Source organism: Vibrio sp. SALL6, from assembly GCF_002002385.1.
In the GTDB taxonomy this organism is placed as follows: Bacteria; Pseudomonadota; Gammaproteobacteria; order Enterobacterales; family Vibrionaceae; genus Vibrio; species Vibrio parahaemolyticus.
In genome coordinates this window covers 57,672-115,342 of sequence record NZ_MQVK01000020.1, presented here as the reverse complement: position 1 = coordinate 115,342, position 57,671 = coordinate 57,672, and the positions used below count along the sequence as shown (strand labels likewise).

At 45.3% G+C, this 57,671-nt stretch carries 49 protein-coding genes and 1 tRNA gene (1 of these 50 only partly in view); 23 read left to right on the top strand and 27 right to left on the bottom strand.

The annotated features are described in order from the left end of the window. Positions 1-94: 94 nt before the first annotated feature. The 3 genes from BIW15_RS12550 (at position 95) to BIW15_RS12540 (ending at position 2,954) form a co-directional block, all read left to right on the top strand. Positions 95-775, top strand: coding sequence for a TIGR00153 family protein (locus tag BIW15_RS12550; protein ID WP_005479163.1), 681 nt, complete (start codon positions 95-97; stop codon positions 773-775). Between the two features lie 130 nt (positions 776-905). Further along, on the top strand, positions 906-2,165 hold the full coding sequence (locus BIW15_RS12545) for an inorganic phosphate transporter (protein ID WP_005479165.1): 1,260 nt from the start codon (positions 906-908) through the stop codon (positions 2,163-2,165). A 177-nt stretch (positions 2,166-2,342) separates the two neighbouring features. After that, positions 2,343-2,954 carry a TIGR04211 family SH3 domain-containing protein gene (locus tag BIW15_RS12540; protein ID WP_005455434.1) on the top strand — a complete coding sequence of 204 codons (612 nt, stop codon included), beginning with the start codon at positions 2,343-2,345 and terminating at the stop codon, positions 2,952-2,954. Positions 2,955-3,047: 93 nt separating this feature from the next. On the opposite strand, the gene BIW15_RS12535 is transcribed toward BIW15_RS12540, so the two are convergent. After that, complete coding sequence (locus BIW15_RS12535) at positions 3,048-3,731, bottom strand: general secretion pathway protein GspB (RefSeq protein ID WP_029823364.1); 684 nt, start codon at positions 3,729-3,731, stop codon at positions 3,048-3,050. Continuing rightward, on the bottom strand, positions 3,731-5,350 hold the full coding sequence (locus tag BIW15_RS12530; protein ID WP_025557402.1) for an ExeA family protein: 1,620 nt from the start codon (positions 5,348-5,350) through the stop codon (positions 3,731-3,733). Before BIW15_RS12530 ends, BIW15_RS12535 begins: the two co-directional genes overlap by 1 nt. Before the next feature lie 138 nt (positions 5,351-5,488). Here BIW15_RS12530 and BIW15_RS12525 point away from each other — a divergent pair, with 138 nt between their 5' ends. Beyond that, a complete protein-coding gene (locus tag BIW15_RS12525) occupies positions 5,489-6,709 on the top strand; it encodes a multifunctional CCA addition/repair protein (protein ID WP_025441273.1) in 1,221 nt (406 codons plus the stop codon). Positions 6,710-6,761: 52 nt separating this feature from the next. On the opposite strand, the gene BIW15_RS12520 is transcribed toward BIW15_RS12525, so the two are convergent. The 3 genes from BIW15_RS12520 to folB are packed head-to-tail and all read right to left on the bottom strand — an operon-like array spanning position 6,762 to position 8,419. Next, positions 6,762-7,565: an undecaprenyl-diphosphate phosphatase gene (locus tag BIW15_RS12520; protein WP_005479178.1), complete on the bottom strand. Its 804-nt coding sequence runs from the start codon at positions 7,563-7,565 to the stop codon at positions 6,762-6,764. A 15-nt stretch (positions 7,566-7,580) separates the two neighbouring features. Continuing rightward, a complete protein-coding gene (gene folK / locus BIW15_RS12515; RefSeq protein WP_021454013.1) occupies positions 7,581-8,063 on the bottom strand; it encodes a 2-amino-4-hydroxy-6-hydroxymethyldihydropteridine diphosphokinase in 483 nt (160 codons plus the stop codon). After that, positions 8,060-8,419 (bottom strand): bifunctional dihydroneopterin aldolase/7,8-dihydroneopterin epimerase, encoded by a 360-nt coding sequence (gene folB, locus BIW15_RS12510; protein ID WP_005465889.1) that lies wholly within the window; start codon positions 8,417-8,419, stop codon positions 8,060-8,062. Before folB ends, folK begins: the two co-directional genes overlap by 4 nt. Before the next feature lie 248 nt (positions 8,420-8,667). Between folB and plsY the strand changes: the two genes are divergently transcribed. Continuing rightward, positions 8,668-9,279, top strand: a complete 612-nt coding sequence (plsY, locus tag BIW15_RS12505; protein WP_005479185.1) for a glycerol-3-phosphate 1-O-acyltransferase PlsY — start codon at positions 8,668-8,670, stop codon at positions 9,277-9,279. 21 nt (positions 9,280-9,300) lie between these two features. Here the strand turns inward: plsY and BIW15_RS12500 are convergent, their stop codons facing one another. Next, the gene (locus BIW15_RS12500; protein WP_023584971.1) at positions 9,301-10,116 is read right to left on the bottom strand and encodes an alpha/beta fold hydrolase; all 816 of its coding nucleotides are present in this window, start codon (positions 10,114-10,116) and stop codon (positions 9,301-9,303) included. Positions 10,117-10,273: 157 nt separating this feature from the next. Beyond that, entirely contained in the window at positions 10,274-11,290 is a 1,017-nt protein-coding gene (gene tsaD, locus BIW15_RS12495; RefSeq protein WP_011105657.1) for a tRNA (adenosine(37)-N6)-threonylcarbamoyltransferase complex transferase subunit TsaD, read from the bottom strand. Between the two features lie 230 nt (positions 11,291-11,520). On the opposite strand from tsaD, the gene rpsU reads away from it, so the two are divergent. The 6 genes from rpsU (at position 11,521) to BIW15_RS12465 (ending at position 17,383) form a co-directional block, all read left to right on the top strand. After that, positions 11,521-11,736, top strand: coding sequence for a 30S ribosomal protein S21 (rpsU, locus tag BIW15_RS12490; RefSeq protein ID WP_001145625.1), 216 nt, complete (start codon positions 11,521-11,523; stop codon positions 11,734-11,736). Positions 11,737-11,764: 28 nt separating this feature from the next. Continuing rightward, positions 11,765-12,208 (top strand): GatB/YqeY domain-containing protein, encoded by a 444-nt coding sequence (locus BIW15_RS12485; RefSeq protein ID WP_021487204.1) that lies wholly within the window; start codon positions 11,765-11,767, stop codon positions 12,206-12,208. Between the two features lie 148 nt (positions 12,209-12,356). After that, positions 12,357-14,117, top strand: coding sequence for a DNA primase (gene dnaG / locus BIW15_RS12480; protein ID WP_077281124.1), 1,761 nt, complete (start codon positions 12,357-12,359; stop codon positions 14,115-14,117). Positions 14,118-14,216: 99 nt separating this feature from the next. Beyond that, positions 14,217-16,079, top strand: coding sequence for an RNA polymerase sigma factor RpoD (gene rpoD, locus BIW15_RS12475; RefSeq protein WP_005453778.1), 1,863 nt, complete (start codon positions 14,217-14,219; stop codon positions 16,077-16,079). Positions 16,080-16,219: 140 nt separating this feature from the next. Next, a tRNA-Ile gene (locus tag BIW15_RS12470) sits at positions 16,220-16,295 on the top strand. A gap of 284 nt (positions 16,296-16,579) precedes the next feature. Continuing rightward, complete coding sequence (locus BIW15_RS12465; protein ID WP_021450160.1) at positions 16,580-17,383, top strand: MetQ/NlpA family ABC transporter substrate-binding protein; 804 nt, start codon at positions 16,580-16,582, stop codon at positions 17,381-17,383. Positions 17,384-17,504: 121 nt separating this feature from the next. On the opposite strand, the gene BIW15_RS12460 is transcribed toward BIW15_RS12465, so the two are convergent. The 3 genes from BIW15_RS12460 to BIW15_RS12450 all read right to left on the bottom strand — a co-directional run bounded on the left by BIW15_RS12460 (position 17,505) and on the right by BIW15_RS12450 (position 19,783). Then, positions 17,505-17,777: a hypothetical protein gene (locus BIW15_RS12460; RefSeq protein WP_021487203.1), complete on the bottom strand. Its 273-nt coding sequence runs from the start codon at positions 17,775-17,777 to the stop codon at positions 17,505-17,507. A 243-nt stretch (positions 17,778-18,020) separates the two neighbouring features. After that, positions 18,021-18,746, bottom strand: coding sequence for a helix-turn-helix transcriptional regulator (locus BIW15_RS12455; protein ID WP_005453784.1), 726 nt, complete (start codon positions 18,744-18,746; stop codon positions 18,021-18,023). A gap of 284 nt (positions 18,747-19,030) precedes the next feature. Then, positions 19,031-19,783, bottom strand: coding sequence for an EAL domain-containing protein (locus BIW15_RS12450; RefSeq protein ID WP_005497021.1), 753 nt, complete (start codon positions 19,781-19,783; stop codon positions 19,031-19,033). 263 nt (positions 19,784-20,046) lie between these two features. Here BIW15_RS12450 and BIW15_RS12445 point away from each other — a divergent pair, with 263 nt between their 5' ends. Beyond that, positions 20,047-21,096 (top strand): DUF4382 domain-containing protein, encoded by a 1,050-nt coding sequence (locus tag BIW15_RS12445; protein WP_025518556.1) that lies wholly within the window; start codon positions 20,047-20,049, stop codon positions 21,094-21,096. Between the two features lie 43 nt (positions 21,097-21,139). Here BIW15_RS12445 and BIW15_RS12440 read toward each other — a convergent pair whose 3' ends face one another. After that, positions 21,140-21,859, bottom strand: coding sequence for an SIMPL domain-containing protein (locus tag BIW15_RS12440; protein WP_005453781.1), 720 nt, complete (start codon positions 21,857-21,859; stop codon positions 21,140-21,142). Positions 21,860-22,022: 163 nt separating this feature from the next. On the opposite strand from BIW15_RS12440, the gene BIW15_RS25125 reads away from it, so the two are divergent. The 6 genes from BIW15_RS25125 (at position 22,023) to dhaR (ending at position 30,649) form a co-directional block, all read left to right on the top strand. Beyond that, entirely contained in the window at positions 22,023-22,277 is a 255-nt protein-coding gene (locus BIW15_RS25125; protein ID WP_162814151.1) for a hypothetical protein, read from the top strand. Between the two features lie 137 nt (positions 22,278-22,414). Continuing rightward, a complete protein-coding gene (locus BIW15_RS12430) occupies positions 22,415-24,163 on the top strand; it encodes a lysophospholipid acyltransferase family protein (RefSeq protein ID WP_077281123.1) in 1,749 nt (582 codons plus the stop codon). Positions 24,164-24,773: 610 nt separating this feature from the next. Then, positions 24,774-26,726: a PTS mannitol transporter subunit IICBA gene (locus BIW15_RS12420; protein ID WP_005487444.1), complete on the top strand. Its 1,953-nt coding sequence runs from the start codon at positions 24,774-24,776 to the stop codon at positions 26,724-26,726. Between the two features lie 112 nt (positions 26,727-26,838). Next, a complete protein-coding gene (locus BIW15_RS12415) occupies positions 26,839-27,987 on the top strand; it encodes a mannitol-1-phosphate 5-dehydrogenase (RefSeq protein ID WP_015296208.1) in 1,149 nt (382 codons plus the stop codon). A 57-nt stretch (positions 27,988-28,044) separates the two neighbouring features. Then, complete coding sequence (locus BIW15_RS12410) at positions 28,045-28,575, top strand: MltR family transcriptional regulator (protein ID WP_005392227.1); 531 nt, start codon at positions 28,045-28,047, stop codon at positions 28,573-28,575. 148 nt (positions 28,576-28,723) lie between these two features. After that, on the top strand, positions 28,724-30,649 hold the full coding sequence (gene dhaR / locus BIW15_RS12405; RefSeq protein WP_077281122.1) for a dihydroxyacetone kinase operon transcriptional regulator DhaR: 1,926 nt from the start codon (positions 28,724-28,726) through the stop codon (positions 30,647-30,649). Between the two features lie 77 nt (positions 30,650-30,726). On the opposite strand, the gene ptsP is transcribed toward dhaR, so the two are convergent. From ptsP to dhaK, 3 genes are read right to left on the bottom strand one after another with little or no spacing between them, the layout of a single operon-like run. Next, positions 30,727-33,126 carry a phosphoenolpyruvate--protein phosphotransferase gene (gene ptsP / locus BIW15_RS12400; RefSeq protein ID WP_077281121.1) on the bottom strand — a complete coding sequence of 800 codons (2,400 nt, stop codon included), beginning with the start codon at positions 33,124-33,126 and terminating at the stop codon, positions 30,727-30,729. 1 nt (position 33,127) lies between these two features. After that, positions 33,128-33,763 carry a dihydroxyacetone kinase subunit DhaL gene (gene dhaL / locus BIW15_RS12395; protein ID WP_005379705.1) on the bottom strand — a complete coding sequence of 212 codons (636 nt, stop codon included), beginning with the start codon at positions 33,761-33,763 and terminating at the stop codon, positions 33,128-33,130. A 15-nt stretch (positions 33,764-33,778) separates the two neighbouring features. Beyond that, positions 33,779-34,837, bottom strand: a complete 1,059-nt coding sequence (gene dhaK, locus BIW15_RS12390; RefSeq protein WP_077281120.1) for a dihydroxyacetone kinase subunit DhaK — start codon at positions 34,835-34,837, stop codon at positions 33,779-33,781. A gap of 353 nt (positions 34,838-35,190) precedes the next feature. Between dhaK and BIW15_RS12385 the strand changes: the two genes are divergently transcribed. Next, on the top strand, positions 35,191-36,273 hold the full coding sequence (locus BIW15_RS12385) for a glycerol dehydrogenase (RefSeq protein ID WP_025631419.1): 1,083 nt from the start codon (positions 35,191-35,193) through the stop codon (positions 36,271-36,273). Between the two features lie 54 nt (positions 36,274-36,327). On the opposite strand, the gene BIW15_RS12380 is transcribed toward BIW15_RS12385, so the two are convergent. The 5 genes from BIW15_RS12380 to BIW15_RS12360 form a co-directional block, all read right to left on the bottom strand. After that, positions 36,328-37,713, bottom strand: a complete 1,386-nt coding sequence (locus BIW15_RS12380) for a heavy metal sensor histidine kinase (RefSeq protein WP_077281119.1) — start codon at positions 37,711-37,713, stop codon at positions 36,328-36,330. Next, positions 37,706-38,398 (bottom strand): heavy metal response regulator transcription factor, encoded by a 693-nt coding sequence (locus BIW15_RS12375; RefSeq protein WP_025612964.1) that lies wholly within the window; start codon positions 38,396-38,398, stop codon positions 37,706-37,708. Before BIW15_RS12375 ends, BIW15_RS12380 begins: the two co-directional genes overlap by 8 nt. A gap of 102 nt (positions 38,399-38,500) precedes the next feature. Continuing rightward, entirely contained in the window at positions 38,501-38,878 is a 378-nt protein-coding gene (locus tag BIW15_RS12370; RefSeq protein WP_024700382.1) for a DUF3316 domain-containing protein, read from the bottom strand. A 204-nt stretch (positions 38,879-39,082) separates the two neighbouring features. Next, the gene (gene glmS, locus BIW15_RS12365; RefSeq protein WP_005453795.1) at positions 39,083-40,915 is read right to left on the bottom strand and encodes a glutamine--fructose-6-phosphate transaminase (isomerizing); all 1,833 of its coding nucleotides are present in this window, start codon (positions 40,913-40,915) and stop codon (positions 39,083-39,085) included. A gap of 114 nt (positions 40,916-41,029) precedes the next feature. Then, the gene (locus BIW15_RS12360; RefSeq protein ID WP_005453786.1) at positions 41,030-41,791 is read right to left on the bottom strand and encodes a DeoR/GlpR family DNA-binding transcription regulator; all 762 of its coding nucleotides are present in this window, start codon (positions 41,789-41,791) and stop codon (positions 41,030-41,032) included. A gap of 431 nt (positions 41,792-42,222) precedes the next feature. On the opposite strand from BIW15_RS12360, the gene pykF reads away from it, so the two are divergent. Together pykF and BIW15_RS12350 are read left to right on the top strand one after the other, a co-directional pair. Further along, complete coding sequence (gene pykF / locus BIW15_RS12355; protein WP_005453794.1) at positions 42,223-43,635, top strand: pyruvate kinase PykF; 1,413 nt, start codon at positions 42,223-42,225, stop codon at positions 43,633-43,635. A gap of 157 nt (positions 43,636-43,792) precedes the next feature. Beyond that, positions 43,793-44,461: a GntR family transcriptional regulator gene (locus tag BIW15_RS12350; RefSeq protein WP_005480529.1), complete on the top strand. Its 669-nt coding sequence runs from the start codon at positions 43,793-43,795 to the stop codon at positions 44,459-44,461. 93 nt (positions 44,462-44,554) lie between these two features. On the opposite strand, the gene BIW15_RS12345 is transcribed toward BIW15_RS12350, so the two are convergent. The 8 genes from BIW15_RS12345 to BIW15_RS12310 form a co-directional block, all read right to left on the bottom strand. Beyond that, positions 44,555-46,435: a GGDEF domain-containing protein gene (locus BIW15_RS12345; RefSeq protein WP_015296200.1), complete on the bottom strand. Its 1,881-nt coding sequence runs from the start codon at positions 46,433-46,435 to the stop codon at positions 44,555-44,557. 111 nt (positions 46,436-46,546) lie between these two features. Next, entirely contained in the window at positions 46,547-47,041 is a 495-nt protein-coding gene (ilvN, locus tag BIW15_RS12340; protein ID WP_077281117.1) for an acetolactate synthase small subunit, read from the bottom strand. A gap of 1 nt (position 47,042) precedes the next feature. Further along, on the bottom strand, positions 47,043-48,767 hold the full coding sequence (locus BIW15_RS12335; RefSeq protein WP_005480580.1) for an acetolactate synthase 3 large subunit: 1,725 nt from the start codon (positions 48,765-48,767) through the stop codon (positions 47,043-47,045). A 450-nt stretch (positions 48,768-49,217) separates the two neighbouring features. Further along, the gene (locus BIW15_RS12330) at positions 49,218-51,026 is read right to left on the bottom strand and encodes a long-chain fatty acid--CoA ligase (RefSeq protein WP_020840033.1); all 1,809 of its coding nucleotides are present in this window, start codon (positions 51,024-51,026) and stop codon (positions 49,218-49,220) included. A 298-nt stretch (positions 51,027-51,324) separates the two neighbouring features. Next, the gene (gene calR / locus BIW15_RS12325; protein WP_005459522.1) at positions 51,325-52,284 is read right to left on the bottom strand and encodes a LysR family transcriptional regulator CalR; all 960 of its coding nucleotides are present in this window, start codon (positions 52,282-52,284) and stop codon (positions 51,325-51,327) included. A 597-nt stretch (positions 52,285-52,881) separates the two neighbouring features. After that, positions 52,882-53,928 (bottom strand): MJ1255/VC2487 family glycosyltransferase, encoded by a 1,047-nt coding sequence (locus tag BIW15_RS12320; RefSeq protein ID WP_005488416.1) that lies wholly within the window; start codon positions 53,926-53,928, stop codon positions 52,882-52,884. A 3-nt stretch (positions 53,929-53,931) separates the two neighbouring features. Continuing rightward, positions 53,932-54,480, bottom strand: coding sequence for a phosphatase PAP2 family protein (locus tag BIW15_RS12315; RefSeq protein WP_005480556.1), 549 nt, complete (start codon positions 54,478-54,480; stop codon positions 53,932-53,934). 167 nt (positions 54,481-54,647) lie between these two features. Beyond that, positions 54,648-55,445, bottom strand: a complete 798-nt coding sequence (locus BIW15_RS12310) for an SH3 domain-containing protein (RefSeq protein WP_025558302.1) — start codon at positions 55,443-55,445, stop codon at positions 54,648-54,650. A gap of 543 nt (positions 55,446-55,988) precedes the next feature. On the opposite strand from BIW15_RS12310, the gene leuA reads away from it, so the two are divergent. Together leuA and leuB are read left to right on the top strand one after the other, a co-directional pair. Beyond that, positions 55,989-57,536, top strand: a complete 1,548-nt coding sequence (leuA, locus tag BIW15_RS12300) for a 2-isopropylmalate synthase (RefSeq protein WP_005459507.1) — start codon at positions 55,989-55,991, stop codon at positions 57,534-57,536. 82 nt (positions 57,537-57,618) lie between these two features. Further along, on the top strand, positions 57,619-57,671 hold the start of the coding sequence (leuB, locus tag BIW15_RS12295) for a 3-isopropylmalate dehydrogenase (RefSeq protein WP_015296196.1). The gene runs 1,039 nt beyond the window's last position; only the first 53 of its 1,092 coding nucleotides appear in the window; its start codon is at positions 57,619-57,621; the stop codon falls past the right edge of the window.

Genomic DNA, 57,671 nt, shown 5'->3' with positions numbered 1-57,671 from the left:
CATGCGCGCCTTTATAGCCATCGTTCAACATTTCGCCAAGAACTAAGAAATGGTGTATGTTTTTTTAAGGTTATAGTTATTAGGTTGAATGACCATGCCAGTAAATACAATTATGGGGTTATTTGCAAAGTCCCCAATTAAGCCTTTGCAACGCCACGTTGTGTGTGTCAACGAATGTTGTTCACACCTGGTGAAGTTCTTTGAAGTTTCTTCAAAGGGTGACTGGGAAAAAGCATCTGAGATCCGTGCACAAATTTCTCATCTAGAGAAAGAAGCGGACGTGCTAAAACGTGAAATCCGTCTAAAACTGCCTCGCGGTTTGTTTATGCCAGTCGATCGTACTGACATGCTTGAGCTTCTGACTCAACAGGACAAACTTGCTAACCTGGCAAAAGACATTGCTGGCCGTGTATATGGTCGACAACTTGTCATTCCTGAGGCTCTCCAACCAAACTTCCTCGCTTACGTTCAACGTTGTCTTGATGCTGCTAACCAAGCGCAAAAAGTAATCAATGAACTTGATGAACTGCTAGAAACCGGCTTCAAAGGCCGCGAAGTGACGCTCGTCGCTGAAATGATTCATCAGTTGGACGTTATTGAAGATGATACCGATGCCATGCAGATTGAACTGCGCCAACAACTGATGGCGATTGAATCTGAAATGAACCCTATCGATGTCATGTTCTTGTACAAGATTCTTGAATGGGTAGGTGGTATTGCCGACCAAGCGCAGCGCGTAGGTGCTCGTTTGGAAGTGATGCTATCTCGATCTTAAAACATAAGTTAACGACATAACGAAGAGCATAATGAACACGTGTCAGATGGACGATGACTATTTTCACCGTCTTATGGTTTGGCGCGCGTAAAATTTTGCTCCGCTTGTTATAAAACAACTAGGTATTACGATGGATATCCTTGCGAACTACGGCACTGTCCTGATTATTGTTGCAGCGATTTTTGGTTTCATGATGGCGATTGGTATTGGCGCGAACGACGTTGCTAATGCGATGGGTACATCAGTAGGTTCAAAAGCGCTAACAGTAAAACAAGCTATCATCATTGCGATGATCTTCGAATTTGCGGGTGCATACCTTGCAGGCGGTGAAGTAACCGACACTATCCGTAAAGGTGTTATCGAAACATCTCTCTTTGCTAGCCAACCAGACATTCTTGTCTTCGGTATGATGTCAGCACTTCTTGCTGCTGGTACATGGCTGCTGCTTGCTTCTTACATGGGCTGGCCTGTATCAACGACTCACTCTATCATCGGTGCAATCATCGGTTTTGCATGTGTGTCTGTAGGTACTGAAGCGGTTGACTGGAGCAGCGTTCAAGGGATTGTCGGTAGCTGGATCATTACTCCGGTTATCTCAGGCTTCTTTGCTTACGTCATTTTCGTCAGCGCACAGCGTCTGATTTTTGATACTGAGAACCCACTATTCAACGCAAAACGTTTCGTTCCTGTTTACATGTTCATCACGACAATGGTGATTGCACTTGTAACCATCAAAAAAGGTCTGAAGCACGTTGGTCTTCACCTGACTAACGGCGAAGCGTGGATGTGGGCAGTAGCGGTATCTGCACTTGTTATGGCTGGCGGCTACTTCTACATTCAGAAAAAATTCGCTAACCGTGAAGAAGACCGCAGCTTTGCTGGCGTAGAAGGTATCTTCAGCGTTCTAATGGTAATCACAGCTTGTGCGATGGCATTTGCTCACGGCTCAAACGACGTAGCAAACGCGATTGGCCCTCTTTCTGCAGTAGTATCGACTGTTGAACACATGGGTGAGGTTACAGCGAAAAGCACTATCGCATGGTGGATTCTTCCATTGGGCGGTATCGGTATTGTTGTCGGTCTTGCAACAATGGGCCACAAAGTAATGGCAACCGTTGGTACAGGCATCACTGAACTAACACCAAGCCGTGGTTTTGCTGCTCAGCTTGCAACTGCATGTACGGTTGTATTGGCATCAGGTACTGGTCTGCCAATCTCTACCACTCAAACACTGGTTGGTGCGGTTCTAGGTGTAGGTTTTGCACGTGGTATCGCGGCGCTAAACCTAGGTGTAGTACGTAACATCGTGGCTTCATGGATTGTTACGCTACCAGCAGGTGCACTATTGGCTGTCGTATTCTTCTACGGCATTCAAGCGATGTTCTCTTAATACATCCGTCAATAGAATGTAAGCGCTTTGTCATTATTGACTCAAACGCACAGAAAGGGAGGCTTTGCCTCCCTTCTTTGTTGCACCGAACTTTGAAACTGCATACTATTCGTCTATTTCCGGCTCCAATCATTCGGTGCCAACGCTGTATCCAAGAAAATCGTTAAGGGATTTACTGTGAAAAAACTAATCATCACGGTTTTGTTTACTTTGCTAGCAGCACCAGCGGCACTAGCAGCAAACCGTTATATTTCTGATGACCTATTCACTTTCATGCACTCAGGTCCAAACAACACTTACCGTATCATTGGCAGCATTAACGCTGGCTCTAAAGTTCAGCTTTTACAAGCCAACAAAGATACAGGCTACACGCAAGTTCGTGATGACCGCGGCCGCACTGGTTGGGTACAAAGCAAGTTTGTGACAAATCAAGAAAGCATGGCAATTCGCCTTCCTCGTATTGAGAAAGAGCTGTCAGAAGTGAAAGAACAGCTAGCAAATGCTCGTCAAACTTCTGATACCGAGAAAGCGGGTCTAGTAACATCACTAGAAACTCGTAACCAACAAATTACAGATCTAGAGAAAAAATACTCTGAGATCAGCGACCAGCTCACTTCTGTTGAAACAGAAAACCGTGAACTTCGCGCCAAGCTGGATACACAAAAAGATGACATGCTGCTTAAGTACTTCACTTACGGTGGCGGTGTAGCCGGCCTTGGTCTTTTATTTGGTTTGATTCTTCCTCATATCATTCCACGCAGAAAGAAATCACCTGCAGGTTGGGCATAACTGCCCCGCAAACTACCGGTTTGCACATAGCGGATACGAAAAAGGCCACATTCATGTGGCCTTTTGCTTATCTAATGGTTTCACGCGAGAGTACTAACCATCCCATTCGTAAAGCGCAGGGATTCGGATTTGCTCACCTTGGAATTCGACAATGACAGCCTGCGGCTGAATCTCTTTCAGCGTGACTTGTCCATCCACCACATCCCCTTGGTGATACTCCACGTTATTGATTTTCACCCAACGACGATTGGCATCACTGGCATACATGTGCGTTTGCAAATTAAGGGCTGGAAGACGTCCTTGCCACTGCTGCGCATTGCGCTCCAAGTCATTCACCTGTGACGATGCAGAAGTCGGCGCATCGTTTTGAGACAGCGCATTTTCCACTTTTTTGGCGAGATCTGGAGACAAGGAAGACAAGTCTAGATCATCCAATGACAAACCTAAGTCGTCACGACGATGCGTAGATGCTGTGCTCGTGACGGGAGTAGCCGTTGTCAGATCCGGAGCCTCACTCTCGTTGGCATACTCGGAGGGTTGTAAGAATGTCCCAATGTCGCGAGATAATTCGGCACTCGGCCATTCTCGTGGCAGTTGAGCAAGATCCGTTGATTCTGGATAATCTAAAACTTCAAATGGTTGTACGACTTCCGCCACCACTACCTTTGGCGTAACCGCTTGAGCCTCTGGCGTAAGCAAATCTAAATGCCACGCAACCGCAATCGCTGACACGCTAATAGGCACAAGAAAGAGTCCAACATGTTTGATGACTGACATTACGCCTCCTCCTTGTTAATGCTTGCTAGTGTTGGCGCATTAGGTTGCACACTTTGTTGTAAGCGTTCTAACGTGCGATGACCCGCAATGCCATCCACACCGATGCCTTGCCAACGTTGGAACAGTTCCACTCGCTCTTTTAACGCACCGTCAAAAATAGACGTTTCCAGTGGTGATTCACTGACCGCTTTGGCAAGCAATTGGTCAAGCACTTCGATCGCCGGCCCTTCCATATCTAAACGCAACGTCTCTTTAAGCGGCGCTTGCCACAATTCAATGATGTTGCCCTGCCACATTGGTTTCAGCCACGAAACAGGCAAACGCAGACGCTGTTTGCCATTGAGCACTTCTACTTGGTCGTTGCCAACCGCATACAAAATCACGTAACCAACATCGCCTTGATAATTCAGCTCTAAAATAACCGGTCGATTTTGCTGCATCAGCAAGGGCCACGTTGCCATTTTTCTTTCACAACGCATGGTGGATTGAGGCTCAGACAAGCAAAGATTATCGCGCACTGATGCTCGATATCCCCAAAGGCGGTAAAGATCATTCACGGCAAGATTGGATTGTTTCTGCGCCAACAGCATATCGCGCTGTGCATCAGTTAGCTGCTCACTTGCCATAAGAGGAGCAGGAGTAGACGAAGACGCAGCAACGGGGACTTCCGACATCGGAGTCTTAGGCTTCACTGGCATGTAATTTATTGCAGCCCAGCCGACGCCAACCGCTGCCATTACACCAATAGCAGCCGATCCCCAAGCTGGCCAAGTAAATGACTGACGAGGTTTATCTTGCTGGTAAATGTCCGCCTGAAACTGCATGACTTCTTCGCAGGCTTGTTGCACCGTCTGTTTATCGACAACGACACTGCCCTGGTGATAACTCATATTCAATGCTTTATCACAAATCAGGTTGATGAGACGCGGAATGCCATGGCTATACTTCGCAATCAACTTACTGGAACTGCGATGAAACAGTTGCTGATCGCCACCAGCCGTGTGCAAACGAAACGCGATGTAATCCGCAGTCTCTTTCTCATCAAGAGGTAACAGATGATAACGGCCAGTGATACGCTGTGCGAGCTGACGCAACTGCGTAGTCTGTAACAAGCGTTGTAACTCTGGCTGCCCTACCAACAGCACTTTAAGCAGCTTTCTGGTATCGGTTTCTAAGTTCGTTAACAAGCGCAGTTGCTCAAGTACATCGGCAGCAAGATGCTGAGCCTCATCAATGACGAGCAACGTCTGCCAACCCACCTTGTGGTTACGCAGCAAATAATGATGTATGACTTGGTTTAGCTGTTTTAACGTCGCATCCTGCGGATAAGAGATCTTAAATTCATCGCAAATCGCTTCTAGCAGATCTCGGCTCGAAAAAGTCGGATTGAGAATCAGCCCCGCTTTGGTGCTTTCATCTAAATTCGCGAGCATAGCTTTGGCCACTGTCGTTTTGCCTGTTCCTACCTCACCGGTCAGCATGGCAAAACCACCGCCGTCGCCCAATCCCGCATTGAGGTGCGTGATCGCTTCTTTATGACGTTGGCTTAAATACAAATAACGTGAGTTTGGAACAATCGAAAACGGCTGTTCAACAAACCCAAAAAAGTCCTTATACATTAGGATCTCCAGCTAAAAACCCATCCCAAAAGAATCAAATATGATGTAAACATAGTTGCATCTGTTCTTGGGAGTAAAGAAAAGTACCATTGCTTGCTACAATGTCCAACGTCATATCCATAAATTCAGAGGTAATTCGTGCAAGTTTATTTAGTAGGTGGCGCAGTTCGAGATCAATTGCTCGGCATTGACAGTTATGACAACGATTGGGTGGTAGTCGGTGCCACACCAGAAATGATGCTTGCTCAAGGATACACTGCCGTCGGAAAAGACTTTCCTGTTTTTCTTCATCCTAAAAATAAAGAAGAACACGCACTTGCACGAACCGAAAGAAAATCAGGCTCAGGTTACACGGGCTTTGACTGTTTCTTCGATCCAAGCGTCACGCTAGAAGAGGATTTGATTCGCCGTGATTTAACCATTAATGCCATGGCGATGGATGATAGCGGCCAGCTGTACGATCCTTATGGCGGCCAAGCCGATTTGAATAATCGCATATTGCGTCATGTATCGGATGCTTTTGTGGAAGATCCCCTTAGAGTACTTCGGGTCGCACGTTTTGCTGCAAAACTTGCCTCGCTGGGATTTACGGTAGCAAAAGAAACCATGCAACTCATGCGCGACATCGCAGACTCTGGTGAACTCAATACGCTAACCCCAGAACGCGTGTGGCAAGAGTGGCATAAATCGCTTTCAACGCCTCGTCCCGATGTGTTTTTATCAGTATTGCGAGATTGCGGCGCGTTAGCTGTCGTGCTACCAGAAATCGATGCGCTGTTTGGGGTGCCTCAACCTGAAAAATGGCATCCAGAGATCGATACGGGTATCCATACGTTGATGGTAGCAGAGCAAGCCGCAAAGCTGAGCACATCACTCCCTGTTAGATTTGCCGCACAGGTACATGACTTAGGGAAAGGCGTGACACCAGAGAGCGAATGGCCAAGCCATAAAATGCATTGTCATACCGGTTTAAAGCTAATTAAAAAACTGTGCGAACGTGTACGTGTACCGAATGAATTTAAAGATTTAGCGCTCATGGTCTGCGAGCAACACTCCAACATTCATCGCGCCGCTGAGTTAAAGCCGCAAACCGTCATCAAAATCCTGAACAAGTTTGATGTATGGCGCAAGTCGGAGCGCCTAAAAGACATTCTAATTTGCTGCCAAGCGGATCATGCAGGCCGCAAAGGTTTAGAAGATCTACCGTATCCACAAGCGGATATTTTTATGCTGGCCTATCAAGCAGCGGCATCAGTAGATGTGCAAGCCATCATTCAGGATGGCTTCAAAGGTCCAGCTATTCGTGATGAACAAGAAAAACGACGTATTGAAGCGGTCAAAGTCGCTTTAAATAAGTAACGCCAAAATAAAAACGCCCGCTCAATTGAGCGGGCGTTTTTGTTTTCAAGGATTAAGCACTAAGCAAGAATGCAAATAGGCCCACACCTAGAATCAGACGGTAAATCACGAATGGCGTCATGCCCATGCGTGAAATCATCTTCAAGAAGAAGTGGATACAGATGTATGCGCTAATAAATGAAGTCAGAATACCAGTCAGCAAAAAGCCTACGTGCACAGGCTCACCGCTGGTAACCAGCTTCATACCCAAGTAGCTACCAGCTAATGTGATGATAGGAATCGACATCAAAAATGAAAAACGCGCTGCCGCTTCACGAGTGAAGCCCAAATATAGAGCGGCAGTGATCGTTGCACCAGAACGTGAAGTTCCAGGGATCATCGCAAGTGCTTGAGCAATACCAATAAACACCGCTTTCTTCCAGCCAGTTTGGTACTCATCGGCAACAAGCTTGGCATTCTTATCCACCCACCAAAGCAACAAACCGAATACGATGGTGGTTGTCGCAATCACATAGGCACTGCGCAGGTAGACTTCGATAACGTCTTTCATCAGCAAACCGAACACACACGCCGGAATCGTCGCGATCACGATCATCCATGCCAGTTTTGCTTCTTTACTGCGGTCACCTTTGAAGATCGAAGCAAACAACGCTCGGAATAAAGTGATCACTTCGTGGCGGAAATAAATCACAACCGCCATCAATGTACCGACGTGTACTGCCACATCAAACGCTAGACCTTGGTCGGCCCAGCCGAAAATGGCGGAGGGTAGGATCAAGTGCGCAGAGCTGGAAATGGGCAAAAACTCTGTCAGACCCTGAATCAGAGCCAAAATAAAGGCTTCAAAATAACTCATGTAAACAACTCAAATTTAAAGTGAAAAAGAAACTGGTTTGAGTGAATCAACGGGCTGCATAGCATGCCAAATGTCGGCTACAGTGCGTCCATCGCCGGGGATCACTAAATGAGGTTCGAGATCATACAAGGGCTTTGTGACAAAAGGATATTTGTAGATATCACTGCGAGGTAGCTCCGGTTTTTGTGTCGAGATGCACTCACCGAAGAGCACTATATCGAGATCCAGTGTTCGATCCTGATACTTTTGCGCATTTTCCTCACGCCCCCACTTATATTCAATCTCACGTAAGTGGTGACTCAACTCTTCGAGTGACAACTTTGTGCGCATCGCAATCACAAAGTTGTAGAAGTTTTGGCTACTAAAGCCGATAGGTTCACATTCGTATATCGGTGAGACGAGGAGATCTTCGCCGAGCCTCTGCAACTCGAGATAGGCAACCTTAGCGTGTTGCTCTCTGTCTATGTTTGTCCCCACACCGATATAAGTGGTGATCATGCTTGACCTCGTTCAATCACAACCCCAACAGATCGTGCCTGAGGAACGGCGCCCGGTTTCGCTAAACGAATCTTCACCCAAGGAACGCTGAAGCGTTGCATGATAAGTTCTGCAACTTCTTCCGCTACGCGCTCTACCAACAAGAAGCGACCATTTTCAATATGATTTAATACTGCTTCACTCACCTGTGAGTAATCTAAGGCATCTTGAACATCATCACTTTTACCCGCAGGCTTGTTGTCGTGCGCCATTTCAATATCCAGAACCAACTTTTGTTTAATTTGTTGTTCCCAGTCATACACGCCAATCGTGGTGATTACTTCTAACTGTTCAATAAATACTTTATCCAGAGCCATCTTATGTCCTTCTTTACAGAGGTCGGATACCCGTCAGGGGTAATTTGATCGTAATATTCTATACCTAAGTAACCTTTGGCTAGGTCATCGAAATGTTACTTAGGTATAAACTGCGCTGCATCTTTATATACAAGAACTCACATAATGCAAGCTCTATCGCAGAGAGTATTTCAGCTCACCGCTGAATCAGGCTATGATACCAACTACGCGGGAACTGAGCATTAATTTCCAATCCATCAAGGACTTCTATGGACGCACTGGCACTAATAATGACAATGGCCGCCTACTTACTGGGTTCTGTTTCCAGTGCGGTGTTGATTTGTCGCCTGTTAAAACTGCCAGACCCTCGTAACGTTGGCTCAAACAATCCAGGCGCGACCAATGTATTGCGCATTGGCGGAAAAGGCGCGGCCGTATCGGTGTTGTTGTGCGATATGCTCAAAGGGACGATTCCAGTTTGGGGGGGGTACTTTCTTGGTATCGATCCTATCATTCTTGGCGTTATTGCTATCGCGGCGTGCCTTGGTCACATGTACCCAATTTTCTTCCACTTTAAAGGGGGTAAAGGCGTCGCTACCGCGCTTGGTGCCATTGCTCCAATTGGCTTAGACCTTACAGGCCTAGTTATGCTGACTTGGCTCTCGGTTGCAGTCCTGTTTCGCTACTCTTCCCTTGCCGCACTCGTCACTGTGTTAGTCACACCGTTTTATACTTGGATGTTCAAACCGCAATACACCCTGCCCGTTGCCATGTTGTGTTGTCTAATCGTGTTTAAACATCATCAAAACATTCGTCGTTTACTTTCGGGTGAAGAGCCTAAAATTGGTGAAAAGAAACTGACAGAAAAAAACTCGGCATAACGCCGAGTTTTTAAATGCATTTTAAGCGTGAACTTTGTTTAGGAAGCTCAACAGCATCTGATTCACAAACTCGGGCTGTTCAAGCGAACTGATATGACCCGCTTCAGGAATCTCCACCAACTCACTGCCCGTAATGCAGTCATTCATTAGGTAAGATTCAAATACCGGACGCGGCTTATCTTCTCGACCAACTGCGATCAATGTTGGCAGTGCGAATTTTTCTGCATCTTCAATCACATCACGTCGCCCAAATACCATGCGACCGATACGAGCAACTTCTACAGCTCGCTCACCTGTTAGCGATTCAAGGCTTTGTTTAAATGAAGCGACCAATTCTGGGTGAACTTGATCCGCGTTATTCGCAAAGAACAGTGGTGCAACTGCTTCGATAATAGGCTCAGGAACACCTTGAACTTGGCTGATGGTATCTAGCATCGCAAAGTATTTTTTATGCGTCACTTCTGGTTCCCAACCAATAAAGGTATCCATCAACACCAATGACTTCACTCGTTGCGGGGCTTGAGCGGTCAGTTCCGCGCCCCACATGCCGCCAACAGATAAGCCAACAATGGAAAATTTGTCGATTTCCAAATGATCCATTAGCGCCAGCATGTGTTGGGCATAATCAACTAAAGACGTGGTCGAAGCAGGAGCGGCGTCCGATTCACCATGCGCCCATAAGTCAGGCACAATACAACGATAGGACTGGCTCAAAACTTCAATTTGAGGCGCCCACATTTGGCAATCCCACAAATAGCTATGTCCAAACAGCAGCACAGGCCCTTCGCCTTTGTCTAGGTAAGCAAGTTGCTGACCTTCAATTTCAAACTTCTTCATTGTTATATCCATTTATTATTCTTCCGCGCCATCCTATCACTGAACACAAAGAAAACTGCTCACATCAGTCTGGAAATCTCGCGCCTTTTTCTTGGGGAAATAAACCACAAAAACAAAGGCCTCTATAAATAGAGGCCAGTCAATATACAAGGTTTGATTACGCGATTGGCGTTAGCTGGTCAATTGGCCAGCGCGGACGCGCTTCCACCGACATATCTGCGACTTCACCATTCTTCAAACGTTGCATACCCGCATACGCAATCATTGCACCGTTGTCAGTACAGAACTCGGTACGTGGGTAATACACTTCACCACCGATTTTCTTCGCAAGCTTCTCAAGCTCTGCACGCAAGCGACGATTCGCACTTACACCACCAGCAATAACGATGCGCTTCATACCGGTTTGCTCTAATGCACGCTTACATTTGATTGCCAACGTTGCACACACGGCTTCTTCAAAAGCGTATGCAATATCAGCACGAGTCTGCTCGTCATCGCCATTCGCTGCAATCGTGTTTGCCGTGAAGGTTTTCAAACCCGAGAAACTCATATCCAAACCCGGCACATTGGTCATTGGTCGTGGGAACTTAAAGCGACCCGGAGTACCTTTCTCTGCTAGCTTAGATAACAGAGGACCGCCTGGGTAATCTAGCCCCATCAGCTTAGCCGTCTTATCAAATGCTTCACCGGCTGCATCATCAATGGATTCGCCTAGAATCTTGTATTCACCAATGCCTTTTACTTCCACCATCATCGAGTGACCGCCAGAAACCAACACCGCCACAAATGGGAATGGTGGTGGGTTGTCTTCTAGCATTGGCGCAAGTAAATGACCTTCCATGTGATGAACAGGAACAGCAGGCACACCCCATGCGTAAGCAATACTGCGACCGATGGTTGCACCCACTAGCAAAGCACCAACCAAACCAGGACCGGCCGTGTAAGCCACGCCGTCGATGTCTTGGGATGTTAAGTTTGCTTCTTTTAGCGCCTCTTTAATAAGAGGAATGGTTTTCTTTACATGGTCACGTGAAGCCAACTCTGGCACCACGCCGCCGTAATCCGCGTGAAGTTTTACTTGGCTGTAAAGCTTGTGCGCCAACAGGCCTTTTTCATCGTCGTAAATCGCGATTCCTGTCTCGTCACAAGAGGTTTCGATACCAATAATGCGCATGGTTTTCTCAGTATGCTTTCTGTATAGAGGAAATTTGGGCGTCATATTACCTCGCCTTGGTGCTTCAAACAAATTTTGTACAGACAATAAACGACAAAAGGCTTTACAAAGCTGTTGTGATCGGATTAAAATTCCGCACCATTTTTGATCAAGCTGGTAAGTGACCAAACAATTATGATTTGGTCTGTTGAATGCCAGCGTTAACGAATAACCCCTGAGGTGAAAGGCATATGCCAGTAGTTAAAGTACGTGAAAACGAACCGTTCGACGTTGCTCTACGTCGTTTCAAGCGCTCTTGCGAAAAAGCAGGTATCCTTTCTGAAGTGCGTCGTCGTGAGCACTACGAAAAACCAACTACAGTTCGCAAACGCGCTAAAGCAGCAGCTCAAAAGCGTCACGCTAAGAAGCTAGCTCGCGAAAACGCTCGTCGCGTTCGCCTGTACTAATAACTGAGCTCCCAAAAGGAATTTAGTTATGGCTCTCATTGATCAACTCAAAGAAGAGCAAAAATTAGCGATGAAAGCCAAGGACAAATTGCGCCTTGGTACTATTCGTTTAGCCTTAGCAGCAATCAAGCAACGTGAAGTTGACGAGCAGATCACTCTGAACGAAGACGACATTCTTGCTGTGTTGACTAAAATGGTTAAGCAACGTCGCGACTCTGTTACGCAGTACGAAGCAGCTGGTCGTCAAGATCTTGCTGATGTGGAACAAGCAGAAATTACAGTTCTTGAGGAATTTATGCCTCAACCACTGACAGAAGAAGAAGTTGCTGCTCTTATCGAGAAAGCAATCGCAGAATCTGGTGCAGCTGGCATGCAAGACATGGGCAAAGTAATGGGCGTTCTGAAACCACAAATTCAAGGGCGTGCAGATATGGGTAAAGTAAGCGGTTTAGTTCGCGCTAAATTGGCTTAACACCCCACCCAATTGCAGCAAGCCGTGCTATCCTTTGGAACGCACGGCTTGTTTGTATCTGGCAGAATGGAATAAAACAAAGTCTCGCACATGCTTTTCTCTATAACCCATTCACACCAATCATGATTTTTCTTTTTTGTTAGGTTTTATGGCTGGACACATCCCTCGCAGTTTTATTGATGACCTTCTAGCTCGGCTTGATATTGTCGATATTATCGACGCACGCGTGAAACTTAAGAAAAAAGGCAAAAACTACGGCGCTTGTTGCCCATTCCACAACGAGAAAACACCGTCATTCAGTGTGAGCCAAGAGAAGCAGTTCTATCACTGTTTTGGCTGTGGTGCACATGGCAACGCCATCGACTTTATGATGGAGTTTGAACGCCTAGAGTTCGTTGAAGCGATTGAAGAACTTGCCTCTTATCTAGGTTTGGACGTTCCTCGCGAACAACGTAGTGGTGGCGGTGGGCAGTTCAATTCTGGACCGCAAGCAAGTAGCAGTGAAAAACGCAGCCTATACGATTTAATGGGTAGCATTGCCCAGTTTTACCGTAACCAACTCAAACAACCTTCGAGCAAGGTCGCGATTGAATACCTAAAAGACCGTGGTCTATCTGGTGAAATCGTTCAGAAATTTGGTATTGGTTACGTGGCTGACGAATGGGATTTAGTCCGTAAAAACTTCGGCCAGAGTAAAGACAATCAAGACATGCTTGTCATTGGTGGCATGCTGATTGAAAACGACAAAGGCAACCGTTATGACCGCTTTCGTGGTCGTATTATGTTTCCAATTCGTGACCGTCGTGGTCGAGTAATTGGCTTTGGTGGTCGAGTACTTGGTGAAGGTACGCCAAAATATCTCAACTCACCGGAAACGCCAATATTCCATAAAGGCAAAGAGCTTTATGGCCTGTACGAAGTGTTACAAGCGCATCGTGAACCAGCACAAATTTTGGTGGTTGAAGGCTATATGGACGTTGTCGCTCTGGCTCAGTACGGCGTAGATTATTCCGTCGCTTCGCTAGGCACTTCGACAACGGGCGATCATATTCAAATGTTGTTCCGCCAAACCAATACCGTTGTGTGTTGTTACGATGGCGACCGAGCAGGTAAAGAAGCGGCATGGCGAGCGTTAGAAAACGCACTTCAATTCCTCAAAACCGGGAACACATTGAAGTTCTTATTCTTACCTGATGGGGAAGACCCAGACAGCTACGTTCGTAAATACGGCAAAGCCGCGTTCGAGCAACAAATAGAACAAGCGACACCACTATCGAGCTACCTTTTTGACAACTTGATTGAGTTACACCAAATTAATTTGGGTAACAACGAAGGTAAGTCTGCGTTGAGAGCATACGCTAGCGCCTTGATTGACAAGATTCCTGACCCATACTTTCAGGAGTTGCTCGAAAAACTATTGGATGAGCGCACGGGGTTTGATAACCGCCTACGTCAGCCTCGTAAAAAGATAAGTGAAACTCGACCTCAACCGCACAAAGAGATCAAACGAACTCCTATGCGTGAGGTTATTGCTCTACTTATTCAAAATCCGAGCTATGCTCAAATGGTACCGGACCTTTCCTCAGTGAGAGACTTATCCATACCAGGCCTAAGTTTATTTGCAGATGTACTTGATAAATGCCAGGCGCATCCCCATATCAACACAGGCCAATTATTAGAGCACTGGCGCAACAGCCAGAATGAGGCACTTCTGTCTCGTCTTGCGAGCTGGGATATTCCGCTCGACGAAGACAACCAAGAAGAAATATTTTTAGACTCACTGGATAAAATTATTGCCCAGTGCGTAGAAAAGCAAATTGAAAACCTGCAGGCCAAAGCAAGAAGTGTCGGTTTATCAGCCGAAGAGAAAAGGGAGCTGCTAGCACTTATGCTAGATTTAAAAGCGTAACCCTGTTTAATTAGTCAGCAACAATTTAATTTGTTATAGTAAGTGGTTTGCATTTCGCATACTGATTCCTTCACCAGATTACGAAGTTGGATACCGTCTATGGATCAAAATCCGCAGTCACAGCTAAAGTTACTTGTTATTAAAGGCAAGGAGCAAGGCTATCTGACCTACGCCGAAGTAAATGACCACCTACCTGCTGAAATCGTAGATTCAGAACAGGTAGAAGACATCATTCAGATGATCAACGACATGGGTATCAAGGTAGTAGAAACTGCTCCTGATGCTGATGATCTAGCACTGAACGATGACACAAACATTACCGATGAAGATGCAGCTGAAGCTGCAGCAGCAGCACTTTCTAGCGTAGAAAGTGAAATTGGTCGTACAACAGACCCAGTTCGCATGTACATGCGTGAAATGGGTACTGTAGAGCTGCTGACTCGCGAAGGCGAAATCGACATCGCAAAACGCATTGAAGAAGGTATTAACCAAGTTCAATCGTCTGTTGCTGAATACCCTGGCACTATTCCTTACATCCTAGAGCAATTTGATAAGGTTCAGGCAGAAGAACTTCGTCTGACTGATTTAATCTCTGGCTTTGTAGATCCTGACGCTGACGATACAGCAGCGCCAACCGCGACTCACATCGGTTCTGAACTGTCTGAAACTCAATTAGAAGAGGAAGACGAAGAAGACCTAGAAGATGATGAAGAAAGCGATGACGATTCAGATGATTCGGAAGAAGATGTAGGTATTGACCCAGAGCTAGCGCTTGAGAAATTCAACCAGCTACGCAGCACATACCAAAATCTTCAGCTAGCGATCAATGAGTACGGCTACGACAGCCCGAAAGCAACCGTTGCTAACGAAATGATGCTAGACGTATTCAAAGAATTCCGTCTAACACCAAAACAGTTCGACCACCTAGTGAACGAACTTCGCACAGCAATGGATCGCGTTCGTACTCAAGAACGTTTGATCATGAAGTCTGTGGTTGAATACGGCAAAATGCCGAAGAAATCGTTTATTGCCCTATTCACTGGTAACGAATCAAGTGATGCATGGCTAGACGAGATCCTAGCATCTGACAAGCCATACGCTGAGAAAATCAAACGTAACGAAGAAGAGATCCGTCGTTCAATCGCTAAGTTAAAAATGATTGAAGAAGAGACATCTCTGAACGTACAAAACATTAAAGACATCAGCCGTCGCATGTCTATCGGTGAAGCGAAAGCACGCCGTGCGAAGAAAGAGATGGTTGAAGCGAACTTACGTCTTGTAATTTCTATCGCGAAGAAATACACCAACCGTGGCCTACAATTCTTGGATCTAATCCAAGAAGGTAACATCGGTCTGATGAAAGCGGTAGATAAGTTTGAATACCGTCGTGGTTACAAGTTCTCGACTTACGCAACGTGGTGGATCCGTCAGGCAATCACTCGTTCAATCGCGGACCAAGCACGTACGATTCGTATCCCGGTACATATGATCGAAACGATCAACAAGCTAAACCGTATCTCTCGTCAAATGCTACAAGAGATGGGTCGTGAGCCGCTACCGGAAGAACTGGCAGAGCGTATGCAAATGCCAGAAGACAAGATCCGTAAAGTACTGAAGATCGCTAAAGAGCCAATCTCAATGGAGACACCAATCGGTGACGACGAAGATTCGCATCTAGGTGATTTCATCGAAGATACAACACTAGAACTACCGCTAGACTCTGCAACAGCAACAAGCCTGAAAATGGCTACAAAAGATGTACTTGCAGGCCTAACGCCACGTGAAGCGAAAGTACTTCGTATGCGCTTTGGTATCGACATGAACACTGACCACACTCTAGAAGAAGTTGGTAAACAGTTCGACGTTACTCGTGAACGTATCCGTCAGATCGAAGCAAAAGCTCTACGTAAACTTCGTCACCCTAGCCGCTCAGAAACTCTGCGCAGCTTCCTCGACGAATAATAAAGCGTTGGACAAAAAAGGTGACCTTAGGTCACCTTTTTTATTATCACTGGTTCTAAGTGGATAAAAACTAAGCGCAATTGCCCTAGTTGCTATCTAGACACCTTGCAACGCTTCCCCTATAATCGTTGACCTATTAAGGCCCCTTAGCTCAGTGGTTAGAGCAGTCGACTCATAATCGATTGGTCCCCAGTTCAAGTCTGGGAGGGGCCACCAAATTTCGAAAGGCGTAGCAGGTTAGTACCTACTACGCCTTTTTTGTATCTGATGGTTTTAAGTGTTGCTATGGGTACACCGTTGGCATCTGAGCTCATCTTCTTATCCCCCTTGTAAACTCTTTTGCTTCAACCCTTTCAACTCTCTTAACCATCTGCTCGATAAAATTCGTGCTCTACAGCCCTTGTGACCTTCAAATGATCCCTCAATGTTTTAGTCGTTGACCGTTTATATATTCCTGATAGGATAGCCGTATGGACGTCTAAATATAAAATGGAGTTACGATGACAAATTTAGGTCACATCAAAAAGTTATCTTGGGTTCTCGCTGCTGCGCTCAGCTTAAGTGCCTGCGGAGAAAAAGATAATTCAGTAATCAAAGTCGGAGCTACGGTTGGGCCACATGCACAAGTAGTTGAAGCAGTAGCGAAAGAAGCGGCAAAACAAGGGCTAAATGTTGAAGTCATCGAGTTCTCTGATTACGTGACACCTAACGCCGCGCTGAGTGACGGTAGCATCGATATTAACAGCTACCAACACCAACCTTTTTTGGATAACTTCAACAGCAGTCATAACTCTCAGCTCGTTTCAATTGGCCAATCTATCTTGATGCGCATGGGGATTTATTCCAATAAATACCGTTCGTTAGAAGAGTTACCAAACCGTGCCAGAATTGCCATTCCAAACGACCCAACTAATGGAGGCCGAGGGCTGTTACTACTCGCTGATGCGGGCTTGATTGAGCTTAAACCAGGTGTTGGCCATAAAGCCGCGTTAACCGATATTAAGAGCAATCAAAAAGAACTGGAGTTCGTTGAGGTAGATGCGGCGCAGCTGCCAAGAACGCTGGATGACGTTGATGCCGCAGCTATTACGATGAATTACGTGATGTCTTCAGGCTTAGATCCTAAGAAGCAAAGTATTTTCCTAGAGTCCAAAGACGCACCTCTCGCTGTTATGGTTATTGCGACTCGTGAAGCCGACAGAAACAACGAGGCTTACAAGAAGTTCGTCTCTATTTACCAATCCCAAGAAATTCGCGACTTCCTTGATAGCACTTTCAAAGGAACGATTGAACCAGCCTTTTAAGTAAGAATTAATCCTTGAGCAAGCTATCTTGCTTGCTCAAAGAGACAAAATGACAGAGGCTCATGAAACAAAGCATGAGCCTCTGTCATATCAAATGGTATCAATCGTACTTGGAGTTAGATTATCGACTTTCTGCTTCTAACTTTAGCGCGATATAGTTTTGTGCGGCGGTAACCAAATCAGAACGATTAATGATCTTCCATAGGAAAAATGGCGGGATTAAGAATGCAATGAAGTAAAACGACTCATGAAAAAAGATCTGAGCAATTGCATCTTGATGTTCCCACAACGCCGTAAGCGCGAAAAGATCGAGCATCACACCAAGTACACCAAAAACAACTGAAACCACGATCGCTAATCCTAGTAGCTCTCGAATAAAAAATTTGTATGCCATCATACTAATTCCTTCTAGCAATATTCGACCTTACGTTACGCCCCTCATCACCTATCTATTTTGATTATTATCAACTTCATTTCACTATGAATAAGAACTTAGTTTTATAAAAAAGCGCTTGTGGAAATGGGAAAAGTGGTTGCTAAGCAACCATTGAGAATACAAAAGAGCCATGGAAAGGAAAACAATGCAGAGCTAAATACGCTCCACATTGTTTATACAAACATATTGGATAGCAGGATGCTAAATTCGATTCAAAGGGACTTGGTTATACGCAAGTAACTTGCGATATTGCTTTGGGCTAAAACCATGGCTTTCCTTAAACTTCTTACAAAAATACGAAGTACTATTAAAGCCAGAAAGCATTGAAATTTCATCCACACTTAAACTGGTATTCGTGATAAGTATGGTCGCATAGTCTAACCGAGCGTTAGAGATGATCTGCCCCATGCTCGTTTGGTTGTCTTTGAGCTTTCTATTTAGAGTAGATTTTGACGTGTAAGTTAACTTACAGACTTCCTCCAATGACCATTTCTTTTTAAGATCTTTACTTACCAGTCGGTATATCTTTTTTTCTAGAGGGTCGTAGTTATATAAAACTCGGTTGTTTTTGATTTTTTCTAACCTAGATCCAATGAGTTCGATGATAGTTTCTCGATTTGTTAAATTTAACTTTTCCACCTCAATATAGGCGTTAATTAAACTTGTTACTTTATCTTGCTTACAATTTAAATTGATACCATTAATATGATAAAGACTCACCTTTATTGATTTATTTTCATTTGAGTTAAATGAAAACCTCACCATTACTTTAGAAGGAATAAAAATAGCTTCGTTGGGTTTTACTTTGGTAATATTATTTTGAAAAGATAATATCCCATCACCATCCACACTGACGATATGATTGTGTCGAGTAAAAATAGCACCTTCAACCTGATGACCTAAGTTTATAGATCTCTCCCTAATCATTGTTATTCCTGTATAGCTTTACTTATATTTTTTAAGGTTATTATTTTTCGCTAAAGATCTAACTGAGAGGAAATAAAAATGGCGTTGTTATTCATTAGCGTTTGTTAAATTAGAAGTTTACATGCATTCTTGAGTGTAAACAACATTCAACCAAGCATAACTAACAGCAATAAATAAGTAAATGACTATAGATTATGGTAAGCAATCTTAGTTTTCAATCGTAGAGTTTCATAGTAAATCTAACAATACTGATTGATAATGGTTCTGATTTTTCTTACCATATTTTATAGATTCATTTGTAGCACTTTTTTATGGTTGCGATTTTCTTTAAAAATATTCTTTGGTCTAGAATAATAATAACCTTGAGCTAACAAGTTATATTTTTTAACAAACTCATTTTGAAAGTAAGTTTCTACACCTTCAATAATCAAACCATTTTTACAATATGGTGATATAACAAATATAAGTGCTTTTAAACAATCATCGTTTCCAGAATTATATAAAAGGAACGATTTATCTATTTTAATATAGTCCCAATCAATAACACCTAGTGATAAGTGTGCAATTTCATTTTCATGGTAATAGTCATCAAGAATTATATAGATGCCTGATTTTTGCAATCGCTTTATATTCTTTAGTATCTTCACATCGCGTACAGGTGTATCAATTTCGTTAACTTCGATATGATACTTATTACTTTTATTTCGTTTAATTATACTTTCAATGAAGTCATCATCTTTAAGAGAAGATAAATTTACATTTAATAAAATGTCTTGCGATATGCTGTTGGATTGAGAAAAGTGCTCCATTTGCAGAAGCAATACAGTTTTGATGAACTCATCATTGATCGTTTCAAAGAAAGCTTCACTATTGAGGTGCTCTCCAGAATCACTGATGACGCTTGATAATGCCTCGTAGTATACGGTTTGCCCATTTTTAGGGAAGTATATCGGCTGTAATAGGAACTCGAGCGTTACGTAACTTCGCTCACTCCTGATCGTTGTCCTACCGCCTTCTGAGTATTCAACAGTAAACATACATACTCCTTTGTCTCTATACAGATCAGAAATATAGTGGAGTTTTTGTCGCGATCCTACACTTGCGCAATAGATTTAAAAAATATGAGTCTATTTTTTTATTTACCTTTACGGTGTCAAAAAAATAGCCTTTTAGGAATCCATATCACACTATGAATTTCTCTTTTTTACATTGACCCCGTCATCACCAAGCAATGACATTTCGTCTCGACTCTGAGACTAATCTTCGATGTTTATCGGCAGTGTAAACACAAGAGGTCAATATGAAAAAGTACACTTATCCTCTACTTGCTATCTCAGGCGGTCTACTACTGACTGGCTGCGGTGGCGACGACTCTTCATCAAATACAGAATCCGCTACGTTTTCTCTTGGTGTCTCAGATGCACCTGTGGATGACGCCAACAAAGTGGTCTTAGCATTTAAAGACGTGGTTTTAATTCCCTTTGACCCAGAAACGGGCGAGCAAACTGGCAATCACATTCTGCTAGACGCAAGCGAGAACGGCGCTCTACATCAAGTTGATTTGATGGAATACCAAGGGAAAAATGCTAAAACCATCATTAGCGAACAACAAATTGCTCCGGGTGATTACGCCATGTGCGTTTACGCGAAAGATGGCCGACAGTTGAATGATACGTCTCTATCGTATGTCGAAAAAACTGATGGCTCAGTAAAAGGTCTTGTTGTTCCAAGTCGTGGGAGCTGCTTTGGCTTTAAGCCCGATACCAGCGATCAGGGTCGCTTGAAGTTTTCCCAAAAAGGTCAGTATGTAAAAGTTCATACTGGGCACAATAGCTACGTTGTAGAGTTTGATTTGCGTAAAGGTCTGGCGGATCCAGTCGGCCAAGATCATATGAACATGAACTCGAATGCCGTAAGTTTGGTGAACGCATCAGATTCAGGCCATATCGCTGGCACGGTAAGTAACGTGCAATACCAAGCTTGCGAAGCAGACAGTGCGGCATGGAACGCGATTCATGATGTGCCTGCCGTTCACTCTGTTTACCTGTATGCGGGTTCTATGGATCGCTCAACCATGGGCGATATGGGCGCGACAGCTCCACTCAACGCGCCAGTTGCGGTAGCTAACGTGAATGAATCACAAGACGAAGAAGGCAATACAACCTACAGCTACGAGTTTGGTTACATTGGCCCGGGTACTTACAGCATTGGCTACACATGTACCGCGTATATTGATACGCCAGACGCTCATGAAACGTCAGAAGACGGTTTCTTGATTTACCAGCACTACACGCCAGTTGATGTTGTCGAGACAGAGCTGACAACTCAGGACATTAATCCCATTCTTTAAGTCACCATATTAAAAAAGCCGCTCGTACTGAGCGGCTTTTTACTTAGTCAGAAAGGTAATATTGAACCGTCGATACCACTCGGACTTTTTTAATGTAAGGCGTATTGCTATCGCGGTCATAAATGGAGAACTGACCTTGCGTCGCTCGCTTGATCTTTCCTAATGAGCTTTGTGAGTCTTTCGCAAACTTTTGTGCCACCTCGCGGGCGTTTTTGGTCGCCTCTTCGATCATGTCTGGTTTGATGTCATTAAGTTTCGTGAAACTGTATTCGATTCGGTTTGCATAAGGATCTTGATTAAGAATCACGCCTTGTTTCCCAAGTTCACCAATCTCATTAATCGCCGCACGAACCACATTGATATTTTGGCTGTAAACCGTGACCGTTCGGGATGCTAAATAACGATACTCAATGTCTTGCTCACCACCATATTGCTGCGCTTTACGGTCTATCACTGAAGGCGAAGACAGCGAGATGTTTTTGTCAGTTAAGCCTTTTGCGGTTAAAAAATCGAGAATCAAACGCGTTTGTTGGTCTATGTCATCAAACATCGCGCCCATATCATTGCTGGCTACCGTAAATTGGATTGGCCAAATGACGGTATCTGCCGGGTATTCTCGCTCAGACAATCCCTTCACCGTTACCACTCGCTCATAGGCTTTGTATTTGACTGCTGTTTGCTGAATAAAAAAGCCTAATACTCCTAAACCAATTATCAGACACAGCCCGAGCCATATTGACGCTTTATTGGAAATTTTCTCCATTCATCCTCCTAATTTCGCCAAAAGTAACAATTCGTAGTATCGATAACATAGCTCAACTATGGCCAGAAAATGGCGACCTAAAGCTAAATTTTTGTCATATCGTTCGAAATGGTGAACAGAATTAATTAAAATTGAACAGTGTTTTATTGTGAATTTTAAGATTATGTTGAAAACAAAATGGTTGGTGGTTCTAGGCGGATTATTTGTCTCAACGGCCTGTTTGAGTGCTGACAACTTAGCTATGGATGACAACTCAACACAAGAACCCCGTAATGAACAGCAATACGAAGGGAAAAGCTTTGATGGTCGAATTCTGCTAGATAATGAGCCGACCAAACAGGTCTTGAGCTCACTAGAAAGTCTCGGTGAAACGCTCAACTCTCTGAGTATCCTGATGTTTGCTGGCGACAAAACGTAACGCTAAAGCTGTCCTATCCCCTTCGCCTTTGGTCAACAAAGCTTCACCAGTTTGTCACCAAAGGCTCATGGAATTGCCTCTGAACTGTCATCAGTAATTTCTACTATCCGATCAGCCACTTGTACGCTGAGGTAAATATGGATAGTTCGACCCCTTTTCGTCTCCCTCGTAAAACGCCGTTTGGCATTGGTGAAAACGTTGCAGAATGGGCTACGGGTTTAAGTCAGCTCGATAAATTCTACGCCCAACGCCCAGTGAATGCGGATACCAAAACTTTCTTGCGATTCACACTGGATATCTTGGGTATCGACTATCGCATTGCCCATGGTTCGCTCGACTCAGTGCCAAAGCAAGGCGCAACCGTCATTGTGGCGAATCACCCTCTCGGCTGTGTTGAAGGCGTGATTCTCGCCGAACTACTGTTAATGGTGCGAGACGATATCCAAATTTTAGCGAATCAGTACCTGAAAACCGTGCCAGAGCTCGACCAACTTTTTATTGGTGTCGACGTATTCGAGGGCAAAGATGCGGTCAAGTCGAACATGAAGGCACTTAGAGCAGCCAACAAACACCTTGCGAATGGCGGCTTGTTATTGGTTTTCCCTGCGGGTGAAGTGTCAAAGTTGGTGGATGCCAAACAACAGCGTTTAGAAGACAAAGAATGGAGCCGCAGTGTCAGTGCATTAATTCGTAAGAACAAAGCAGTCACTGTTCCCGTCTTCATTCGTGGGCAGAACTCAAAACGCTTCTACATGGCAGGTAAAATCCACCCTCTTTTACGCACCTTGATGTTAGGAAGAGAGCTACTCAACAAGAGCGCAAAAACCATTGAGTTGTCCTTTGGGCAAGCAATCAAGTTTAAAGAACTCCATAACCTCAACGATGATCAGATCGTCAATTATCTGAGGCTTAACACCTACCTGCTTAACCGCGATGTAAGTGCCACTCAGCAAACGGTCTCAGACAATGATCTCTTACCTATTGCAGCAGGGTTACCCATAGGCCAATTGCTTGAAGAGCTGCACAGCTTACCGGCAGAAACCCAATTGCTTCAAAATGGCGAGTTCGACGTGTACTGCGCCAGCGCACAGCAGATCCCATCTCTCCTGCATGAAATTGGCCGCTTGCGAGAACATAATTTCCGTCAAGTTGGCGAAGGGACCGGACAAGCGATAGACATCGATCATTTCGATCATGATTACCTGCACCTGTTTGTGTGGGATCGTGAGAACCAATGCATGGTAGGAGCTTACCGTCTTGGATTAGTTGATCAATTATTGGCGAAATATGGCGTAGAAGGATTGTATTCGCGCACCTTGTTCAACTATGACCAACGCTTTCTCGATCAAATGGGCAAGTCGATTGAAATGGGTCGTTCTGTGATTGCCGAGCAATATCAAAAAAGCATGAGTGCCCTACTCTTACTCTGGAAAGGCATAGCGACTTTTGTTCATCAACATCCTGAATACACGCACTTATTTGGCCCAGTGAGCATCAGCAACGATTACAGCCATACCGCGCGTCAATTATTGGCACAATCGATGACACTACACCACTACGACAACGACTGCGCCGAATACGTCACTCCGTCAAACCCACTGCCAGAAACCAACTTAAACTGGAATACCAGCATGCTAACCGCATTGGGAGATTTACAGTTGCTATCTCGCGTGATCGCTCGAATTGACGAAGGCAAAGGCGTTCCGGTATTACTGCGCCAATATTTGAGTTTGAATGGCAAGTTGGTGTGTTTTAACGTCGATCCGGCGTTTAACAACGCACTGGATGGATTGATTATGGTGGATTTACGCGATGTACCTGAGAAAACGCTGGCACGTTATATGGGCAGTGAAAACGCACGCGAGTATTTAGCTATGAACAATTAACCGTCGTCTACAAACGTAGGAGGTATCGCGCTGCTCAAAATCGCTATAAACAAAACGCGTGCAGCGTGATACGTTATTTGCTCATAAAACATTAAAAACAAAGTGTTTAGTTAAACTCATCGCAAAAAGGCCACTCATCTCCAGCTTTAATCCACAAAACGCCAACATCGCGCAAACGTTCACGTTATAAACTTTCACAAAACCTCAAAATGGTTATAGATCACATTTCAAATCAAACCGAACGCAAAACAAAATGTGACATTGATCGTTTCAGGCATTTAATTTGAATTAAAAAAGAAATTAAAGGTGATCTCAATCACAATGAATTTTGATTTTATATTTGTCAGAAGATCGAATTGATCACTAATATTTTTATTGACAGATTTGAAAGTCATTTTTTGTTATTAAGTTACATATCAATTAATTGATCGTTATCACTTAAAAAATGCTTTTCATTCGAAGAAATGCGGGGGTTGATCACGAAAAACCCGTCGTCAGTTCCAATTGGAAAATGTGTGGTAAATTGATTGGGTACTAAGCAATCAAACAAGCGGTTTTGGCGAACCGTTTACGACAACATATTCATCAGAACATCGAACGGGGAATTGTTATGATATCACCAGATGCCAAGATCAAGATACAAAATTTTGGTCGTTTTCTGTCAAACATGGTAATGCCTAACATCGGCGCGTTTATCGCGTGGGGCTTTATCACTGCTCTATTTATCCCAACTGGATGGCTACCAAATGAGACGTTAGCTTCCATGGTTGGGCCTATGATCACTTACTTGCTGCCACTACTTATCGGTTACACCGGTGGTAAGTTAGTGGGTGGCGATCGCGGCGCGGTCGTTGGTGCAATCACAACCATGGGCGTGATCGTCGGTACCGACATCCCAATGTTTATGGGCGCAATGATGGTTGGCCCAATGGGTGGCTGGGCAATCAAAAAATTCGATAACTACATCGACGGTAAAGTAAAAAGCGGCTTCGAGATGTTGGTCAACAACTTCTCTGCGGGCATCATCGGTATGCTGTGCGCCATTCTGGCTTTCTTCCTTATCGGCCCATTTGTCAAAGTGCTTTCAGGCGCATTGGCAGCTGGCGTAAACTTCCTTGTTTCAGCGCACCTTCTGCCACTGACTTCTATTTTTGTTGAGCCAGCGAAGATCCTGTTCCTAAATAACGCGATCAACCACGGCATCTTCTCTCCACTGGGTATTCAGCAAGCGTCTGAGACTGGTCAATCGATCTTCTTCTTGATCGAAGCGAACCCTGGTCCGGGCTTGGGTATCCTGCTGGCTTACATGGTGTTTGGCAAAGGTACGGCTCGCCAAACGGCTGGCGGTGCATCCATCATCCATTTCTTCGGTGGCATTCACGAGATTTACTTCCCGTATATTCTAATGAACCCACGTCTGATCCTTGCAGCTATTGCAGGTGGTATGACTGGCGTGTTCGTTCTAACCATGTTTAACGCGGGCATCGTTTCTCCAGCATCACCAGGTTCAATCTTTGCAATCTTGTTGATGACTCAGAAAGGCTCAATTGTTGGCGTTCTTGCCTCTATCGCGGCAGCAACAGGCGTGTCATTCGCGGTTGCATCTCTGCTGATGAAAACGCAAACCTCGACAGAGGAAGATGGCGATGAAGCGGCACTAGAAAAAGCCACATCGCAAATGAAAGACATGAAATCTGCATCGAAAAACGGCGCAGTGGTAAACAACGAAAGCAAAGGTGACGTAGACCTAGCGACAGTGCAAAGCATCATTGTCGCTTGTGATGCGGGCATGGGCTCAAGCGCCATGGGTGCGAGCATGCTACGTAAGAAAGTTCAGGACGCAGGTCTGAACGTCCACGTAACCAACCTTGCTATCAACAGCTTACCAGAGAGTGCAGATATCGTGATTACTCATAAAGACTTGACGGATCGTGCACGTAAGCATGCTCCAAACGCACACCACATTTCATTGACTAACTTCCTAGACAGCGAAATGTACAACCAGCTAGTCACCAAGTTACTGGCAGCACAAAAACAGTCGGCTGCGAATGACGATCAAATGGTCAAAGTATCGGTACTTGCTGCCAACGACGACAGCTTTGAGCCACAACAGCCATCGGTTTTCCAAATCCAGCGTGAAAACATTCATCTAGGTTTGAAAGCAGCCAACAAAGAAGAAGCCATCCGCTTTGCAGGCAACAAATTGGTTGAACTTGGCTACGCAGAACCAGAATACGTAGACGCGATGTTTGAACGTGAAGCGTTGGTTCCAACTTACCTTGGCGAGTCTATCGCGGTTCCTCATGGCACCGTAGAAGCGAAAGACCGCGTGAAGAAAACTGGCATTGTAATCTGCCAATACCCATCGGGTATCCAATTTACTGAAGATGACGACGATGTCGCGAAACTGGTTATCGGCATTGCCGCTAAGAACGATGAGCACATCCAGGTGATCACTACCATTACGAACGCGCTCGATGAGCCGGAAGCAATTGAGAAGCTAACCAGCACCAACGATGTAGAAGAAATTCTTAACATCCTTGGCGGTCAACAAGCGGCTTAATTACTCCTTTAATTTGCTCCTGAGGCAAACGAGGTCAGCTGTCACCCCCTATGCGGTTGGCCTCACCCTAGTTTCGTAAGTCAACATTTTCAGATATTGGTAGGTAAGAATTATGAAAAACGCAGTTCATTTTGGTGCAGGTAACATCGGTCGTGGTTTCATCGGAAAACTCTTAGCAGACGCAGAAGTCGAGGTCACTTTCGCTGACGTTGATGTGCCGTTGGTAGACCAGCTCAGCCATAAACAAGAATACAAAGTGAAAGTCGTGGGCACCGAGTGTCAAATCGACACCGTTACCCACGTCACAGCGGTAAACTCAGCCAGTGAAGACGTGATTGATCGCATCGTCAAAACCGATTTAGTCACCACAGCAGTTGGTCCAAACGTATTAGACATCATCGCGAAAACCATCGCGAAAGGTATCGCCAAACGTTTTGAAGCTGGCAATGACGCGCCACTTAACATCATCGCCTGTGAAAATATGGTGCGTGGCACAACGCACCTAAAAGGTGAAGTGTACAAACACTTAGATAAATCATTGCATGCAAAAGCAGACGAGTTGGTTGGCTTTGTTGATTCCGCTGTCGATCGCATCGTGCCACCAGCAGAAGCCGCCAACGATGACCCATTGGAAGTGACGGTTGAAAGCTTCAGCGAATGGATTGTCGATGAGCAACAGTTCAAGGGCGACATCCCAAACATTGCTGGCATGGAAAAAACCAACAACCTAATGGCCTTTGTCGAACGTAAGCTGTTCACCCTAAACACAGGTCACTGTATTACCGCTTATTTAGGCTGTTTGAAAGGCCATCGCACCATTCGCGAAGCGATTGAAGACCCAAACATTCATGCCGAAGTAAAACAAGCAATGCAGGAAAGTGGCGAAGTGTTGATTCGTCGTTACGGCTTCGACCGCGACATGCACAATGCCTACATCGAAAAGATTTTAGGTCGCTTCGCCAACCCATATTTAGTGGATGAAGTGGATCGCGTTGGACGACAACCAATTCGTAAATTGGGTGCAAATGATAGATTAGTAAAGCCATTACTCGGTACAATCGAGTATGGCACTGAAAATCAAACACTTTTGAAAGGGATCGCAGCGGCGTTGAAATACACCAACGACACCGATCCGCAAGCGGTTGAGCTACAGACCTCATTAAAAGAGGTTGGCGTGACAAAAACGCTAGCAAAATACACAGGTCTGGCTGAAGACAGTGTTGAAGTGGCTCAAATCGAGTCGCTTTACAACCAGCTTTGATTGACTCAGGGGGAGCTCTGCTCCCCTTAATATAATAATGAAACAACTGATCAGTATATGGCAGATAACATCAACGAAACCGAGATTATTGAACGACTCAACAGCGCACCATCGGTACGAGGCTTCTTTATTGCGACCGTCGACGTATTTAACGAATCCATCGACGGACTCATCCAAAGAATCTTCCGTAAAGATAACTTTGCTGTGCAATCGGTCGTCGGCCCATTACTGCAAGATTCAGGACCGCTTGGCGACTTATCGGTTCGTTTGAAGTTATTGTTTGGTCTAGGTGTATTACCCGACGACATCTACCACGATATCGAAGACATCATTAAGCTGAAAAACCAACTGAACAGCGATGCATCGGACTACGAGTTCACTGACCCGAATATCCTAGAACCGATCAAAAAACTGCATCTGGTGAAGAAAATGGGCATGGTACAATTGGAAGTCAACGAACCCGATGACGACATCGATCTTGAGTTTTACCAACTCCAGCTTCAGCGCCAACAACAAATCATTAAGTCCGGCCTGTCACTCGCGATTGTCGAAATTTGCAATGAACTGGGCAAGGACAGCCCTTTTTAACCCAACCTCCGGCAAGGAATGCCTTCTCAACTAGCCTCTTTTCTTTGCGTATCCTTTCTGTATAACGTGCGTGAAAGCCATCACAGTCCATATTCGTATGTCTCTGTAATATCGGACCAATCTATCGCTGGCATTGAAACGGTATGGCATGCTTTCAATCGAAGACACTAAAACCAAATGGGAGTTTTTCCAGAAACACCATTGGGTATCTCCAGAGTTTTCCCGCACTCCCGTACTTGAGTCGTGGGAGCGTTGCATAAAGCAATGCAGCCCTTATACCTGGTCAAAACCACATATTGCCTCTGGCTTTACCTTCTCATCTCTGATGAAACGCAACGAGCACCTCATCGAATGCGCCACTACCGTACTTGAAGACACTTACGACATGCTGGGAGACGAAGACCTGCTATTGATGGTAACTGACGGCAACGGCTGCGTTCTTTCCGTTGTGGGACATCACTCAATGCAACAAGAGATGCAAGTGCTCGGCATTAAACAAGGCTGCTTTCTGTCTGAAGGGAAAATTGGCACAAATGCGGTCAATCTCTGTATTAGTACTCATATCCCGTGTGAAGTGTTCGCAGCAGAACATTTCAATCGCCACTTACATCCTTATGCCTCTGTAGCTGCGCCTGTTTTCGACCAGTTTGGCAAGTTACGCGGCACAACATGCCTTCTCAAAAAAGCAGAGAGCTATAAGAAAGAAAACTTGGTCATCATCGCGTCGAGTGCGAAAGAAGTCAGTTTGCAAATCCATATTCAGTCGGAACAAGAAAACATTAACCGCCTCACTTGTGCTCACAACGCAACACTAGAATGTATGGATGACGGCCTTCTGGCCTGGGATGAAGAAAGCCGTATCACCATGGTAAATCATCAATCAGAGCGCTTGTTAAACATTGAAGCCAGTCAGGTTTTGGATAAAGAAGTCTTTTCTGTTTTACGTTTCCCGCCAAATGTCCTCAATAGTCTTGAGTCGGGTGCAAGCATCAACCGCAAGCTCACAACGGTAGAAGTTCGTGGCGAGTTTGTTGAGGCAATCATCACCTTGCGTCCACTCAACGACGGCACACACTTATTGTTTTTGCACCCTATCGATAAAATTCGCGAACTTGCTCAACAACAAATAGGTGGTAGTGCGCGCTATACATTCAGCACTTTGCCTGTCATTTCACGAAAAATGAAGCATGTCATTACCGTGGCAAAACGGGCCATAAAGTCAAAATCACCAATTCTAATTACGGGTGAAGAAGGTGTAGGAAAAGCCACTCTCGCCATGGCGATTCATAACGAAAGCACCTACAAAGAAGGGCCGTTCATTACGCTCAACTGCCGCTCCATCAATACAGAGCAACTGGTCAAAGAAACCCTGGGGTACGACGAAGGGCAAGGCATGCCTTCTAAGTTTGAACTCGCCCATGGCGGTACGCTCTTTTTAGAAAAGGTGGAATATCTGTCACCCGATTTACAAGCCGTGTTACTTAAGTTGTTAAAAACTGGGCTCGTCAGCCGCAGCGACAGTTTGCGATTGATCCCCGTAGACTTTCAACTTATTACGAGCACCGCTTCAGAGATCAGCGAGTATGTCACTCAGCGCTCATTCGGCCGGCAACTTTATTACGAAATATCCTCGAACGAGCTGTATATTCCGCCACTACGAAAACGTAAAGAAGACATTGAATTTCTCGTCCAGCAACTTATCAGCCATTATGAACGCCGCCACAATGTGACGATCTCGATAGAGCCAGTCGCACTGGAAGCGTTGATGAATTTTCGTTGGTCAGGCAACAACTCTGAATTAAGAAATCGAACTGAGCGAATTTTGCTTAACCGCAGTTCCAACTTAATCAAGCTGAACGATATTCCTGAAGACATTAAACTGAATTCTCGCCATACCGCAGAAAATACGCCAGTAATCACGTTAGAAGAAGCCGAGAGAAGAGCTATCGTTCAGGCTTGGAATCAGTGTGATGGCAAAATGCATGATATGGCGAAAGCATTGCAAATTGGCCGCACGACCTTATGGAGAAAAATTAATAAGTTTGGGCTGCAGGAGCAAATGAAGCTGTATTAAGCCAAGAAGTGGCGTTCCTACAAAAGTAAAACCGGCGTAAGCACGCCGGTATAGATGTACTAACGACAAGATGTCGATTAAACATCAACAGACAACTGACGAATCTGCGCTTTTAGTCCCGGTAGCAGACTAGGACTGGCGCTGAATTTTTGTAACCCAACACGAAGTAATGTGTCTGTGGCATTTGGATCGCCTGCCATCTCACCGCACATACTGACCGGTATGCCCGCACGATCGCCTGCTGCACAAGTGAGTTCAATGGCTTTTAGTACCGATGGTTCAAAGTAGTTCACCAATTCAGCAACGGCGGCGTTGCCTCGATCGGCAGCCATAACATATTGAGTCAAATCATTGGTGCCAATAGAGAAAAAGTCGACTTCTTGTGCTAACGAATCAGCATTCAACACCGCGGCTGGTACTTCAATCATAATACCGACAGGCAAATGAGTCGCATCCAAGCCGAGTTGGTTTGCTTGATGCGCCAACAGCGCTTTTACTTTTCTCACTTCTTCAACCTGAGCCACCATCGGTATCATCAATTGAATATTCGGTTGCTCGTGAAAGGCTCTCAGAATGGCTCGAAGTTGGGCGGTAAACAATGACTCATGTTGAAGGCACAACCGCACCCCTCTCAGACCTAAAAATGGATTATCTTCCGCTGGCATAGGGTAAGCAACTAAAGGCTTATCACCGCCAACATCTAGACTACGAATCGTAAGTGGCTTATCGCCAAGTGCGGCGGCAATATCACGATACACTTGGTATTGCGCTTCCTCAGTCGGCAACTCATCACTGTTTTGAAATAGAAACTCAGTCCGGAATAGACCAACGCCCTCTGCTCCTGATGTTAGTGCATCATCAATATCTTTCGGTCCACCAATATTGGCGAATACTGGAATATGGACACCATCACAGGTGACTGCGGCTTGCTGAGCACTCGCTAGTGCACTTTGTCGGGTGCTTTGCCACTCTATTTGTTGCGCTTCTAATTCCTGCTGTACGGAATCTGAAGGAGAGAACCATAAATGCCCTCGGAAGCCATCAATAGTCACCACTTGACCAGCACGCACAGCATCAAGGCAGCCCTGAGCTTTAACGATGGCAGGAATCCCCATCGCACGAGCAAGAATCGCACTGTGAGAGGTTTTCCCTCCTTCACTCAAACAGATACCAAGCACTTTCGATTTATCAAGCCCGGCCACATCAGAAGGCATCAGGTCGCGGGCCAACAAAACACTCGGTTCCTGAATGTCGATGGCATTAGGCGTTAAGCCTGTCATTTCAACCATAACTTGCCGTGCGATATCATGCACATCTGCTTCGCGTTCCCGCATGTACTGGCTTTCAGCCTGGCGAAACTCGTCGGCCAACGTTTGCAGTGATTCTACCCAAGCTTGCTCGGCTATCATGCCCGTTTGAATTCGCGACTCGACCGATGCCCATAATTCTGGGTCACTGAGCATCATGCTATGAGCGGAAAATATTTCCCCTTTCGGCAGCTTCGCTTGCTCCTGCAAATGTTGAACAACCACGCCTATCGCACGCTTAACCCGTTCAATTTCATCTTGTTCACTTTGGAAATCACGTTCAGGCACAGCTGGCATTTCATGAGTAAAAAGGACAGCAGGAGCAGTAGCGATACCGTCATTGACTCGAATACCAACAACAGCACCTTCAATCTGACTTGAAGCCATGTCATCGAGCAAAGTATCCGTGCACTCTTCAGATTCGGTAATGCCTTGCTCAACCGCCTCTTTTTCTCCGAAGTGCTCATGAGCTAAGGCTTCAAATGCCTGAATTGCTTCACTGGATTGAGGTCCGAGTGCGCACAGCGTGATCGTCTCTTGGCTACGAACGCCAAGTTTCGCAATGCTGTTTAAGCTTTTCGCGTTCACACGGCGCTCGCCTTTTTTCAACCATAATTGGCAGTCAAAAGGCGCGAGTGCACCAACAATGGCCGCAGCGGGACGAGCATGTAATCCATGCGGATTTTGCACTACCCAATCAAATGTCCGTTCTTGCTCAAAGCTGTCTGATACTGGCGCTATCTCAGCGGATGTTAGTGGCTGATCACCAAGATGCTCTTGTTTTACACTTAACGCATTCTGTGCCTCTTCGACTACCGTCGATAAAGGTAATCCGGCGGCAGCAGCCACCGACGCCGCCATGGTTCCTTCAACAATAGGAGCCGAGATAAGGGTGACATTTTCCCTCACATGATCATCAATCAGATCCAGAGCCATTTCCGTGCTAAGCAACGCGCTGCCAAGATCCATCAACACAACAACCCCTTGTTGATCATGTACCTGCTCAATCGCTTCCATCACGGCAATGGCATCGGTTCCGATCGGGTTCTCTGGGTCATCAATCCCCGCCGCAATCGCAAGCTTGGCTTTGCCTTGCGTCATTTGGGTGGCAAGTTCGGCCACCCCTTCAGCAAGGCGACGACTATGAGATACAACAACAATTCCCACCATCTTAATTACCTGCTATTGCCTGCTGTAGTGCTTTAATCATTAACAAAGAAGAGGTTGCGCCGGGGTCTTGGTGACCAATACTACGTTCACCTAAATAGCTTGCTCGCCCTTTTTTCGCCAACATTTCAATCGTGGCAACCGCATTTGTTTCTGCTAGCTCAACCATTTCATTCAGTAAATGATCGGCGCTCATGCCATTTTCTAACGACGCCTTCACGCTAACCAAAACGGGTAACCAAACATCACACATGGTTTTATCACCCAGTTCCGCTTTACCACGAGACACCACGCCATCCACACCGCTTTTTAGTGCATCAACCAACTCTTCAAACGTTAGTTGCTCTCGAGTTCCGACAGCGGCAGCCGTGCGAATAAACAGCGTGCCATACAGCGGGCCACTTGCCCCACCGACACTAGAAAGCAAGGTCATGCCCGTATTCTTGAGAATGCTGCCGATATTTTGGTCCGCAAATTGCGGCAGTTTTTCAGCAACTTTTTTAAAGCCTCGGTTCATATTGAGACCATGGTCTGCGTCACCAATATCACGATCAAGGTCGGTCAGAAAATCTTGATTCTCTTGATACGTTTTCGCACATAACTCTAACCAGTGAACGATATGTTGTTTTTCAATTTGCATGTTTGCTCCCCCCTGTTACCACTTGATTGCAGCCGTATCGACAGGAGCATCAAACAGCTCCAACATCTCTTTATCTGCTTTCAGCAACGTAATTGAAACGCCTTCCATATCAAGTGACGTACAAAAGTTACCGACAATATTACGCACGATACGGAACCCCGCTTGCTCGCAGTTATGGGCAAGACGGCGGTACACTCCGTAAAGCTCAGAAATTGGCGTTCCGCCCATACCATTCACCATCACAATGTAGTAGTGTTCAGCGGCGAAAGGCTCAATGCTGGATTCCACTTCATCCCATTCACCTTCGTCACGATTCCAAATACGCAATGTGCGCTGATAAGGCGTGTTTTCAGCAACTTCAGCAAACATCTCATCCACTAACGTATCGGCGTCGGTGTATTTCACTCGCTTGATACCTGGTTCACCATGGATACCAACACCAAACTCCACTTCATCATCTTCCAGAACAAAAGATGGTTTACCCGCAGCTGGCACAACACAAGCATTAAGCGCCACGCCAAATGAACGACAGTGATTATTAACGCGACGAGCCAGTGCTTCACATTGCTCCAGCGAATAACCTTTGTTCGCGGCAGCACCAACTAACTTCTCAACTAATACCGTTCCAGCAACACCACGACGACCAGCGGTGTACAGGCTGTCTTTGACCGCAACATCGTCATCCACCAACACCGCCCCAACTTTGATGCCATCGGTATGAAGCAACTCCACGGCCGTTTCAAAGTTCAACACGTCTCCGGTGTAGTTTTTAATAATAAATAGCACGCCTTCACCAGTATTCACTTGGTTACCACATTCGTACATTTGATCTGGCGTAGGTGAAGTAAATACCTCTCCAGGGCAAGCGCCTGTCAGCATGCCTTTACCAATAAAACCTGCGTGTAAAGGTTCATGACCACAGCCACCACCAGAAACCAATGCCACTTGCCCCGGCGTTTCCTCATGCCACATGTAACGAGGTTCGTAGTTAGCTTTTAGCTCAGGGCGGGACAATGCCAGGCCTTCCATTTGCTGCAATACAACATCATCGACTTGGTTAATTAACTTTTTCATCGTTCTATCTCATTCCATTTATATTTTTATGTAGGGTATGAATTCATCTTAAACAGAGAAAAAGCGTACTCAACAAAAATCAATCCGTTTCATATTGAAACAAAACCTTCGACATTCTTGTTTCAATATGAAACGAAAAACGACAAATTTTCCTGAATAGTGATCGTCGCCATAAAGCATGCTGATGCTTATTACTTCTGACAGTCAGTTTGGCACAGAGGTCATAAAAGCATGGCACAAAACCAGAGATATCCTTCACCACTTACCACACCAAACCTAATATAAACCTTATCCCTACAATGGATATTCATTGCAGTCCAAAACACACATAAAAAAGGTTAAAGGTTTGAATTATGGACAAAATTATTATCAGCCCAAGCAAATACGTCCAAGGTGAACAAGTACTTACATCTATCGCTCACTATGTGAAAACATTAGGTGAACGTCCGTTAGTAATTGCTGATGAATTCGTGACTAACCTGGTTGGTGATGACGTCAAACAAAGCTTTGCTGACGAAAAGCTTCCACTCACTATGAACATTTTTGGTGGCGAATGTTCGCGCGTTGAGATTGAACGCATCACGGACATTTGTGCTACTCAAAAACACGATGTCATTGTCGGTATTGGCGGTGGTAAAACCTTAGATACAGCAAAAGCCGTTGCGTTTTACACCAAAATTCCTGTCGTGGTGGTTCCTACGATTGCCTCGACTGATGCGCCAACCTCTGCTCTTGCGGTGATATACACACCAGAAGGTGAATTTGCGGAATACTTGATGATCCCTAAAAATCCAGACATGGTCATCATGGATACATCAGTCATCGCCAAAGCCCCAGTTCGCCTACTGGTATCGGGGATGGGTGACGCGCTTTCCACCTACTTTGAAGCCAGAGCCAACATGACCTCTGGTAAGGCAACAATGGCTGGTGGTTTAGCGACACGTTCAGCGCAAGCGCTTGCGAAGCTCTGTTATGAAACCTTGCTTGAAGATGGTTTAAAAGCAAAAGCTGCGGTAGAAAATGGTGTGAGCACCAAAGCGGTAGAAAATATTATTGAAGCCAACACATACCTAAGCGGTATCGGTTTTGAAAGCAGTGGCCTGGCGGGCGCTCACGCTATTCATAACGGCCTAACCAAGCTCGAAGAGTGTCACCATCTCTATCATGGTGAGAAAGTCGCGTTCGGCACACTTGTTCAATTGGTGCTAGAAAACGCAGCGATGGAAGAGATTAATACGGTTCTCGCCTTCTGCCGCTCTGTAGGTCTACCAACCAACTTATTTGATATGGGCGTTAAAGAGCTTAATCACGATAAGTTGCGCGAGGTCGCCGAAGCTTCAACGGCCGAGGGAGAAACCATCCACAATATGCCATTCCCAGTTACGGCAGAAAATGTCTACTCTGCTATTCTAACCGCTCATCAACTGGGCCAATAACCCAAATAACTTCAAACAAGTTTGAGTCTCAAAAGGCAAGTCAAGACTTGCCTTTTATGCTTCAACTGACTTATCACTTCCATTGACACCTGCCGATGGCAACATCATAACAAACCGCGTCTTGTCTTTATCTGATGTTACTTTTATCTGTCCTTCATACGCCTGCACGATAGATTGGGTAATCGACAAACCTAGCCCTGCACCTACGCTACCTACATGTTGGCGAGATTTATCTGCGCGATAAAAACGGTCGAAAAGGTACGGTAAATTTTGCTCGGCAATGGTGTCACCTTGGTTGCGGACCGATATCGTCACCTGTTCATCAACCGCTTGAACGTCAATCACAATGGTTGAATCAGCATACGCATGACGAATCGCGTTGGAGAGCAAATTGCCCACCGCACGCTCAAACATGTTTTTGTCCATATAGAGCTGACCGTCGCCTGAACTCACGATTCGCACCTCGGCATCTTCGGCCAATATTTCAAAATACGCGACCAAGCGGTCGATTTCCTCCTGCACCGCAAACACTTCGTCATGGCGATGAATGAGCTTGTTTTCAGCCTTGGCAATGTAGAGCAAATCGTTGATGGTTTTCGTGATGCGGTTGAGTTCTTCCAACGTTGAGGCAATCGCATCCTGATACTCTTCAGACGTTCGACACACACCTAAAATGACCTGATTTTGCGTAGTAATGTTGGTGAGTGGCGTTTTTAACTCATGTGCTATATCAGAAGAAAACTCGCTCAAGCGGCGAAAACCAGTTTGCAACCTATCGAGCATCGCGTTGTGTTTGTTGGCTAACTCGCGCAGTTCTATTGGCAACGAATCGGGGTCGAGACGAATGCCCATTTGCTCTGGTGATATCTGTTGAATGTGCTGATTCAATCCCACAATCGGCTTCAACCCACGTTTTACCATCCAACCGCTCAACGCGGAAGAAATCACAAACGCCAAACCGAGCGCCCAAAACAAAATCCAGTCGAGTTTATCCAAAAACAAAATATGGTGATTGATACTCATACCGAGCACCACCTGATACTCCCCAGCTTGAAACGCAAACGCGCGAATATTCAGCGAGTCCTCACTCCATTCGATGGCACGCTCGTGATTTAAGACCTGAGGAGAGCTAATGCTGTAGGCTCGGTTCTGAGGAATCGTCAGGCTCGAATTCTGATAGACGTTCTGCTTGCCTTCAAACACCCATATGTAGAGCGTGCTGTTATTCGCTTGCTTGAACACGTCCTCTGGCGAGCGTATTAATTCTTTCTCAATGGCATTGAACTTACTGGAAATATAGCTGAAATCTTGCGAATAAAAGTGGCGCTCAATGGCGTACTGTAGGATGAAAGCCAAAGAAAAATAGGTCACAAACGTCATACTAACAAACATCAGCACGAGCTTGTTTTTCATGGAAAAAGGCAGCGAGAACTTAGGCATCGCGACTCTCTTCGAGTTTGTAGCCCATCCCTCTGACAGTGTGAATCAGTGGTTTATCGAACGGTTTGTCCACTTTGCTACGCAGACGTTTGACCGCCACATCAATCACATTGGTATCGCTGTCAAAGTTCATATCCCACACTAACGACGCAATGGTGGTACGTGAAAGCACTTGGCCAGTTTTGCGCATCAACAACTCAAGCAGGGCATATTCTTTGGCGGTAAGCAACATCGACTGCCCCGCGCGCGTGGCAACGCGCTTGATCATATCAAGTTCTAAATCTGCCACACGTAATGTTTGCGGCGATGCGACCACTTGCGCGGCAATATGATGACGAAATACGTTTTGAACACGCGCCAGTAGCTCTGCAAACGCGTAAGGTTTTACCACATAGTCATTGGCACCCAGCTCAAAACCGCGCACGCGATCTTCCACTTGCTCCTTCGCTGTCAGCATGATCACTGGGGTGTGAATGCCACTACTGCGCAATGTGTTAAGCACCTGCCAACCATCGAGTTTAGGCAACATAATGTCGAGGAGGATTAAGTCATATTCTTCACTGGTAGCGTGATAAAGCCCATCGACCCCATCATGCACTAAATCCACCACATACCCAGATTCAATCAAACCTTTTTGCAGATATTCTCCGGCTTTGTGCTCATCTTCGACGATCAATATTTTCAACTTTACTTACCTGGTGTGTTAGCGGGAGGATGAGAACCCAGTATAAAGATCGAAAAAGAGCATGATGTGAACCACACCATACTCTTCCTCCTTGGTAAACCATTATCGATTGTTATCGCGTTCGGCATAATGCACTTTGACATTCACTTTGCCCAAATATTCCAACTGACCATCTTCATTCATGCGTTCTTGCACGGTCACGAAGCCTCCATCTTTTAAATGCGTACTGCGAGACTTCACATTAAACGTCAGGATATTGAGCTCTTTATTCAGTTCACGAGCCGACATGGTTTTAAGTGAATTGAGTTCAGACAGTGCCTGTTGATAAGCCTCATCTGACGTTGCTGTCGGCGTAACTGAGATGGTTTTCATCTCTTCGCGGCTCACGTAGTTGCCACCAGTGAAAAGTGGTTGAGCGAATGCAGATGCGCTAGTCATTGCCATTACCGTTACAAAAAAAGCAGTTTTGATTGCGTTCATGTTGTTAACCTTTGAGTGCTTGTTTTCAATGAGGTCATTATTGAACACCGCCTCTGACACCACCCTTTCAACAACATGACATTTTTGTCATGAAAGCAACTTACTGGCGAAGGCGCTTGAGCGCTCCATCACGCTTAGCACAAGACAAAAAAAGCGGCACATGCTCTCGCATGTGCCGCTTAGGATTTTTTCTGTTAAGCGTAATTACTCAACCGTCACCGCTTTCGCTAAGTTACGTGGTTGGTCTACGTCCGTACCTTTGATCAGTGCTACGTAGTAAGACAGCAACTGCATTGGGATGGTGTAGTAGATCGCCGCCGTGATTTCACTAACGTGAGGCATCGTGATGATCTTCATTGTTTCATCGCCTTCGAAGCCTGCGTCTGCATCTGCGAATACGTATAGAAGGCCGCCACGTGCACGCACTTCTTCAACGTTTGATTTTAGCTTCTCAAGTAGGTCGTTGCTTGGTGCAACCACCACAACAGGCATGTCAGCATCAATCAGCGCAAGAGGACCGTGTTTCAGTTCACCCGCCGCGTACGCTTCTGCGTGGATGTAAGAGATCTCTTTCAGTTTTAGAGACGCTTCCATCGCGATTGGGTAGAACTCGCCACGACCTAGGAACAATGTGTGGTGCTTGTCTGCAAAATCCGTTGCTAGTGCTTCAATTTCTTTCTCGAAAGAAAGTGCCGCGTTGATTTGCTTAGGAAGTGCGTGTAGCGCTTCTACAATCTCTTTTTCTTTCTCTTTGCTGATGCGACCTTGCTCTTTACCCAGGGCTGTTACCAGCATAAGTAGTGCAGAAAGCTGAGTCGTGAACGCTTTGGTTGAAGCCACGCCGATTTCGACGCCAGCGCGAGTCATGAATGCAAAATCTGACTCACGAACCAAAGAAGAACCCGCTACGTTACAGATGGTCATCGCCGCCATGTAACCTTTTTCTTTCGCAAGACGAAGTGCTGCTAACGTATCTGCTGTTTCACCAGACTGAGACAACGTAATAAGAAGGCTGTTTGGACGAGTCACAAACTTACGGTAACGGAACTCAGACGCGATTTCGACGTCACAGCTCACGCCAGCAATGTCTTCAAACCAGTAACGCGCTGTCATACCTGCGTTGTAAGACGTACCACACGCGACGATTTGTACGTGTTCTACTTTGCTTAGAATGTCTGCCGCATGCACACCGATCGCATCAGTTACAACAGAGTCTGCCGTGATGCGGCCTTCCATTGTGTTGATCAACGCTTTAGGTTGCTCGTAGATTTCTTTTTGCATGAAATGACGGTATTGGCCTTTATCACCTGCATCGTGCTCTGCATTTGATTCGGTAATTTCACGCTCAACACGTTCGCCAGTCACATCGAAAACCGTTACGTCACGGCGAGTAATTTCTGCTACGTCACCTTCTTCTAGGTACATGAAGCGACGTGTTACGTTAAGAAGTGCAAGTTGGTCAGAAGCAAGGAAGTTCTCACCGACACCAAAACCGATCACGATTGGGCTGCCAGAACGTGCTACGACGATGCGAGATGGGTCTTTACGGTCCATCGCCACTGTGCCGTATGCGCCTTCAAGTTGTTTCGCGGTTTTTTGTACCGCTTCTAGTAGAGATTCAGCTGTACGCAGTTCCCACTCAACCATGTGTGCGATAACTTCTGTATCCGTTTGCGATTCGAATACGTAACCACGAGATTGAAGCAGTTCACGCAACTCTTCGTGATTTTCAATAATACCGTTGTGAACCACCGTGATGTCGCCAGACATGTGCGGGTGAGCGTTGATTTCAGAAGGTTCACCGTGTGTCGCCCAGCGAGTGTGAGCAATACCAGTACCGCCAACCACTTTTGCTTCATCAACCGCGTCCGCTAACTCTTGTACTTTACCTAGGCGACGAATGCGCGTTAGGTTTGCTTCAGCGTCAACAATTGCCACGCCCGCAGAGTCGTAACCGCGGTATTCCAAGCGGCGTAAGCCTTCAACTAAAATTTCTGCAACATCTCGTTGTGCTACTGCACCTACGATTCCACACATGTGTTTATCTCCGTTTGTAGTTTTGTTCTTCCCTAGCCATGTTTCAGATAGAGGCAGCAAGCAAAGGCCTGTATTCAGAGGGAAGTGAAATATGAAACTAGTTACATCATTAGATTAGGCGCAAATGACTTTCACGCCATGTTGTTCAATCTGTACTTTGTGCTCTGGTTGGATATCCGCATCGGTGACCAGCACATCAATTTGATGCCAAGCGAGTTCTAAGTTAGGGATCTTACGGCCGATTTTTTCGGACTCGATCATAACGATGACTTCACGAGAGACTTCTGCCATCACCTTACTTAAGCCAACCAACTCATTAAATGTTGTGGTTCCGCGCTCCAAATCGATGCCATCCGCACCAATAAACAGCTGGTCAAAGTCGTAAGCTCGTAATACAGATTCGGCTACTTTGCCTTGAAAGGATTCAGAGTGCGTATCCCAAGTTCCGCCTGTCATTAGCAGAGTGGGTTCACTCTCTAGTTCGTTAAGGGCATTGGCGACGTGCAACGAGTTGGTCATGACCACCAAGCCACGTTTGTCGTTCAGTTGCTGAATCAGCGCAGCGGTCGTGCTACCGCTGTCTATCACGATTCGATTATGGTCGCGAATCAATGATGCCGCAGCTTTCGCCAAACTTAACTTTCGAGTCGAAACATTAGAGCTTAGTTCTTCATGAATAACTTCCGTAGGGATGGCAATCGCACCACCGTATCGGCGTAAAAGTTGTCCATTTTTTTCTAGAGAAGCTAAGTCCTTTCTAATCGTGACTTCTGAGGTTTCGAACTTTTGAGCCAGTTCATCAACACTGACTTCTCCGAGCTCATTTACCATGTTGGAAATCGCGTGTCTTCTCAGTTGAGTGTTTCGTTTCGACATTTACGTTTTGAATTTAAGTTTCGATGTGAAACTTATTATAGTCAAATCGAAACTTTCAAGTCCATTTATTTCGATCCAAAAAATTAATATTTCTCGATAAAACCTTGTCCTAAGACAATTCTTAAACAGTGATATTGGATTCATTCGGTGGTAGAATTCGCCACCGAAAAGAAAAAAAATTACAGAACTGACGGCTATTTTTTTGCAACTTTCTGCATATAAAGTGGGATTAGTCACAAAAAGGTAACCAAAATCGCCGATCTTTTAGTCATAAAATGACTAAACTTGGTGAAAGACTTTCAGAATCTGAAGTTCAATAATACGGCGGAAAATCGGTGGGTGGCAGGCACTAAATGTCATCAAAAGCGCCTAACTTCAGAGTAAATAACCGACTTTCAAATTGTAACTATACTTACCGGAGAGTATCTTCCATGAAAAAGACCAAAATCGTTTGTACGATTGGCCCTAAAACTGAATCTGTAGAGAAGCTAACTGAACTAGTAAACGCAGGCATGAACGTAATGCGTCTTAACTTCTCTCACGGTGACTACGAAGAACACGGCACTCGTATCGCGAACTTCCGCAAAGTAATGGAAGCTACTGGCAAACAACTAGCAATCCTTCTAGATACTAAAGGTCCAGAAATCCGCACTATCAAACTAGAAGGCGGTAACGACGTTGATCTAGTAGCTGGTCAAGAATTCACTTTCACAACTGACACTTCAGTTGTAGGTAACAAAGACAAAGTTGCAGTAACTTACGCTGGCTTCGCAGCTGACCTAAACGTTGGTAACACTATCCTAGTAGACGACGGTCTAATCGAGATGGAAGTTATCGCAACAACTGACACTGAAGTTAAATGTAAAGTTCTTAACAACGGTGCTCTAGGCGAAAACAAAGGTGTTAACCTTCCTGGCGTATCTGTAAACCTACCTGCTCTATCTGAAAAAGATAAGAACGACCTTAAATTCGGTTGTGAGCAAGGCGTTGATTTCGTAGCTGCATCTTTCATCCGTAAAGCTTCTGACGTTCAAGAAATCCGTGAAGTTCTAGCTGCAAACGGCGGCGAGAACATCCACATCATCTCTAAGATCGAAAACCAAGAAGGTGTTGATAACTTCGATGAGATCCTAGAACTTTCTGACGGCATCATGGTTGCTCGTGGCGACCTAGGTGTTGAAATCCCAGCTGAAGAAGTAATCTTCGCTCAGAAAATGATGATCGAGAAGTGTAACCGTGCACGTAAGATGGTTATCACTGCAACTCAAATGCTTGATTCTATGATCAACAACCCACGTCCTACTCGTGCGGAAGCAGGCGACGTTGCAAACGCAGTAATGGATGGCACAGACGCAGTAATGCTTTCTGGCGAAACAGCAAAAGGTAAATACCCTGTTGAAGCGGTAACTATCATGGCTCAAATCGCTAAACGTACTGACTCTGTACTTAAAGCTGAACTAGGTTCTCGTCTAGACAGCCCACGTCTACGCATCACTGAAGCAGTATGTAAAGGCGCAGTAGACACAGCTGAAAAACTGGCTGCTCCACTGATCGTTGTTGCAACTGAAGGCGGTAAGTCTGCACGTTCAGTACGTAAGTACTTCCCAACTGCAAACATCCTAGCGCTAACAACTAACAAGAAAACTGCAGCACAACTAGTTCTAACTAAGGGTGTTACTCCAGTTGTTGTTGACGCTATCGAAAGCACTGACGCATTCTACGTAGCAGGTAAAGAACTTGCTCTAGAATCTGGTCTAGGTAACAAAGGCGATATCGTAGTAATGGTTTCTGGTGCTCTAGTCGCTTCAGGTACTACGAACACAGCTTCTGTACACGTACTATAAGACTGAATTTTTAACACTTCAGTTTATTGAGAAAGAGGGCTTATGCCCTCTTTTTTTATATGGCTTTCTTGCTCTAATAATACGCTACCTGTATCATTCATCTCACGCAGAACTGCGTACTGTTTAATTTTGTCGTCACGATAAAAAATTCTATGAGGTGTATGTGTCCAGTCCCACTCTTACCGACAAAGTATCAAAAATGATCTGTCAGGATATCCTGACTGGTGAGCTAAAACCTGGTCAAAAACTTGTGGTTGCAGAGCTAAAAGAGAAATACAACGTAGGTGCCTCCCCTATTCGCGAAGCATTGGTTCAGCTATCGTGGAGCAAATACGTCAAACTCGCGCCGCAAAAAGGCTGCTGGGTTGCACCAGTGTGTAAGCATGAGTTGAATGACTTGTATGAAAGCCTACGGATGACGGCTTCATTTCTATTGAAAAAGGCGATCATGACAGGTGATGAGAACTGGGAACTGGACGTCCTAACTTCATACCACAAACTATCTAGAGTGAATCTCGACCAAGGCTTTTGCTGGAGAGAATGGGAAGAACGCCACTATCACTTTCTTGAGGCGTTGCTTGAGGGGGCGAACTCGCACAATTTGTTTACCTTCTTCCGAGATATTTTAAACCAGATCAAGCGTTACCATTACTTTGCTATGCAAGTGCTAGGAACGAACAATCAAGGTCACTGCAATATCGATGAACAAGAGATGATCATGAAGTTATCGCTGTCTAAAAATAGTGACGATGCGGTGCAGTTTCTGGATCGTTATTTGTTGAAGTCGTTGCAATGTGTCGAAACCGCCATCGACAACCCGCTATAAACGTCACGCCAAATCAACTCGCTTATTAACGAAAAAATCGGGTATATCCCGATTTTTTCTTTTTGGTATAAACGGTTCTCTCGCTCATGTGAACTAAGCAATATCATCAATGCTATGACACAAAGAAACGCAGTTTCTACCAGCGCTTTTGGATTCATACAGCGCGATATCTGCGCACTTATAACTTCGAGTTCGATCGGCAGTGAGGTCACTATAACCCGCACTGACGGTAACGGTCATATTGCTTCGCAGCTGAACCGCGACTCGCAAACGATTGAGCACCACTTCGGCCTCTTTAACTGTGGTATGAGGCATGATCACCGCAAACTCCTCACCACCGACACGAGAAACAAAATCCGTAGTGCGCACTTCACGGAGTAACGTTTCTGCGACGCTACAAATGACTTTATCCCCTTCATCGTGACCGCGTTCATCGTTAATGCGCTTAAAGTGGTCAATATCAAACAAAGCCAAACACGTCGTCGGTGTATCAGGATAACGTTCTACAATATTCGCGTAGTGGGTTAATTGTTCTTCAAACTTTCTGCGGTTCCACAGTCCAGTCAAACCGTCTTTCTCACTTAAGTTGCGCAACTGCTCTTCCAACGCTTTACGTTCAGAAATATCCACCAGCGAAGTGATGTAATAGCTGATTTTACCGGACTTTGTTAAGTTCGCTTGGATACGCATGATCGCCGTAAACACATGATTCAATTGGGTACGGCAGCGTACTTCGCCTTCCCAAACATTCTCGCGCCCTAACTTGTTCCAAATGTTTAGCGTCTCTTCGAGGTCTTCAGGAAGCAAAATCAGGCTATGGGCATTTGAGCCTTTCACTTGTTCGGTAGAATAACCCATCATGTTTTCAAACTCTTGGTTGACCATGATGATGCGAAGCGATGCGTCAGAAATCATGACGGCGGTCATACCATCGAGTGCGGCACGGGCTAACTTCGATTCCACACTATGACGACGGTAATGCAGCGCCAACGCGGTAATTGGCAAAGTGAAAACCAGCACAAGACTTAATACAAACAAGGATTCTTGAATAAGGTCATTGATGTCGCGCGTCGCTCTTTTTGACAACTGCTCATTCGAGAGGTCGATGATGAGATGCAAAGGCTCGTTGGAGACAAACTTAATCGAGCTAAACGCAATCAAATGTTCACCGTTATAAGAGTACCCCGCTTGCTCAGATACTACTCGCGGCCATATATCTGGATACATATTCGAGAAATTAAACCGAGAACGCTCAGGAATAATATCGCCATACAAGCGCGACTCGTCAGGACTCGAGATATAAAAGCCTTTGTGCTTAACCAACTCGATATGGAAATCTCGCACTGGGGAATAGTTGAGAAGGGATGACAGATACTCGATATCGACATTCAACACTAAGTAGCCCTGTCGAACGTCATTCACTGAAATTGGCATCAAAATGCGTAGTGACGGACTTAGCGGATAAACCAACTCACCTTTGTCCCTTTCAAGTTCAATCCCCCAAGCTGAGATTTGCTCGTTATCCAAACTCTGCGCGTATTTAAAATACTCTCGCGCAGATTTATCTCGAAGGATCAATGATGGGCCAGCGATGCCGGTTTTGAAATCGTATTTAATGCGAACTTTTTCGGTGCCAGAGGTATCGAGAAAACGGATCTGCTTGTACAGTTTTTGGTTGCGAGCAACCGAGCTCCACATGTTCTCTAAGATGGTCAGATTGGCTTTACTGGGTTCACGTAAGTAATCGTAAAGGCTTTGACTGTGACCAAGTAGGTCGCTGATGGTTTCTATCTGATCTTGAATATTGTTGTATTCGCGCCCGGTGTAAGCCAGTTGGTGTAAGGCTTCTTTGGCGGTGTTTTCAACATTATTCGCTAAGAGGGCTTGGTATTTCTGGTAGTAGTAGGTGGCGGTGAGGGCACTAAAGAATAGTGCTGTCGCCAATAATGTGCCGACCAGCTTTTTTACTTTCACGCGTCCTACAGCCTATGATGCCTACTAAAACGACAATTATATCATTATTTGGCAGCATCTAAACAAAAAGCCACTGTAATACAGTGGCTTTTCGGTCAGATATGAGGCTTGTTAAGGCTTTAACGCTCGTTCTCCACGGGCAATACCCACTACCCCGCTACGTGCTACTTCGACCACTTCGGTGACTTCGGAGATGGCTTGGATGAACGCGTCGAGCTTTTCACTGGTGCCAGCAAGCTGCACTGTGTACTGAGAAGCGGTGACATCCACAATCTGTCCTCGGAAAATATCTGCCGTACGTTTCACTTCCGCTCGCGCAAAACCACTGGCTTTCACTTTCACCATCATCAGTTCACGTTCAATGTGTTTAAACTCAGTAACTTCTTGCACTTTCAGTACATCAATCAACTTGTGTAGCTGTTTCTGGATTTGCTCCAGCTGCATTTCATCCGATGTGGTTGTGATGTTCAAACGCGATAACGTTTCATCATCCGTCGGCGATACGGTCAATGATTCAATGTTGTAACCACGTTGAGAGAACAAGCCGACAACACGAGACAACGCACCCGGTTGGTTTTCCAATAGCAATGAAATAATGTGTCTCATATTAAGTTCTCTCCGTTTTGCTTAGCCACATCTTGTCCATACCTTCGCCTTTAATTTGCATCGGGTATACGTGCTCGGTTTCGTCTACGTTGATATCAACAAACACCAAACGATCTTTCATATCCAACGCTTTTTGTAGCCCTTCTTCGAGCTGATCTGGCGTTTCGATACGAATGCCGACGTGACCATAAGCTTCTGCAATCGCAGCAAAATCCGGAACAGAACTCATGTAAGAGTTAGAGTGGCGACCTTGATAAATTATGTCTTGCCACTGTTTTACCATACCGAGGAATCGGTTATTCAGATTGATGATCTTCACAGGAATATCGTACTGCATGGCCGTCGATAGCTCCTGAATGTTCATCTGGATACTGCCATCACCCGTCACCACCACCACTTCTTCTTCAGGCATCGCGAACTTAACGCCCATACCAGCAGGAAGACCGAAGCCCATTGTGCCCAAGCCACCCGAATTGATCCAACGGCGAGGTTTGTTGAATGGGTAGTACAACGCCGCAAACATTTGGTGCTGGCCTACATCAGACGCCACATACGCGTCACCATTGGTTAGCTTGTGCAGTGTTTCAATGACTTGTTGTGGCTTGATACGATCCGACGACGTTTCGTAAGACAAGCACTGACGATCGCGCCACACTTGAATATCATCCCACCACTTAGTGATCGCCGCTTCATCGTTGCCACAATCTTGCTCTGCCAGTAGACCAAGCATAGTAGTCAGTACTTTTTCAGCAGAGCCTACGATTGGAAGATCCACTTTGACGTTTTTGGAGATCGACGACGGATCAATATCAATGTGCATCACTTTCGCATTTGGACAGTACTTCTCAAGGTTATTGGTGGTGCGGTCATCAAAACGTACCCCAATACCGAAGATTAGATCCGCTTCGTGCATCGCCATATTGGCTTCGTAGGTACCGTGCATACCTAACATACCAAGCGAGTTTTTGTGAGTACCCGGAAATGCACCTAGGCCCATTAAGGTACTGACAACTGGCAGGTTAAGTTTGTCTGCCAGTTCTAAAATATGTTCGTGAGCACCAGAAATGACTGCGCCACCACCGACATAAAGCACCGGTTTTTTCGCTTCAATCAAAGACTTCAGCGCTTTCTTGATTTGGCCTTTATGACCCGAAGTGGTTGGCTTGTATGAACGCATCGAAATGCTTTCTGGATATTGGTAAGGCAGTTTGATTTGCGGATTCATTACGTCTTTAGGCAAATCAATCACAACTGGTCCAGGACGACCCGTTGTTGAAATGTAGAAGGCTTTTTTGATCGTTTCAGGGATATCTTCCGCCTTTTTCACCAAAAAGCTGTGTTTTACTACCGGACGAGAGACGCCCACGATGTCACATTCTTGGAAAGCATCGTTACCAATCAGGCTGTTTGGCACGTTCCCTGAAATCACGATCATCGGAATGGAGTCCATGTACGCCGTTGCAATACCAGTAATGGTATTGGTTGCGCCAGGCCCTGAACATACCAGTACCACGCCCGGCTTACCTGTTGCGCGAGCATAGCCATCAGCCATGTGTGTCGCAGCCTGTTCGTGTCTTACTAGTACGTGTTTAATTTGGTCGGTTTTTGCGTGCAGTGCATCATAGATATCCAAAACGGAACCACCCGGATAACCGAAGATCTGCTCTACGTTTTCCTCTATCAGAGATTGCACCACCATCTCTGCACCTGACAACATTGCTGTCATAATTGCTCTCCTTACCCAGAATTCCACACCGTAAGGTCAACGGTTTGGTCTGGTTTTACATAGTCTAGGTCTTATTCGTAGCCTAATCGAAATACTTCCACGTTTTCGGCTATGTCTTGCGTTCGTCATAACATCCCGCAAGGTTCATCAACAAATGTAACGGTTTATTAGCAACGGGTCTAATGAGAGATATGTCTAGTTTTTAAACAAGACACTAGAAAGCAGAACGATAACAGGAATAGAAGCCAACTAAGCGCAAATATGCAGCACGATCAAAAAACATAACGACAAAAAAAAGAACATAATTTCACAGAGATTTACCCAAACATCAGAAATTCACCCGTTATCTGCATCATCAAGCCGAACTGCTGCACATACAAAAATCCCCAACGATACCAAAAGGTATGGCTGGGGATCTTTTCATCAATCTGAAATCTAAGTCAGTGCTTGTTACTTTTTATCTGACTTTTCGTTGTACATTTCTTCGATTTCGTCTTGGTATTTATCGTTAATCACTTTACGACGCAGTTTTTGCGTTGGCGTTAACTCTCCATCGTCCATCGAGAAAGCTCTTGGTAGCAGTTTGAACTTCTTAACTTGCTCAAATTTCGCCAGTTCTTTTTGCAGTTCATTCACTCGCTTCTCAAGCATTTCGACCACTTGGTGGTGTTTGATAAGCTCAACTCGGTCATGGTATGCAATGTTCAGTTCTTTCGCATATTCTTCAAGAGAGTCAAAACACGGCACAATCAGCGCAGAAACAAACTTGCGTGTATCGGCAATCACCGCAATCTGCTCAATGAAGTGGTCTTTACCAATCGCACCTTCAATCATTTGCGGTGCAATGTATTTACCACCAGAGGTTTTCATCAGTTCTTTAATGCGATCGGTGATGAACAGGTTGCCATTTTCATCAATATGGCCAGCATCACCGGTCTTTAAGAAACCGTGCTCATCAAACGTCTTTTCGGTCTCTTCTGGCATTTTGTAGTAACCGCGCATCACCATCGGGCCACGAACTAGAATCTCGTTGTTTTCGCCAATCTTCACTTGCGCGCCAGGCATCGACATACCGATAGAATCCGGATCAAAGCACTTGTCATCCCAGCACGAAATCGTCGCGGTGGTTTCTGTCATGCCGTAGCCCAACTTCACGTTGATGCCAATCGCATGGAAGAAGCGACCAATGGTTTCATCCAACTTCGCGCCACCACATGGCATAAAGTTGATACGACCACCGAGCAGTGCACGCAGCTTACTGAGCACCAGCTTGTCAGCTAATGCGTGTGCTTTGCGCAGCATCATCGAAGGTTTGCGCTTTTCTTGATGGCAAAGTGCCATTTTCGCGCCCATGTTCACCGCCCAAGTAAACATGATCTTGCGATGAATCGGTGCTCGAGACACTTTCTCGTGAATCGCTGAGAAAATCTTTTCGTAGAAACGAGGAACCGCACACATCACGGTTGGACGCACTTCACTCAAGGCATCGCGCACCTGCATTGTGTCTTGCAAGTAACAGTTCGTCGCACCTTTGTATAATACGTAGAATGTCCAAGCGCGTTCAAATACGTGTGAAAGCGGAAGGAAACACAAAGAAACATCATCTTGAGATAAGCTCAAGCGTTGGTCGTGACCTTCTAGCTGAGCTGCGATGTTGCCATAATCCAACATCACGCCCTTAGGTTGACCCGTTGTACCTGAGGTGTAGATCAGCGTAAGCAAATCATCAACTTTCGCTTGTTCCAAACGCTCATCAAGTTCAGCTTGATGGCTAGTATCACCTTTTGCGACAAAGTCTTTCCAAGAGATAACAAAGTCATGATCGCCAAGCTCAATATCGTCCGACATCGCAACAATCAGCTCTAACTGCTCACATTGTTCAAAAATGCTCACAGCAGCATCAAACTGAGGCTGTTCGCCAACAAACAGAACTTTTACGTCTGCGTTGTCGATGATGTATGCCGACTGAGCAGCAGTATTGGTTGGGTAGATAGGCACCGTCACGCCACGCAGTTGCAGTGCGGCGAAATCAGCAATCGTCCATTGCGGCATATTGTTTGAGAAAATGCCGATCTTATCTTGGACTCCTAAACCCTGAGCCAAAAGTGCAAGCGATAAAGTATCAACTTGCTGACCAAACTGCTCCCAAGTAATACCTTGCCATGCTCCTGCTACTTTATGTTTCAGTGCAACGCGGGTACCACCGTTCGCAATTTGTTCACGAATACGTTTAACGATATGAAAATCTAACTTGGCCATTCTTTTACTTACCTTTTGGCTTACAGGCGTAAGCTATTTGAGCGAACAAGTGTACTCACGCAATGCTAAAACGCAACTGACCAGTATCAAACTTATCACTAATAAGAGACAACTATCACTAATGAACTCAAGGCCCAATTGAAGTTGATGGAGGTTTAGGCAAAATAACTTGCTGTTTCGCTTATTAATTAACCTAAATAAAAAGCCCCGAAAGACAAGCGTCTCTCGGGGCCAAACAATTGTAAAAATTGATGATTACAAATCCAGTCTGACCAGTTCATCAGACCAAATAATAAACTTATTTTGATGCAACCACTTCACCACACGTCACCATTAGCTGGTCACGTAGCCAAATGTGGCCTTTGTCTTTTTCACTTGATTCATGCCAGCTAAGGAAGCCGCTGATTTCTTTGTTCGCAAATGGGAAGTCTAGAATCTGCAGTTGGTCACTGTTCACCGCATTTTCCGCCATCCAGCGTGGTGCGATAGTCACTAACTCAGATTGGCTAACAACGTAAAGCAAGTTGCTTAGGCTTGAACCTTCGTACGCAGCTTGGCAGTCAAGCTCGCGGTACGCCTGCTCAGAGAAGCTACGTTGACCGTGAACTTTAGACAGTTTCGCGTGCTTTTCGTTAATTAGCTGCTCGGCGCTTACGCCACCTTGAATACGTGGGTGCGTTTTCGAAGCGATAACCACCAATTCATCTTTGAAGATTTCTGTGCTTGAGAAACCTTGCTCATCAAAACGAGCGTAATCGATCACGAAGTCGATTTCTTGGTAACGCATACGCTCAGAAAGAAGACGGTCAAATTCCGCGTCTAGATGCAGCTGAACGTTTGGCGCTTGTTGATTAATCTTCGCCATGATTTTTGGAGCAAAGCGCATGTCACATGGGCTGCAAATCGCCAGTTTGAATAGACGAGTTGACGACTCTGGTTGGAATACCGAGCTTGGCAATTCGTTACGGATCAGTTGCAATGCTTGGCGGATAGGGCCAAACAGTTGACGCGCACGTTGAGTTGGTTGAATACCACGGCCCTGACGCATGAACAGTTCATCGTTAAACATCACTTTTAAGCGTGCCACGGCATTACTTACTGCCGGTTGAGACATGCCTAAGTTGTGTGCTGCACGAGTGATATTTTGCTCTTGCATCACAGCATCAAATACAGTCAGTAGGTTCAAATCTACACCACGCAAAGTGCTTTCCATACGGTAGCTAGCAATTGCGCTCATCGCATCTTTCTTCTCTAACATTGAGTGCGCCTCTTTTGTAATCGTCAAATTGTTTCAATGAATTCATAACGAATAGAATCCCATCTCGCACAAAAGACGGCGGCTGGATTCGAATCATTTTTACGAATAGAAACCTAATTTTTATTATATTTATCGTCCGGATACTTCCGGCTCGAAGCGTACTATCAACTAATCGATTGGGGTTTAGCAACTAGATTGACATTTAATCACTAAATTTTAGCCACTTAGGTATTTAATCATTTAAAATCAACAAATTGAGAAAAACATAAAAAACTATAAAACAACTAAAACCACACTCTTTGAGTATGTATTTAGCAAATTGATAAGACTAAGAACAAACATCGAAACACATTTACCCCACCTATCAATAACCAACAGACCAAAAAACACAGCCTATGTCTTTGGCGTAAATTTGCGCGTATCAGTCAAATAATCTGCAATTAAACAATGAATAGAAATGAACGAGAGGGAATAAAAATGCAGCCCTTCGAAATCGAAAAGCTGCATCAAGTACCATGTAGGAATGTTGGAAGAAACGTAATAATAGGTAGTTAATAGTTATTATGTGTTTGCCACAAACAATCCGAGCAAACAAACTTAGATATTGGATACATAGCTCGGAAAATCCACCTGCTCCCACAACTGTTTGGAGAGTTCTTCTTGCGAATCCCACGCCCCTTGTAAAACCCAATTCACGATGGCTTGTGCAACGTCGGGGTATTTAACACTCTCAGCTTGCTGCTCTTTGAGCCACTGACGTACGGTAGAAATGTCTAAACTGTCCATTGCAGTGGCTAACCCAAGATCTTCCAGCGTGGCTACGTTGCTCTGCTGTTCAAATTGTCCTGCCAGTGGTTTCATTAGCAGTTTTTTGCCAAGAGAAAGTGCTTCTGAAGGCAATTCAAAACCACCATTGGCGATGACCCCACAGCAACGATGTAGATGGTGCTGAAAGTTGGTGTGGCACAGCGGACGCAATTCTATGTTCTCCACTTTCTCTACTTCTATCACGTCGGGGTGATAACAAATAAACGTCTGCTGATTAAAGTGGAACAACAAGTCGCAGATGTCCTCAATCGACTCAAACGGTAAATACACCAACACGAAATCATCGTTATCCGCTTGGTTATCCAAAGTGTGAACGATGGGCGGTAGCAACGGCTGATCAAAGTGATACCAGTGCAATCCAAGCTGATGTTGAGATGGAGCAAAATACTCAAGTACTGATTTATCCAGCCAGCTCGCCCCCTTCAGAGGCACTGGATAGCGAAACGCATTTTGGTGACTGATACCGATACACGGCTTATTTTGTTGACGAGCAGCCCAAGCCGTGACGGGTTCAAAGTCGTTGATGATTAAATCATAAGGCGCCAGGTTGAGTTGGTTCACTTCTTTGAAAAAATGAATCAAATTGTTGTTCAAGGCCGTTTTGGCGTAATTGACCGAGCCTTTTTCCGTCACAAACGTAAAACCGCGACGAGTCTGATAATCGCCAAACGCTTCCATTGAAAAGTATTTCTCCGGTGCTCGCCCAGAAAAAAGAAAGTCGACCTGCACATCGTGCGATTCAAATGCCTTGCTCATTGCACGAGCACGTGCGATATGGCCATTTCCCGTACCTTGAACACCGTATAGAATTTTCATTCATTAGCCTCCTACGATCGCAATAGCTAGAGCACCACACGCACTTCCCAACAGCGCCCCTATGATGACGTCAGTAAAGAAATGGACACCGAGCAAAATACGCGCCGTACCAATTAAGCTCGCCCAAAAGAATGCGGCATAACCGAGTTCTGGGTAGTAATGGTTGATAAGTGTTGCCATGACAAACGCAGCAGCAGTATGTCCAGACGGTAAACTGTAGCGATCAGAAGGGGTGATAAAAGCAGGTAACAAAGCGCTCAGTTCTTCGGGACGACGACGTTTAAAGCTGTTTTTTAGCGTCCAGTAAATGGGTAGCTCGACGGCAAATGCCAGCAATCCGGCTAACATAAACCAAGAGCCGTGTTCTTTATCTAAATACCAAGCTAACAGCCCTAAGACGACGTAGAGATGCCCATCTCCACTGTGCGAAACGCCTTTACTGATGTTGGCAACTTGTTGGTTAAAACGATGCTGAAGACATACGCTAGAGAATGCTAAATCAAACTTAGCGATGGTTGCTATTGGCTGTGTGATTGTCTCAATGGTTCGCATGTGACCTTCCCTTACTTTGACAACGCCTTTGTGTGCAAAGTAGGAGGTTTAGGTGACAGCTACATGACGGGAAGTTGGACAATTAGTGACAAAAGTAGAATGGACGGAATAGCGCACATTGATGTGCCCAACCATACCGTTAAACACATCAATAAAAGCAATAAGAATTACGAAGGGTTAGCTGGTGAGGTAGACGGCGTATCGATATACCAAACTTTGCGTTTTTTGCGGCATGCGCGTAATGACCCCGTGGTCACATCACCGTCTTTAGTTAACTCATAGCTCAGCGCTCGACACGTGTAACTGCCCAGCAGCTCGTGTCGGGCACTCGATACAGAATGAGTCGCTTGCTGAGCATCGAACAACGGATTCGGTTGAGTCGACAAAATATCGCGATTCACTACGTTACTGCGTACGTAATCTTGATGCACGTAGCCCTTAATAACGCCTTTTTGTTCAACCAGAATCCAAGGTTCTCCTTCAACTCTCGCCAACGCATTGAACACTTCGCCTTTTTCAAGTTGCCCCAGCTTTGTACTCTCTACACTCGGTTTGGAGCGCAAATTTAACCCCGTTTTTGAACGATAGGAGACATCCATAAACTCCAGCTTGTTAGAGGTATCCACTCCCTCTTCTACTGGCCTGACTATCTCAGCTTGTTGCCACTCATTAGGTTGCACGCGGATCTTCCACCACGAATAGGTGTCAGGATCTTTGCCTTTGAATTTATCTCGGCTGTCCGACTCAAGCGCCACCAGCATTTGATTTAAGAAAGATTCCCGCCCTTCACTGCTTAAGTACATGTCCATTTGATCGCTGATCACCATAATACTTTGCGCATGATCGTTCACGATCACCGGAGAAGCCACCTCAGCATTCGTGTTTGATTGAAACAGCTGACAACCAGATAAGCTGATCAATGTTAATGCGAGTGCCGAACGTCCAAGTTGTTTTGCTGTGACCATGAGTCCTTTACCTTCTGTTTCTCTTCACCTAATGCAACTGCACTACTATAAATGGTCAGCGCGTATTTTCGCCAAGCAATTAAGACCTTTGTGTGATAAGTCGCAATCCCTATACCGGAATTTTGATAACACAAAGCTTTAGGCTGTGATCTTTGTCGCCCGCTCAGGTTCTAGCACGTTTCCTTCACTTTTAACTGATTGCACTTTGAATTGATTGAATGTGTCGATGTATCAGCTGCCTATTATTAAACCACTCATCCGATATGAATAAAAAATCGACTTTAGGGTTGACGCGCTCCAAGGAGTGCGGTACTAATTTGTTAACTTAAATTTGTGGAAAGCTTAACAACTATGTCAGCTCATTTTTCTATCCTGCTTAGCCTCCTCCTGATCGTGACCAGTTCGCGCGGGTAGGCTGTGGAAGAAAAATAACCACACCAATTTCTTAGAAACCCGCATGAAAATGCGGGTTTTTTTATATCTAAATACTGGAAGTAAACGATTAACTTGCACGAAAGTGCAGAAATCAGGAAGGAAGCAAACATGAACGATCAGGTCATTATATTCGACACCACCTTGCGTGATGGCGAGCAAGCGTTGTCAGCAAGCTTGACGGTTAAAGAAAAACTGCAGATTGCCTATGCGCTTGAAAGGCTGGGCGTTGATGTTATCGAAGCCGGTTTTCCTATCTCTTCCCCTGGCGATTTCGAGTCCGTACAAACTATTGCAAAACACATCAAAAATAGCCGAGTTTGTGCCCTTTCGCGTGCCGTTGCGAAAGACATCGATGCCGCAGCTGAAGCGCTAAAAGTTGCTGACCAATTCCGTATCCACACTTTTCTAGCCACTTCCACGATTCACGTTCAAGACAAGCTACGCCGCAGTTACGATGACGTACTTGAAATGGCGGTCAACGCCGTTAAACACGCGCGTAACTATACCGATGATGTCGAATTTTCTTGTGAAGACGCAGGCCGTACGCCAATCGACAATCTATGTCGCATGGTTGAAGCCGCAATTGATGCTGGCGCAAGTACCATCAACATTCCCGATACCGTTGGCTACACAGTGCCAAGCGAGTTCGGTGGCATCATCCAAACGCTTTTCAACCGCGTGCCGAACATCGACAAGGCCATCATTTCAGTGCACTGTCATGATGACTTGGGCATGTCGGTCGCAAACTCAATTGCAGCAGTACAAGCCGGTGCTCGCCAAATTGAAGGCACCATCAATGGTATCGGCGAGCGTGCGGGTAACTGCTCACTAGAAGAAATTGCGATGATCATCAAGACACGTCAAGAGCTTCTGGGCGTAAGCACGGGGATCAAGCACGAAGAAATCCATCGTACTAGCAAGTTGGTGAGTCAACTGTGCAACATGCCGATCCAAAGCAACAAAGCGGTCGTGGGTGCCAATGCATTCAGCCATTCTTCAGGTATCCACCAAGACGGCATGTTAAAGAACAAGAACACTTACGAGATCATGACGCCTGAGTCGATTGGTCTTAAGAACCAAGCGCTTAACCTAACCAGTCGTAGCGGCCGAGCAGCGGTGAAGAGCCACATGGATTCCATGGGTTATAAAGAAGATGAGTACAACCTAGACGCACTGTACGCCGACTTCTTGAAACTGGCCGACCGTAAAGGCCAAGTGTTTGATTACGATTTGGAAGCACTAATGCACTTCTCCAACTTGCGTGAAGAAGATGACTTCTACAAGTTGAATTACCTAAGCGTGCAATCGGGCAGCGTGATGGCAACCACCAGCATCAAGATGCAATGTGGTGATGCGGAAATGTGTGAAGCGGCGGTCGGCAATGGTCCGGTTGATGCGCTATACCAATGTATCTACCGCGTGACAGGTTACGAGATCGTACTAGATAAATTCGATCTAACCGCAAAAGGTGAAGGTGAGGATGGTCTAGGTCAAGCAGACATCATTGCCAACTACAAAGGTAGAAAATACCACGGTACGGGCGTTTCAACCGATATCGTAGAAGCTTCTGGTCAAGCACTATTGCATGTTATCAACAGCATCCATCGCGCAGACACCATTGCCGAGATGAAGCAGAAAAAGATTGCTACGGTATAGTCATGCTGAGCTTTATCGCTCAGAGACACACAACACGATTTCAAATAATTAAGCTCAAAAATTAGAAGATTAAAGGAATAACATGACAGACAAATCATACAAAATCGCCGTACTTCCTGGTGACGGCATCGGCCC

What these genes read in the sequence shown, in the direction of transcription:
- dhaK (WP_077281120.1), bottom strand. Translation starts at nt 34,837, where the DNA reads ATGAAAAAGTTAATTAACCAAGTCGATGATGTTGTATTGCAGCAAATG.
- BIW15_RS12465 (WP_021450160.1), top strand. Translation starts at nt 16,580, where the DNA reads ATGACAAATTTAGGTCACATCAAAAAGTTATCTTGGGTTCTCGCTGCT.
- rpoD (WP_005453778.1), top strand. Translation starts at nt 14,217, where the DNA reads ATGGATCAAAATCCGCAGTCACAGCTAAAGTTACTTGTTATTAAAGGC.
- BIW15_RS12315 (WP_005480556.1), bottom strand. Translation starts at nt 54,480, where the DNA reads ATGCGAACCATTGAGACAATCACACAGCCAATAGCAACCATCGCTAAG.
- BIW15_RS12450 (WP_005497021.1), bottom strand. Translation starts at nt 19,783, where the DNA reads ATGTTTACTGTTGAATACTCAGAAGGCGGTAGGACAACGATCAGGAGT.
- BIW15_RS12310 (WP_025558302.1), bottom strand. Translation starts at nt 55,445, where the DNA reads ATGGTCACAGCAAAACAACTTGGACGTTCGGCACTCGCATTAACATTG.
- BIW15_RS12545 (WP_005479165.1), top strand. Translation starts at nt 906, where the DNA reads ATGGATATCCTTGCGAACTACGGCACTGTCCTGATTATTGTTGCAGCG.
- dnaG (WP_077281124.1), top strand. Translation starts at nt 12,357, where the DNA reads ATGGCTGGACACATCCCTCGCAGTTTTATTGATGACCTTCTAGCTCGG.
- calR (WP_005459522.1), bottom strand. Translation starts at nt 52,284, where the DNA reads ATGTTAGAGAAGAAAGATGCGATGAGCGCAATTGCTAGCTACCGTATG.
- BIW15_RS12410 (WP_005392227.1), top strand. Translation starts at nt 28,045, where the DNA reads ATGGCAGATAACATCAACGAAACCGAGATTATTGAACGACTCAACAGC.
- ptsP (WP_077281121.1), bottom strand. Translation starts at nt 33,126, where the DNA reads ATGGTGGGAATTGTTGTTGTATCTCATAGTCGTCGCCTTGCTGAAGGG.
- leuA (WP_005459507.1), top strand. Translation starts at nt 55,989, where the DNA reads ATGAACGATCAGGTCATTATATTCGACACCACCTTGCGTGATGGCGAG.
- dhaR (WP_077281122.1), top strand. Translation starts at nt 28,724, where the DNA reads ATGCTTTCAATCGAAGACACTAAAACCAAATGGGAGTTTTTCCAGAAA.
- BIW15_RS12370 (WP_024700382.1), bottom strand. Translation starts at nt 38,878, where the DNA reads ATGAACGCAATCAAAACTGCTTTTTTTGTAACGGTAATGGCAATGACT.
- tsaD (WP_011105657.1), bottom strand. Translation starts at nt 11,290, where the DNA reads ATGCGCATTATTGGTATCGAAACCTCTTGTGACGAGACAGGAATCGCG.
- BIW15_RS12500 (WP_023584971.1), bottom strand. Translation starts at nt 10,116, where the DNA reads ATGAAGAAGTTTGAAATTGAAGGTCAGCAACTTGCTTACCTAGACAAA.
- BIW15_RS12360 (WP_005453786.1), bottom strand. Translation starts at nt 41,791, where the DNA reads ATGTCGAAACGAAACACTCAACTGAGAAGACACGCGATTTCCAACATG.
- plsY (WP_005479185.1), top strand. Translation starts at nt 8,668, where the DNA reads ATGGACGCACTGGCACTAATAATGACAATGGCCGCCTACTTACTGGGT.
- folK (WP_021454013.1), bottom strand. Translation starts at nt 8,063, where the DNA reads ATGATCACCACTTATATCGGTGTGGGGACAAACATAGACAGAGAGCAA.
- glmS (WP_005453795.1), bottom strand. Translation starts at nt 40,915, where the DNA reads ATGTGTGGAATCGTAGGTGCAGTAGCACAACGAGATGTTGCAGAAATT.
- BIW15_RS12550 (WP_005479163.1), top strand. Translation starts at nt 95, where the DNA reads ATGCCAGTAAATACAATTATGGGGTTATTTGCAAAGTCCCCAATTAAG.
- folB (WP_005465889.1), bottom strand. Translation starts at nt 8,419, where the DNA reads ATGGCTCTGGATAAAGTATTTATTGAACAGTTAGAAGTAATCACCACG.
- rpsU (WP_001145625.1), top strand. Translation starts at nt 11,521, where the DNA reads ATGCCAGTAGTTAAAGTACGTGAAAACGAACCGTTCGACGTTGCTCTA.
- ilvN (WP_077281117.1), bottom strand. Translation starts at nt 47,041, where the DNA reads ATGAGACACATTATTTCATTGCTATTGGAAAACCAACCGGGTGCGTTG.
- BIW15_RS12535 (WP_029823364.1), bottom strand. Translation starts at nt 3,731, where the DNA reads ATGTCAGTCATCAAACATGTTGGACTCTTTCTTGTGCCTATTAGCGTG.
- BIW15_RS12530 (WP_025557402.1), bottom strand. Translation starts at nt 5,350, where the DNA reads ATGTATAAGGACTTTTTTGGGTTTGTTGAACAGCCGTTTTCGATTGTT.
- BIW15_RS12455 (WP_005453784.1), bottom strand. Translation starts at nt 18,746, where the DNA reads ATGATTAGGGAGAGATCTATAAACTTAGGTCATCAGGTTGAAGGTGCT.
- BIW15_RS12320 (WP_005488416.1), bottom strand. Translation starts at nt 53,928, where the DNA reads ATGAAAATTCTATACGGTGTTCAAGGTACGGGAAATGGCCATATCGCA.
- BIW15_RS12415 (WP_015296208.1), top strand. Translation starts at nt 26,839, where the DNA reads ATGAAAAACGCAGTTCATTTTGGTGCAGGTAACATCGGTCGTGGTTTC.
- BIW15_RS12385 (WP_025631419.1), top strand. Translation starts at nt 35,191, where the DNA reads ATGGACAAAATTATTATCAGCCCAAGCAAATACGTCCAAGGTGAACAA.
- BIW15_RS12335 (WP_005480580.1), bottom strand. Translation starts at nt 48,767, where the DNA reads ATGACAGCAATGTTGTCAGGTGCAGAGATGGTGGTGCAATCTCTGATA.
- BIW15_RS12420 (WP_005487444.1), top strand. Translation starts at nt 24,774, where the DNA reads ATGATATCACCAGATGCCAAGATCAAGATACAAAATTTTGGTCGTTTT.
- dhaL (WP_005379705.1), bottom strand. Translation starts at nt 33,763, where the DNA reads ATGCAAATTGAAAAACAACATATCGTTCACTGGTTAGAGTTATGTGCG.
- BIW15_RS12430 (WP_077281123.1), top strand. Translation starts at nt 22,415, where the DNA reads ATGGATAGTTCGACCCCTTTTCGTCTCCCTCGTAAAACGCCGTTTGGC.
- BIW15_RS12520 (WP_005479178.1), bottom strand. Translation starts at nt 7,565, where the DNA reads ATGAGTTATTTTGAAGCCTTTATTTTGGCTCTGATTCAGGGTCTGACA.
- BIW15_RS12330 (WP_020840033.1), bottom strand. Translation starts at nt 51,026, where the DNA reads ATGGCCAAGTTAGATTTTCATATCGTTAAACGTATTCGTGAACAAATT.
- BIW15_RS12440 (WP_005453781.1), bottom strand. Translation starts at nt 21,859, where the DNA reads ATGGAGAAAATTTCCAATAAAGCGTCAATATGGCTCGGGCTGTGTCTG.
- BIW15_RS12445 (WP_025518556.1), top strand. Translation starts at nt 20,047, where the DNA reads ATGAAAAAGTACACTTATCCTCTACTTGCTATCTCAGGCGGTCTACTA.
- BIW15_RS25125 (WP_162814151.1), top strand. Translation starts at nt 22,023, where the DNA reads ATGTTGAAAACAAAATGGTTGGTGGTTCTAGGCGGATTATTTGTCTCA.
- BIW15_RS12380 (WP_077281119.1), bottom strand. Translation starts at nt 37,713, where the DNA reads ATGCCTAAGTTCTCGCTGCCTTTTTCCATGAAAAACAAGCTCGTGCTG.
- BIW15_RS12485 (WP_021487204.1), top strand. Translation starts at nt 11,765, where the DNA reads ATGGCTCTCATTGATCAACTCAAAGAAGAGCAAAAATTAGCGATGAAA.
- BIW15_RS12460 (WP_021487203.1), bottom strand. Translation starts at nt 17,777, where the DNA reads ATGGCATACAAATTTTTTATTCGAGAGCTACTAGGATTAGCGATCGTG.
- pykF (WP_005453794.1), top strand. Translation starts at nt 42,223, where the DNA reads ATGAAAAAGACCAAAATCGTTTGTACGATTGGCCCTAAAACTGAATCT.